The 56732-nt window shown below is 72.0% G+C and carries 54 protein-coding genes and 1 riboswitch (2 of these 55 cut by a window edge); of the genes, 36 read left to right on the plus strand and 18 right to left on the minus strand.

The window, feature by feature from the left end:
• The 5 genes from IF89_RS0112660 to IF89_RS0112680 all read right to left on the minus strand — a co-directional run.
• Positions 1 to 1135 carry the 5' portion of a sensor histidine kinase gene (locus IF89_RS0112660; RefSeq protein WP_030765688.1) on the minus strand. Its footprint begins 32 nt before the window's first position, so 1135 of the gene's 1167 nt are visible here — the first part of the coding sequence; it begins with the start codon at positions 1133 to 1135; its stop codon lies off the left edge, out of view.
• Between the two features lie 73 nt (positions 1136 to 1208).
• Positions 1209 to 1853 carry a hypothetical protein gene (locus IF89_RS45955; protein WP_051807024.1) on the minus strand — a complete coding sequence of 215 codons (645 nt, stop codon included), beginning with the start codon at positions 1851 to 1853 and terminating at the stop codon, positions 1209 to 1211.
• A 53-nt stretch (positions 1854 to 1906) separates the two neighbouring features.
• Entirely contained in the window at positions 1907 to 3772 is a 1866-nt protein-coding gene (locus IF89_RS0112670) for a phosphatidylglycerol lysyltransferase domain-containing protein (protein ID WP_030765694.1), read from the minus strand.
• Between the two features lie 83 nt (positions 3773 to 3855).
• Positions 3856 to 4911 (minus strand): nicotinate-nucleotide--dimethylbenzimidazole phosphoribosyltransferase, encoded by a 1056-nt coding sequence (gene cobT / locus IF89_RS0112675; protein WP_199820499.1) that lies wholly within the window; start codon positions 4909 to 4911, stop codon positions 3856 to 3858.
• 81 nt (positions 4912 to 4992) lie between these two features.
• Positions 4993 to 6198: a bifunctional adenosylcobinamide kinase/adenosylcobinamide-phosphate guanylyltransferase gene (locus IF89_RS0112680; RefSeq protein WP_030765700.1), complete on the minus strand. Its 1206-nt coding sequence runs from the start codon at positions 6196 to 6198 to the stop codon at positions 4993 to 4995.
• A 104-nt stretch (positions 6199 to 6302) separates the two neighbouring features.
• Here IF89_RS0112680 and IF89_RS0112685 point away from each other — a divergent pair, with 104 nt between their 5' ends.
• Positions 6303 to 6515 (plus strand): hypothetical protein, encoded by a 213-nt coding sequence (locus IF89_RS0112685; protein WP_030765703.1) that lies wholly within the window; start codon positions 6303 to 6305, stop codon positions 6513 to 6515.
• Between the two features lie 73 nt (positions 6516 to 6588).
• Here the strand turns inward: IF89_RS0112685 and IF89_RS0112690 are convergent, their stop codons facing one another.
• Both IF89_RS0112690 and IF89_RS0112695 read right to left on the minus strand, forming a co-directional pair.
• Positions 6589 to 7332: a class I SAM-dependent methyltransferase gene (locus tag IF89_RS0112690; RefSeq protein WP_107047261.1), complete on the minus strand. Its 744-nt coding sequence runs from the start codon at positions 7330 to 7332 to the stop codon at positions 6589 to 6591.
• A 65-nt stretch (positions 7333 to 7397) separates the two neighbouring features.
• The gene (locus IF89_RS0112695; protein ID WP_078628259.1) at positions 7398 to 7997 is read right to left on the minus strand and encodes a DUF3043 domain-containing protein; all 600 of its coding nucleotides are present in this window, start codon (positions 7995 to 7997) and stop codon (positions 7398 to 7400) included.
• 279 nt (positions 7998 to 8276) lie between these two features.
• Here IF89_RS0112695 and IF89_RS0112700 point away from each other — a divergent pair, with 279 nt between their 5' ends.
• Both IF89_RS0112700 and pspAA read left to right on the plus strand, forming a co-directional pair.
• Positions 8277 to 9071 (plus strand): PspA/IM30 family protein, encoded by a 795-nt coding sequence (locus IF89_RS0112700; RefSeq protein ID WP_078628260.1) that lies wholly within the window; start codon positions 8277 to 8279, stop codon positions 9069 to 9071.
• Between the two features lie 13 nt (positions 9072 to 9084).
• On the plus strand, positions 9085 to 9363 hold the full coding sequence (gene pspAA, locus IF89_RS0112705) for a PspA-associated protein PspAA (RefSeq protein WP_030765712.1): 279 nt from the start codon (positions 9085 to 9087) through the stop codon (positions 9361 to 9363).
• 6 nt (positions 9364 to 9369) lie between these two features.
• Here pspAA and IF89_RS0112710 read toward each other — a convergent pair whose 3' ends face one another.
• Positions 9370 to 10167 carry a hypothetical protein gene (locus tag IF89_RS0112710; protein WP_030765714.1) on the minus strand — a complete coding sequence of 266 codons (798 nt, stop codon included), beginning with the start codon at positions 10165 to 10167 and terminating at the stop codon, positions 9370 to 9372.
• A gap of 70 nt (positions 10168 to 10237) precedes the next feature.
• Here IF89_RS0112710 and IF89_RS0112715 point away from each other — a divergent pair, with 70 nt between their 5' ends.
• The 3 genes from IF89_RS0112715 to IF89_RS0112725 all read left to right on the plus strand — a co-directional run bounded on the left by IF89_RS0112715 (position 10238) and on the right by IF89_RS0112725 (position 15154).
• Positions 10238 to 11059 (plus strand): adenosylcobinamide-GDP ribazoletransferase, encoded by an 822-nt coding sequence (locus IF89_RS0112715; RefSeq protein ID WP_030765717.1) that lies wholly within the window; start codon positions 10238 to 10240, stop codon positions 11057 to 11059.
• 66 nt (positions 11060 to 11125) lie between these two features.
• Positions 11126 to 11872: a response regulator gene (locus IF89_RS0112720; protein WP_234327744.1), complete on the plus strand. Its 747-nt coding sequence runs from the start codon at positions 11126 to 11128 to the stop codon at positions 11870 to 11872.
• Positions 11873 to 12007: 135 nt separating this feature from the next.
• Complete coding sequence (locus tag IF89_RS0112725) at positions 12008 to 15154, plus strand: efflux RND transporter permease subunit (protein WP_030765724.1); 3147 nt, start codon at positions 12008 to 12010, stop codon at positions 15152 to 15154.
• Positions 15155 to 15261: 107 nt separating this feature from the next.
• On the opposite strand, the gene nadA is transcribed toward IF89_RS0112725, so the two are convergent.
• Positions 15262 to 16449, minus strand: coding sequence for a quinolinate synthase NadA (nadA, locus tag IF89_RS0112730; RefSeq protein ID WP_030765727.1), 1188 nt, complete (start codon positions 16447 to 16449; stop codon positions 15262 to 15264).
• A 291-nt stretch (positions 16450 to 16740) separates the two neighbouring features.
• Here nadA and IF89_RS0112735 point away from each other — a divergent pair, with 291 nt between their 5' ends.
• Positions 16741 to 17097 (plus strand): HesB/IscA family protein, encoded by a 357-nt coding sequence (locus IF89_RS0112735; RefSeq protein WP_030029080.1) that lies wholly within the window; start codon positions 16741 to 16743, stop codon positions 17095 to 17097.
• An 80-nt stretch (positions 17098 to 17177) separates the two neighbouring features.
• On the opposite strand, the gene IF89_RS0112740 is transcribed toward IF89_RS0112735, so the two are convergent.
• Positions 17178 to 18617, minus strand: coding sequence for a hypothetical protein (locus IF89_RS0112740; RefSeq protein ID WP_030765731.1), 1440 nt, complete (start codon positions 18615 to 18617; stop codon positions 17178 to 17180).
• Between the two features lie 108 nt (positions 18618 to 18725).
• Entirely contained in the window at positions 18726 to 18965 is a 240-nt protein-coding gene (locus tag IF89_RS0112745; protein WP_030765735.1) for a hypothetical protein, read from the minus strand.
• A 132-nt stretch (positions 18966 to 19097) separates the two neighbouring features.
• Here IF89_RS0112745 and IF89_RS0112750 point away from each other — a divergent pair, with 132 nt between their 5' ends.
• Positions 19098 to 20072, plus strand: coding sequence for a carbohydrate kinase family protein (locus IF89_RS0112750; protein ID WP_030765737.1), 975 nt, complete (start codon positions 19098 to 19100; stop codon positions 20070 to 20072).
• 143 nt (positions 20073 to 20215) lie between these two features.
• Here IF89_RS0112750 and IF89_RS0112755 read toward each other — a convergent pair whose 3' ends face one another.
• Positions 20216 to 21595, minus strand: coding sequence for a cysteine desulfurase/sulfurtransferase TusA family protein (locus tag IF89_RS0112755; RefSeq protein ID WP_030765740.1), 1380 nt, complete (start codon positions 21593 to 21595; stop codon positions 20216 to 20218).
• A gap of 282 nt (positions 21596 to 21877) precedes the next feature.
• Between IF89_RS0112755 and coxB the strand changes: the two genes are divergently transcribed.
• The 4 genes from coxB (at position 21878) to IF89_RS0112775 (ending at position 26348) form a co-directional block, all read left to right on the plus strand.
• Positions 21878 to 22852, plus strand: a complete 975-nt coding sequence (gene coxB / locus IF89_RS0112760) for a cytochrome c oxidase subunit II (RefSeq protein ID WP_030765744.1) — start codon at positions 21878 to 21880, stop codon at positions 22850 to 22852.
• Positions 22849 to 24579, plus strand: a complete 1731-nt coding sequence (gene ctaD, locus IF89_RS0112765; protein ID WP_030765747.1) for a cytochrome c oxidase subunit I — start codon at positions 22849 to 22851, stop codon at positions 24577 to 24579. Before coxB ends, ctaD begins: the two co-directional genes overlap by 4 nt.
• On the plus strand, positions 24576 to 24974 hold the full coding sequence (locus IF89_RS0112770; RefSeq protein WP_030036308.1) for a cytochrome c oxidase subunit 4: 399 nt from the start codon (positions 24576 to 24578) through the stop codon (positions 24972 to 24974). Before ctaD ends, IF89_RS0112770 begins: the two co-directional genes overlap by 4 nt.
• 129 nt (positions 24975 to 25103) lie before the next feature.
• Positions 25104 to 26348, plus strand: coding sequence for a L,D-transpeptidase (locus IF89_RS0112775; protein WP_030765750.1), 1245 nt, complete (start codon positions 25104 to 25106; stop codon positions 26346 to 26348).
• Positions 26349 to 26400: 52 nt separating this feature from the next.
• Here IF89_RS0112775 and IF89_RS0112780 read toward each other — a convergent pair whose 3' ends face one another.
• The gene (locus tag IF89_RS0112780) at positions 26401 to 26802 is read right to left on the minus strand and encodes a hypothetical protein (protein ID WP_030765753.1); all 402 of its coding nucleotides are present in this window, start codon (positions 26800 to 26802) and stop codon (positions 26401 to 26403) included.
• A gap of 199 nt (positions 26803 to 27001) precedes the next feature.
• Here IF89_RS0112780 and IF89_RS0112785 point away from each other — a divergent pair, with 199 nt between their 5' ends.
• The 6 genes from IF89_RS0112785 (at position 27002) to IF89_RS0112810 (ending at position 34224) form a co-directional block, all read left to right on the plus strand.
• Positions 27002 to 27622, plus strand: coding sequence for a cytochrome c oxidase subunit 3 (locus tag IF89_RS0112785; RefSeq protein ID WP_030036314.1), 621 nt, complete (start codon positions 27002 to 27004; stop codon positions 27620 to 27622).
• A 76-nt stretch (positions 27623 to 27698) separates the two neighbouring features.
• The gene (locus tag IF89_RS0112790; RefSeq protein WP_030036316.1) at positions 27699 to 28508 is read left to right on the plus strand and encodes a c-type cytochrome; all 810 of its coding nucleotides are present in this window, start codon (positions 27699 to 27701) and stop codon (positions 28506 to 28508) included.
• Positions 28505 to 29563, plus strand: coding sequence for a ubiquinol-cytochrome c reductase iron-sulfur subunit (locus IF89_RS0112795; protein WP_030765755.1), 1059 nt, complete (start codon positions 28505 to 28507; stop codon positions 29561 to 29563). The genes IF89_RS0112790 and IF89_RS0112795 overlap by 4 nt, the downstream gene beginning before the upstream one ends.
• Positions 29560 to 31188 (plus strand): cytochrome b, encoded by a 1629-nt coding sequence (locus tag IF89_RS0112800; RefSeq protein ID WP_030765758.1) that lies wholly within the window; start codon positions 29560 to 29562, stop codon positions 31186 to 31188. The genes IF89_RS0112795 and IF89_RS0112800 overlap by 4 nt, the downstream gene beginning before the upstream one ends.
• A 164-nt stretch (positions 31189 to 31352) precedes the next feature.
• On the plus strand, positions 31353 to 32417 hold the full coding sequence (trpD, locus tag IF89_RS0112805) for an anthranilate phosphoribosyltransferase (protein WP_030765760.1): 1065 nt from the start codon (positions 31353 to 31355) through the stop codon (positions 32415 to 32417).
• An 84-nt stretch (positions 32418 to 32501) separates the two neighbouring features.
• A riboswitch (SAM riboswitch) is annotated at positions 32502 to 32618 on the plus strand.
• A gap of 226 nt (positions 32619 to 32844) precedes the next feature.
• Positions 32845 to 34224, plus strand: a complete 1380-nt coding sequence (locus IF89_RS0112810) for an aminotransferase class V-fold PLP-dependent enzyme (protein ID WP_030765763.1) — start codon at positions 32845 to 32847, stop codon at positions 34222 to 34224.
• 219 nt (positions 34225 to 34443) lie between these two features.
• Here the strand turns inward: IF89_RS0112810 and IF89_RS0112815 are convergent, their stop codons facing one another.
• A complete protein-coding gene (locus IF89_RS0112815) occupies positions 34444 to 34725 on the minus strand; it encodes an Lrp/AsnC family transcriptional regulator (RefSeq protein WP_030036325.1) in 282 nt (93 codons plus the stop codon).
• Positions 34722 to 35444, minus strand: coding sequence for a rhomboid family intramembrane serine protease (locus IF89_RS0112820; protein WP_078628261.1), 723 nt, complete (start codon positions 35442 to 35444; stop codon positions 34722 to 34724). The genes IF89_RS0112815 and IF89_RS0112820 overlap by 4 nt, the downstream gene beginning before the upstream one ends.
• Before the next feature lie 135 nt (positions 35445 to 35579).
• Between IF89_RS0112820 and IF89_RS0112825 the strand changes: the two genes are divergently transcribed.
• The 7 genes from IF89_RS0112825 to IF89_RS0112855 all read left to right on the plus strand — a co-directional run bounded on the left by IF89_RS0112825 (position 35580) and on the right by IF89_RS0112855 (position 43909).
• Positions 35580 to 35819 carry a hypothetical protein gene (locus IF89_RS0112825; RefSeq protein ID WP_008738811.1) on the plus strand — a complete coding sequence of 80 codons (240 nt, stop codon included), beginning with the start codon at positions 35580 to 35582 and terminating at the stop codon, positions 35817 to 35819.
• 43 nt (positions 35820 to 35862) lie between these two features.
• Positions 35863 to 37227 (plus strand): NYN domain-containing protein, encoded by a 1365-nt coding sequence (locus tag IF89_RS0112830; RefSeq protein ID WP_030765768.1) that lies wholly within the window; start codon positions 35863 to 35865, stop codon positions 37225 to 37227.
• 253 nt (positions 37228 to 37480) lie between these two features.
• Positions 37481 to 38509, plus strand: coding sequence for a C40 family peptidase (locus tag IF89_RS0112835; protein ID WP_030765771.1), 1029 nt, complete (start codon positions 37481 to 37483; stop codon positions 38507 to 38509).
• Positions 38510 to 38728: 219 nt separating this feature from the next.
• Positions 38729 to 39793, plus strand: a complete 1065-nt coding sequence (locus tag IF89_RS0112840) for an NlpC/P60 family protein (RefSeq protein ID WP_030765780.1) — start codon at positions 38729 to 38731, stop codon at positions 39791 to 39793.
• A 46-nt stretch (positions 39794 to 39839) separates the two neighbouring features.
• Positions 39840 to 40976, plus strand: a complete 1137-nt coding sequence (locus IF89_RS0112845) for a hypothetical protein (RefSeq protein ID WP_078628262.1) — start codon at positions 39840 to 39842, stop codon at positions 40974 to 40976.
• Between the two features lie 20 nt (positions 40977 to 40996).
• Positions 40997 to 42139, plus strand: coding sequence for a glycosyltransferase family 4 protein (locus tag IF89_RS0112850; protein WP_030765785.1), 1143 nt, complete (start codon positions 40997 to 40999; stop codon positions 42137 to 42139).
• A 126-nt stretch (positions 42140 to 42265) separates the two neighbouring features.
• Positions 42266 to 43909, plus strand: coding sequence for a GMC oxidoreductase (locus IF89_RS0112855; RefSeq protein WP_030765787.1), 1644 nt, complete (start codon positions 42266 to 42268; stop codon positions 43907 to 43909).
• On the opposite strand, the gene IF89_RS0112860 is transcribed toward IF89_RS0112855, so the two are convergent.
• A complete protein-coding gene (locus IF89_RS0112860) occupies positions 43897 to 45693 on the minus strand; it encodes an AMP-dependent synthetase/ligase (RefSeq protein WP_030765789.1) in 1797 nt (598 codons plus the stop codon). The two genes, IF89_RS0112855 and IF89_RS0112860, sit on opposite strands and share 13 nt — an antisense overlap.
• A gap of 243 nt (positions 45694 to 45936) precedes the next feature.
• On the opposite strand from IF89_RS0112860, the gene IF89_RS0112865 reads away from it, so the two are divergent.
• The 6 genes from IF89_RS0112865 to IF89_RS0112890 all read left to right on the plus strand — a co-directional run bounded on the left by IF89_RS0112865 (position 45937) and on the right by IF89_RS0112890 (position 50962).
• Positions 45937 to 46752, plus strand: a complete 816-nt coding sequence (locus IF89_RS0112865) for a metallophosphoesterase family protein (RefSeq protein WP_078628263.1) — start codon at positions 45937 to 45939, stop codon at positions 46750 to 46752.
• A gap of 135 nt (positions 46753 to 46887) precedes the next feature.
• The gene (locus IF89_RS0112870; RefSeq protein ID WP_030765795.1) at positions 46888 to 47328 is read left to right on the plus strand and encodes an SRPBCC family protein; all 441 of its coding nucleotides are present in this window, start codon (positions 46888 to 46890) and stop codon (positions 47326 to 47328) included.
• 99 nt (positions 47329 to 47427) lie between these two features.
• Entirely contained in the window at positions 47428 to 48585 is a 1158-nt protein-coding gene (locus IF89_RS0112875; RefSeq protein WP_030765798.1) for an ArsA-related P-loop ATPase, read from the plus strand.
• 75 nt (positions 48586 to 48660) lie between these two features.
• A complete protein-coding gene (locus IF89_RS0112880) occupies positions 48661 to 49122 on the plus strand; it encodes a DUF5304 domain-containing protein (RefSeq protein WP_030765801.1) in 462 nt (153 codons plus the stop codon).
• A gap of 61 nt (positions 49123 to 49183) precedes the next feature.
• Entirely contained in the window at positions 49184 to 50125 is a 942-nt protein-coding gene (locus IF89_RS0112885) for an ROK family glucokinase (RefSeq protein WP_030765803.1), read from the plus strand.
• Between the two features lie 75 nt (positions 50126 to 50200).
• Positions 50201 to 50962 carry an endonuclease/exonuclease/phosphatase family protein gene (locus IF89_RS0112890; protein WP_030765806.1) on the plus strand — a complete coding sequence of 254 codons (762 nt, stop codon included), beginning with the start codon at positions 50201 to 50203 and terminating at the stop codon, positions 50960 to 50962.
• A gap of 135 nt (positions 50963 to 51097) precedes the next feature.
• On the opposite strand, the gene IF89_RS0112895 is transcribed toward IF89_RS0112890, so the two are convergent.
• A complete protein-coding gene (locus tag IF89_RS0112895; RefSeq protein ID WP_030765809.1) occupies positions 51098 to 51664 on the minus strand; it encodes a hypothetical protein in 567 nt (188 codons plus the stop codon).
• On the minus strand, positions 51657 to 52436 hold the full coding sequence (locus IF89_RS0112900) for an alpha/beta hydrolase (protein ID WP_030765812.1): 780 nt from the start codon (positions 52434 to 52436) through the stop codon (positions 51657 to 51659). The genes IF89_RS0112895 and IF89_RS0112900 overlap by 8 nt, the downstream gene beginning before the upstream one ends.
• Before the next feature lie 171 nt (positions 52437 to 52607).
• On the opposite strand from IF89_RS0112900, the gene IF89_RS0112905 reads away from it, so the two are divergent.
• From IF89_RS0112905 to IF89_RS0112925, 5 genes are all read left to right on the plus strand, one after another.
• A complete protein-coding gene (locus IF89_RS0112905) occupies positions 52608 to 53348 on the plus strand; it encodes a lysophospholipid acyltransferase family protein (RefSeq protein ID WP_030765815.1) in 741 nt (246 codons plus the stop codon).
• Positions 53349 to 53387: 39 nt separating this feature from the next.
• Positions 53388 to 54605: a MacS family sensor histidine kinase gene (gene macS / locus IF89_RS0112910; RefSeq protein ID WP_030765818.1), complete on the plus strand. Its 1218-nt coding sequence runs from the start codon at positions 53388 to 53390 to the stop codon at positions 54603 to 54605.
• Between the two features lie 56 nt (positions 54606 to 54661).
• Entirely contained in the window at positions 54662 to 55306 is a 645-nt protein-coding gene (locus IF89_RS0112915; protein WP_051807034.1) for a response regulator, read from the plus strand.
• Positions 55307 to 55460: 154 nt separating this feature from the next.
• Positions 55461 to 56489, plus strand: a complete 1029-nt coding sequence (locus IF89_RS0112920; protein ID WP_030765823.1) for a 6-phosphofructokinase — start codon at positions 55461 to 55463, stop codon at positions 56487 to 56489.
• Positions 56490 to 56725: 236 nt separating this feature from the next.
• Positions 56726 to 56732 carry the 5' portion of a hypothetical protein gene (locus IF89_RS0112925; protein WP_030765826.1) on the plus strand. Its footprint extends 287 nt past the window's final position, so the window shows 7 of its 294 coding nt (coding positions 1-7); the start codon lies at positions 56726 to 56728; its stop codon lies beyond the right edge, outside the window.

Raw genomic sequence — 56732 nt, forward strand, 5'->3', positions numbered from 1 at the left:
AGCCGCCGCCGAAGCGGGGGCCCGTGGAACAGGAGCCACCCAGGGCGGAGGCCCGCTCGCGCATGCCCAGGAGGCCGTGACCGCCGCCCGGCTCGGAGCCGGCGGGCTCCGTTCCGCCGTCGTCCAGCACGGTCACCTCCACCGACGGGCCCACCCGGACCACGCTGACCTCCGCCCGCGCCCCGGGCCCCGCGTGCTTGCGCACGTTGGTCAGCGCCTCCTGGATCACCCGGTACGCCGCCAGGTCCACCGCCGCCGGCAGCGGCCCCGTCCCGCAGTCCAGCTGGACGATCACCTCCACCGGCAGACCGGCGTGCCGGAAGGTGTTCACCAGCTCGTCGAGGACGCCCAGCCCCGGCGCCGGCTCGGTCGGTGCCTCCGGATCACCGGACTGCCTCAGCAGTCCGACGGTCGCCCGCAACTCGTTCAGCGCCGACCGGCTGGCGTCCCGTACGTGCGCCAGCGCCTCCTTGGCCTGGTCCGGGCGCTTGTCCATGACGTGCGCGGCCACCCCGGCCTGCACGTTGACCAGCGCGATGTGGTGGGCCACCACGTCGTGGAGGTCCCGGGCGATCCGCAGCCGTTCCTCCGCGACCCGCCGCCGGGCCTCCTCGTCGCGGGTCCGCTCGGCGCGTTCGGCCCGCTCCCGGATGGCGTCGACGAAGGCCCGCCGGCTGCGCACGGCGTCCCCGGCAGCCGCGGCCATGCCCGTCCAGGCGAAGATCCCCAGGTTCTCCTGCGCGTACCAGGGCAGCGGCCCCGCGAGCATCGCCACCCCGGTCAGGCCGGCCATCGTGAGCAGCCCGATCCGCCAGGTCGTCGGCCGGTCGGTGAGGGCCGCCACCGTGTACAGGGCGATCACCGTGCACATGGCGACCGGTGCCCGCGGCTCGCCGGTGGTCAGCTCCAGCAGGCAGAGCCCGCAGGTCACGGCGAGTACGGCGCGCGGCCGGCGGCGCCGGAACACCAGAGCGGCCGAGCCGAGCAGCATCAGCAGGAGGGAGAAGGGCTCGGGGGTGCGCGTCCCGAAGGTGGGCCCGTGCGGCCCGTGCGGATCGGCGAAGGAGCCGACGGCCATGGCGACGAGCGCACCGAACGCCAGCACGGCGTCGGTGGCCAGCGGATGGGCCCGCATCCACTGCCGGGTGGGGGCGAACCGCCCGAGGTCTGTCGTCACCCGGATACGGTACGGCCTGCCGACCCGGGCATCAGGGCGCAGGGCCCGGCCCCAGCGGTACGCGGGCGCGTGCGGAACCCCACCGAGCCCGGACCACGCACACCACCATGACGGCGGCGATCGCCGCCAGGTGCTCCTTGCCCGCCAGGTTGTTCTTGACCAGGACCTCGCCGACCATCGCCAGGATCACCAGGGCGCCGGTCAGGTACGCCCCGTAGCGCCAGCACAGGTAGAGGGCGAGGCCCACGACCGCCGCCGAGGGTCCGGTGTCGTTGACGACGCGGTCCGACACCGGCAGGCCCAGGGGGTGCTCCGGCCCCAGCGCGAGGCCGATCCGCGCGTACGTGGTCCCCGCGAGGGTGGCGACGTAGCCGATCACCAGCGTGCGCCACCGGCCGAGGCAGATCTCCGCGATGCCGAACACCAGCAGCACCTGCGCAAGGGCCCCCCACACCGGCAGGTCGAGGGCCGGGACGAACAGCGACAGGGGAGTGCGCAGCAGGGCCAGCCAGAACGGGTCGGCGGCCTTCACCGACCCGAGGTCCTGCACCGGCCGGAACCCCCACGAGGTGTTCTGGACGATCTGGAAGATCGAGGTCAGGCAGACCGCGCCCAGGGTCATCGGGATCGCCCGCCACCTGTCGCGGGCGAGCGCGTCCCGGACGGTCCAGAACATGGGGCCCCACTCGCGGCGGGCGAACCGCCGCAGTGGGGTGGTGTTCCGCGCTGTCAACGGCGGGTCTCCAGGTGTCTGCGGTGCAGCCACTTCGGAAGGCCGGGGGCCTCCAGGAAGCCCTCGGCCCGTCCGGCCGCGACACCGATCCGCAGCAGGTCCGAACTCTTCTCGAAGAGCATGAACCGCGGTTCCCAGATCGGCCGGTATTTGGCGTTGGCCCGGTAGAGGGACTCGATCTGCCACCAGCGGGAGAAGAAGCTCAGCAGCGAGCGCCACATCCGCAGCACCGGGCCCGCACCGAGCCGGGAGCCGCGCTCGAAGACCGACCGGAACATCGCGAAGTTGAGGGACACCTGGGTGACCCCGATCTCCTTGGAGCGTTCCAGGAGTTCGATGACCATGAACTCCATCAGACCGTTCTCGGAGTCCCGGTCCCGGCGCATCAGGTCCAGCGACAGGCCCTTGGGCCCCCACGGCACGAAGGACAGCACGGCCCGCAGGTCGCCGTTGCCGTCGGTGCACTCCAGCATCACGCACTGGCCGTCGGCGGGGTCGCCCAGCCGGCCCAGCGCCATGGAGAAGCCCCGCTCGGTGGCACCGTCGCGCCAGTCGTCTGCGCGGCGCACCAGCTCGGCCATCTCCGGTGCCGGGATGTCGGCGTGGCGGCGGATGCGGACGGTGTACCCGGCCCGCTTGACGCGGTTGTACGCCTGGCGGACGGTGCGCATGGCGCGGCCCTCCAGGGTGAAGTCGGCGGTCTCCACGATCGCCTCGTCGCCGAGTTCCAGCGCGTCCAGGCCGTGCCGGGCGTAGATCTGCCCGGCCTCCTCGCTCGCCCCCATCACGGCCGGCACCCAGCCGTGCTCACGGGCCTCGGCCAGCCACGGGTCGATGGCGCCGGGCCAGGCCTCCGGGTCGCCGATCGGGTCGCCGGAGGCGAGCGAGACCCCGCCGACGACGCGGTACGTCACGGCGGCCTTGCCGGTGGGGGACCAGATGACGGACTTCTCGCGGCGCAGGGCGAAGTAGCCGAGGGAGTCCCGGTCGCCCTGGCGGGCCAGCAACGCCCGCAGCCGCTCCTCGTCCTCCTCGCTGATCGGGTCGACGGCGCGGCGTGAGCGGAACGCGGCGAACAGCACGGCGAGCAGCAGCAGCATCGACATGACGTTGATGGAGACGTCCACCCAGCCGGGCGTGGTGATCGCCGCGGCCTCCGGGTCGTCGGGGGCCAGGGTGATCAGCCGCATCACGCCGTACTTCCAGCGTTCCGGGAAGGAGACGGCGGCGCTGCCCGGAGCGGTGTTGGCGGCGCCCACCAGCAGGGCCGCGACGAGCGAGGTGACGAGCAGGCCGACGGCGGCGACGGCGGCGGCGAAGGCCGGGTTGGAGCGGTCGCCCTTGGCGTAGAACTCGCGCCGCCCGAGCAGCAGGGCGCCCGTGAAGGCGGTGGTCAGGGCCAGCGAGACCCAGTTCTGCGGGTGCTCGCGGATCTCCTCGTAGGCGAAGAGCGCGTAGGCGAGGAGGAGCGCGAGCAGGCCGCTCAGGACGAGGTTCAGGATCCAGGACGCCCGCTTGCGGCGGCCGAGGGTGACGGCCAGCAGCAGTGTGAAGAGGCCGGAGGCGAAGCCGGCCGTGAGCATGTACGGGGTGTAGAAGTCCTCGATGTTGTGGCGCCGCAGGTCCTGCCCGAGGGAAACCCACACCGCACTGAGGAAGTTGATGAAGGTGACGACGCGCAGGTACCAGACCGCGAAGGCGGCTCCGCGCTGTGAGCGGGCGCTCCCCCGACCGGTCTCCCGGCCTCCCCCCGCCGCCTTGCCGGCGGTCTCCGCGCCGGTCTCTTTCCTGCCGGATGACGGACCGGTCGCCGGTGCGGCGGTGCGGTCGGTCTCTGCGCTGGTCAAACGGACCTCTCCCATAAAAAGCGATCATATGGGGCGTCGCTGTCCGTGATGGTGCGGTCGGGGGCCACGGAATGGTCAGGACCGCGGCCCCCGGCGGCTCATTCCGTCGGCTCCTCCACCGGCCGTTCAGGCAGCTCCGCCGCGAGGGCGGCAGCAGCCTGCACGAGGGGGAGGGCCAGCAACGCCCCGGTGCCTCCACCCACTGTGACGCCGTGATCGAGCACGGGGTTGAGCGCCATCCGGTCAAGTGCCTTCGCCTGACCCGGCTCGCCGCTCGCCTGACCGGCCAGCCACCAGTCAGGAGCCCGGAACGCGGCCCGTTGCGCCACCAGTCCGCACGCGGCCGAAACAACACCGTCGAGGATGACGGGCGTACGGCGCACCGCACACTGGAGCAGGAATCCGGTGATGGCGGCGACGTCCGCGCCGCCGACCGCCGCCAACAGCGCGACCTGGTCGCCCAGGACCGGACGGGCCCGGCGCAGCGCGTCGCGGATCGCCGCGCACTTGCGCATCCACGCCAGGTCGTCGATGGGCTCTCCGCCACGCCCCGTGACCACCGAGGAGTCCGTACCGCACAGCGCGGCGACCAGGGTCGCGGCGACCGTCGTCCCCCCGACGCTCAGGTCGCCGAGGACGACCAGGTCGGTCCCGGAGTCGGCCTCCTCGTCGGCGATCCGCATGCCCAGCCGCAGCGCGGCCTGCGCCTCCTCGACCGTCAGCGCGTCCTCGATGTCGATCCGCCCGCTGCCGCGCCGGACGCGGTGCGCCACCACGTCCTCGGGCAGCAGCTCCGGATCGCAGTCCAGCCCGGCGTCCACGACCCGTATCGTCGCGCCGAACCGGCCGGCCAGGACGGCGACGGGACTGGACCCGTCGAGCACGGAGCGGACCAGCTCGTGAGCGGTGGACGGGGTGCGGGCGGAGACCCCTTGGGCGGCGATCCCGTGGTCGGCGGCGAACAGCACCACGCGGGGCCGCTCGACGGCCCTGACCGGGACCTGCCCCTGCGCGGCGGCGAGCCACTCGGCGAGTTCGTCGAGCCGCCCCAGCGCGCCGGGCGGTACCGCGAGGCGCTCACGGCGTTCCTCGGCGTCGCGCCGGACGCCCCCGTCGGGACGCTCGATCAGATCGGAGAAGTCGTCCAGATTCAGCGTGCTCATCTGGCAGAGAGTACAGCCGGTGAAGCCTTCCCTCAGGCCCCGTCGGTTGCGGCCCGAACGAGGGGGCGCCCCTTACTCCTTGAGGACGACCGCCTGCCCCGCGACGACGAGCAGGACGTGCTCGCACTCGCCCGCGACCGCTGCGTTCAGCCGGCCGAGCCCGTCACGGAAACGCCGGCCCGAGGCGGTCGCCGGGACCACGCCCGAGCCGACTTCGTTGCTCACCAGCACCACCTGACGACGCGTCGCGCGCACGGCCGCCACCAGGTCCGCGGTCCGCTCGCCCAGCAGACGCCGGCCGCGCTCGGCCCACACCTCGTCGTCCCAGGCCCCGGCCCCGTCCATGGCGTCGGTCAGCCACAGCGCCAGGCAGTCGATCAGCAGCGGCGGGCCGTCGGCGGCGAGCAGCGGCACCAGGTCGCACGTCTCCACCGTCCGCCAGCTCGCCGGCCGACGCTCCCGGTGCAGGCCGACCCGGCGCGCCCACTCCGCGTCCCCGTGCCGGGCACCGCCGGTGGCCACGTAGACCACCTCGGGGAAGGCCTCCAGCCGCCGCTCCGCCTCCATCGACTTGCCCGACCGGGCCCCGCCCAGCACCAGCGTGCGGCGCGGCAGCTCCGGCACCGCGTGGTACTCCCCGGCGAGCACCGTGGTCCCGTCCGGCACCGCCCGCGCCCCCGCGGCCGCCAGCCGGCGCTCCAGCTCCCGGCCCGGCGGCACGTCGTGGTCGAGGTGGACGGCGATCACGTCCGTGGCAACACCGACCGCCCCGCTCGCCCGCAGCCGGGCCAGCGCCTCCGGCCGGCCCGCCACGTCGGCGAGCACCACGTCGTACGGGCGCAGCCCGCGCCGGCCGTCGGTCCCGGCCGGCGCCCCGCCGGGCGGCAGGTACAGCAGCCGGCCGCCGTCCGGGCCGGTCACCTCGTATCCGGTGCCCGGCGCGTCCATCGGAACCGCCCGGACCCGGTGCCCGGAGATCACCGCCAGCTCCTGCCCGTCCGGCACCCGGCCGGCGGTCGGCAGCCCCGGTGGCAGCTCCACCGCCGGCCCGTCGTGCGGATGGGTCAGCAGGACCTGCCGCACCCCCGCCAGCGAATGCCCCGCCCGGGCGCCGGCCAGCACCGCCCCCGGGGTGAGATCCAGCAGCAGCGCCCCGTCGACGAGGACCGCCGTGGCCGCGCGGGAGCGCGGTCCCACGGAGGCGGCGCAGGCGGCGCAGGGGCAGCCGGGGCGGGGCAGCCCCTCGGGGGTACCGGTGCCGAGCAGAGTGAGTTCCACAGGATGATCCTCCCGCGTCACGGAGACTGCTGCGCGCCCGGTTACTCTGCGGGCACACTCAAGGCGAGAAGCGTGTGAGCAGCGGACGAGCAACGGAGGCGGACATGGCGTGGACGTGGCGGTTCGAGACGGCCGACGGCGCGGAGACGAGCCCATCGGTGGTACCCGAGGAGTTCACCACGCAGGGCGACGCGGAGTCGTGGATCGGCGAGTACTGGAAGGACCTGCTGGAGGGCGGTACCGAACAGGTGAAGCTGTCCGACGACAGCGGCACCGAGCTCTACACGATGAGCCTGCGCTCCGCGATGGAGGCCTGACCCCGCCCGGGCACGGCACGGCCCGAACGGCCCCCTCGGTTTCAGCGCCGAGGGGGCCGTCCGGTGCCGACGCTCAGCCCCGGACGCCGCACAGGTGCAGCAGCGCGGCGACACCCCGGTAGGGGTCGGTGCGGCCCGCGCGGTCCTCGGCGGCCAGCAGCCGCTCCAGCTCCTCGTCGGGCGGCAGCACGTCGCCGGCCTCCGTGCCGTCCGTGAAGACGCGTACGCCGTACCAGGCCTGCAGCGGCGCCCCGATCCCCGACAGCGTCGCGGTCAGCCGGGCCAGCCGGTCGGCCCGTACGTCCAGGCCCAGCCGGTTCGTGTAGTCGGTGCTGTCGAAGGCCGCCAGCGCGGCCTTCCAGTCGCCGTCCAGCCCGGGCCGCATCGCGAGCGCGTCGCCGTTGCGCACGAGCAGGGACAGCAGCCCGCCGGGGGCCAGCATCCGGGCCAGCCCGGCCAGCATGGCGTCCGGCTCGGGGACGTACATCAGCACCCCGTGGCACAGCACCACGTCGAAGCTGCCCGGAAGGAAGTGGGCGCCGGTCTCGCGCCCGTCCCCCTCCCGCAGCTCTACCCGGTCACGGATCCCCGCGGGCTCCCCGGCCAGCGCCTCGCGGGCGACGGCCAACATGCCCGCGTCCTGCTCCAGGCCGGTCACGATGTGCCCGGCGCGGGCGAGGCGCAGCGCCTGAGTGCCCTGGCCCATGCCGACATCGAGGACGCGCAGCCGCTGCCCCACGGGGAAGCGCTGCGCGATCTGCTCGTCGACCTGCCGGCCCACGAGTTCCTGCCGGACCGCGTTGCGCAGCCCGCCCAGGCCCTCGAGCCAGAGCCTTGCCCCCTCGGCGAAACCCTCCCCCGACGCGCCGGGCGCCCCTCGGCTCAGGGTCGTTCCCCGCGCTTGACCTGCGGCTTCGGCAGGCGCAGTCGGCGCATCTGCAGGGTGCGCATCACGCCGTAGGCGACCGCGCCGCGCCGCGGCTCGTTCGGGAAGCGCTCGTTGAGTGCCTTGCGCAGGCGGAAGATCAGGCCGATGGAGTCGAGGACGATCAGCACGATCACGCCGAGCCACAGCAGCAGCGCGATGTTCTGCACCGCCGGCTGCCGGACCATGCTGAGCACGAGGATGACCACGGCCAGCGGCAGGAACATCTCGGCGACCGAGAAGCGGGAGTCCACGAAGTCGCGGACGTACCTGCGGACGGGGCCCTTGTCCCGGGCCGGCAGGTAACGCTCGTCGCCGTTGGCCAGCGCCTCGCGCTGCTTGGCCATCTCCACACGGCGACGCTCGCGGGCTCGCTTCGCGTCCTCCTTGCGGTTGCCGGTCGAGGCCACCACGGCCCGGCGCTGCGACTGGGCCACGGCGCGCTTCGGCGTAGGGCGGCCCTTGGGGGCCTGCGGGTCACGGGGCTGCGAGAGGTCGGCGCTCACCTTGTCGGTGGCGGCGGCCTTCTCTTCCTTGGAGGAGCGGCTACCAAACACAGACACAACCCTACGTGGTCGACGGCATGCGCCCCACCCCGGCGGGGAACGATCCGGCAACGGCGGGCGTCCTTGCTGGTGCACGGTCCGTGCGGCGGACACCCCTCCGCGCGGTCGGGGACCCACCTACTCCTCACGCCTGATACGGAGCAGGCGCAGTCGTCCTGGAGGAGGAGCGCATCCGTCCCCGAACAGTGCGGTAATGGAGACAGGGCCCGTACTGTGGGTCCTGTCGGTGACCTGGAGCACAGTCCGTCTAGAAGGGGGCGCGCGAAGCCCATGAGCGGTGTCATGAAGCGTATGGGGATGATCTTCCGCGCGAAGGCGAACAAGGCCCTTGACCGGGCCGAGGACCCGCGCGAGACCCTCGACTACTCGTACCAGAAGCAGCTCGAACTGCTGCAGAAGGTACGCCGCGGCGTCGCCGACGTGGCCACGTCCCGCAAGCGCCTCGAACTGCAGCTGAACCAGCTGCAGGGCCAGTCCGCCAAGCTGGAGGACCAGGGCCGCAAGGCCCTCGCCCTGGGCCGCGAGGACCTGGCCCGCGAGGCCCTCTCCCGGCGCGCCTCGCTCCAGCAGCAGGTGAGCGACCTGGAGGTGCAGCACCAGACCCTCCAGGGCGAGGAGGAGAAGCTGACGCTCGCCGCGCAGCGGCTCCAGGCCAAGGTGGACGCCTTCCGTACGAAGAAGGAGACCATCAAGGCCACCTACACCGCGGCCCAGGCGCAGACCCGGATCGCGGAGTCCTTCTCCGGCATCTCCGAGGAGATGAGCGACGTCGGCCTGGCCATCCAGCGCGCCGAGGACAAGACCGCCCAGCTGCAGGCCCGCGCCGGCGCGATCGACGAACTGCTGGCCTCCGGCGCGCTCGACGACCGGAGCGGCCTCGGCTCCAAGGACGACATCCAGGCCGAGCTGGACCGGCTGTCGGGCGGCACCGACGTGGAGCTGGAGCTCCAGCGGATGAAGGCGGAACTGGCCGGCGGTCCGTCCGCGCAGCAGCAGGCCATCGAGGGCGGCGACCGGGGCGGCGCCCAGCAGCCGCAGACCCAGCACCGCTTCGACAAGCAGTAGGACGGGACCCGTCATGATCGTCCGCATCATGGGGGAAGGGCAGGTGGAAGTGGCCGACGGCCACTTCCCCGAGCTGAACAAGCTCGACGACGAGCTGCTGGCGGAGATGGAGTCCGGTGACGAGGCGGGCTTCCGCCGCACCCTGGGCGCGCTCCTCGACGCCGTGCGCCGGCTGGGGGAGCCGCTCCCGGACGACGCGCTGGAGCCGTCCGAGCTGATCCTGCCCGGGCCCGGGGCGAGTCTCGAAGAGGTCCGGGAGATGCTCAGCGACGACGGCCTGATCCCGGGCTGAGAGTCCTCAGTCCCGTGGCTCCGGTGGTTTCTCCAGAGGCACCGGCGGCTTCTGCGGGGACACCGGCCGCGGGTCCGGGGCGCCGCCGATGAAGTCCTCGAACCTGCGCCGCCGCCGCGTCCACCGCCGGTCGTGGTGGAACGCCCGCAGCCCGGCCCTGGCCCGGGCCCGCGGCCGGTTCACGTAGAACCGCTTCGCGTACGGCGAGCCGGGCCGGGCCAGCCGGACCGCACCGACCAGCGCCACGAACGGGATGATCACACCGAAGAGGGCCGTGCGGGCCTTGCCCTTCCACAGGGCGATCAGGGCCAGGCAGAAGTTGCCGGCCGCGTTCATGACGACCAGCCCGCGGCTCTGGCGCTCCTCGGCCGACAGGTCGTTCACCCCGAACGGCACGAAGCCGCCCAGGACGAGGGCGACCACGGCGGCCGTCACGACCACGATCTCCACGCTCTTGCGGCCCTGCTCGCTCCAGTAGACGTCGTCCAGGTGCAGGATCAGGGCGAACTCGTCGAGGACCAGCCCCGCGCCCAGGCCGAAGATCACCGCCGACAGCGCCGCGCCGAAGCTGTGCCCGGCGCTGCCGATCGCACCGAAACCGCCGATGATCACGAGGATCACGCCCGGCACCACGTGGTGGACGTGCAGACCGCCCGGGGTGACGTTCTTGAAGGGGCCGCGGCCGGCCCGGATCATGCGGGTGATCACACGGGTGACCAGGAACGACGTCACGAAGGAGAGGAGGGCGAGCAGCATGGGCAGCTTGCCCGGCTCAAGGATGTTCCGATACCACCAGTGACCCATCCCACTGACTCCCTGTTTGGACGGTAATGGGTAATTTACCGCCCGCTCCGAGCGGGTAGCGTTCGCGCCGATGAAAGATTCGTTCGACGATCCGCCCCTCACGCCGCCCGCGGAACGCGCCTCGTTCCGCGACGGCGTGCGCTTCGCCTTCGGCACCCTCACCGTGCTGCCCGCGCGCATCACCCGCTGGGACCGCCCCGCGGCCCGCACCGGAATGGCCTGCGCGCCCCTCGCCGGACTCGCCGTCGGCGTGCTCGCGGCCGTCCCCGGCGTGCTGCTCCTGCTGCTCGGGGCGGGACCGCTGCTCGCGGCCGCCGTCACCGTCGCCGTGCCGGCCGCCCTGACCCGGGGGCTGCACCTGGACGGACTCGCCGACACGGCCGACGGCCTGGGCAGCGCCAAACCGGCCGACGAGGCGCTGCGCATCATGAAGAGGTCCGACATCGGACCCTTCGGCGTGATCGCCCTGGTGGTCGTGCTGCTCGTGCAGACGGCCGCGCTCGCGCAGGCGTACGCCGACAGCTGGATCCGCGGCGCCCTCGCCGCCGTGGTCGCCGCCGTCGCGGCCCGCCTCGCCATGGCCCTGGCCGCCCGCGAAGGCGTGCCGCCCGCCCGCCCCGAGGGGCTCGGCGCCGCGGTCGCCGGAGTCCTGCCGCGCACCACCGCCGCCGCCCTCGCCGCGCTCGTGACGGCCGCGGCCGCGGCAGCCGCCCTCCCGGCGGGCCTACCCGCCGCGGCCCGCGCCGCAGCCGCCGTCCTCGCCGGGCTGCTCGCCGCGGACGTGCTGCTGCGCCGCTGCGTACGCCGCTTCGACGGCGTCACCGGCGACGTGTTCGGCGCCCTGTCCGAGGTGGCGGCGACCGCCGCCCTCATCGTCCTCGCCCTCGGCTGAGACCTGTCCTGCCCGACGGGACCGACCGGCCCCGGAGAGCCGGCGGCGCCCGCGTACCCTCACCCCGTGGACCACACTCCGACGGACCTGCCCTCCGCCGCGCCCGCCGCGCCCGCCGCCCCCATCAAGGTGCTGCTCGCCGACGACCAGGCCCTGCTGCGCAGCGCCTTCCGGGTGCTCGTCGACTCGGAGCCCGACATGGAGGTCGTCGGAGAGGCCTCCGACGGCGCGCAGGCCTTCGCCGTCGCCCGGCAGGAGCGGCCCGACGTCGTGCTGATGGACATCCGGATGCCCGGCACCGACGGGCTCGCCGCCACCCGCATGATCAGCGCCGACCCCGAACTGGCCGCCGTGCGCGTGGTGATGCTGACCACCTTCGAGGTGGACGAGTACGTGGTCTCGGCCCTGCGCGCCGGCGCCTCCGGCTTCCTCGGCAAGGGGGCGGAGCCGGAGGAGCTGCTCAACGCCATCCGGGTCGCCGCCGCCGGCGAGGCACTGCTCTCCCCGGCCGCCACCAAGGGGCTCATCGCCACCTTCCTCGCCCAGGGCGGCGGCGCCGGTCCGGCCGCCGGCGGCGCATCGGCCGGGATCCACGCGGAGCGGCTCGCCGCCCTGACCGTCCGGGAGCGCGAGGTCCTCGTACATGTCGCCGCGGGGCTGTCGAACGACGGCATCGCCGCCCGCCTGGAGGTCAGCCCCCTCACCGTCAAGACGCATGTGAACCGGGCCATGGCCAAGCTCGGCGCCCGCGACAGGGCGCAATTGGTGGTCATCGCGTACGAATCGGGACTCGTCCGGCCCCGCATGGAATAGGGCCGGAGTAGTACCGCGTACTACGGACGCGGTATGCCGCACATAAGGACGGGACCTGCGAGCGACGAAACGTCCCGCCGGATGCGCCAGGGTGGAGGAGCCCTCGGTTCGTCACAGCAGAGAGATCCCACACCCATGTCCTGGCTGTCCCGCTTCAGCCTTGCCCAAAGGGCGCTGGTCGGCCTCGTGTCGATCGTCGCGCTCCTCTTCGGCGCCATAGCCGTCCCGCAGCTCAAGCAGCAACTGCTGCCCTCCATCGAACTCCCGATGGTGTCCGTGCTCGCGCCGTACCAGGGCGCTTCGCCCGACGTGGTGGAGAAGCAGGTCGTCGAACCGATCGAGGCCATGCTCAAGGGCGTCGACGGCATCACCGGCATCACCTCCACCGCCAGCGAGGGCAACGCCCTCATCATGGCCACCTTCGACTACGGCGACAGCGGCACCAAGCAGCTCGTGGCCGACGTCCAGCAGGCCGTCAACCGGGCCCGCGTCCGGCTGCCTGCCGACGTGGACCCGCAGGTCGTGGCCGGTTCCACCGACGACATCCCCACGGTGATCCTGGCCGTCACCTCCGACAGGGACCAGCAGGCGCTCGCCGACCAGCTGGAGAAGTCCGTCGTGCCCGTCCTGTCGGACATCGAGGGCGTCGGCCAGGTCAGCGTCGACGGCGTCCAGGACCTCCAGGTCACCGTCACCCCCGACGACGCGAAGCTCGCTGCCGCCGGCCTCGACGGCGCCGCCCTCGCGCAGGGCCTCCAGGCGGGCGGCGCCGCCGTCCCCGCCGGCTCCTTCGACGAGGCGGGCAAGAACCGCACCGTCCGCGTCGGCAACGGCTTCACCTCCCTCGCCCAGGTCGAGGACCTGCGCCTGAGCCCCGGCCCGGGCCGGCCCGCGGTCCGCCTCGGCGACGTCGCCGTCGTCAAGCAGGAGCCCGCCACAGCCGTCTCCATCACCCGCACCAACGGCAGGCCCAGCCTCGCCCTCGTCCTCACCATGGACAAGGACGGCAGTGCCGTCGCCATCTCCGACGCCGTCAAGGACAAGCTTCCCGAGCTGCGTTCCACCCTCGGCGCCGGAGCCGACCTGACCGTCGTCAGCGACCAGGGCCCGGCCGTCGCCAAGTCCATCTCCAGCCTCACCACCGAGGGCATGCTCGGCCTGCTCTTCGCGGTGATCGTGATCCTGGTGTTCCTGGCCTCGCTGCGCTCGACGCTGGTCACCGCGGTCTCCATCCCGCTGTCCGTGGTCCTGGCGCTCATCGTGCTGTGGACCCGGGACCTGTCGCTCAACATGCTCACGCTGGGCGCGCTGACCATCGCGATCGGCCGCGTCGTCGACGACTCGATCGTGGTCCTGGAGAACATCAAGCGCCACCTCGGCTACGGCGAGGAGCGCGAGGCCGCGATCATCACCGCGGTCAAGGAGGTCGCCGGCGCGGTCACCTCCTCCACCCTCACCACCGTCGCCGTCTTCCTGCCCATCGGCCTCACCGGCGGCATGATCGGCGAGCTCTTCGGCTCCTTCTCGCTCACCGTCACCGCGGCCCTGCTGGCCTCGCTGCTCGTCTCCCTGACGGTCGTTCCGGTCCTGTCGTACTGGTTCCTCAGCGCCCCCCGGGGCATCACCGCAGGCGACGCCGAGAGCGCCGCGCAGGTCCGGCGCGAGGCCGAGGAGAAGGAGTCGCGCAGCCGCCTCCAGCGCCTCTACGTCCGCGTCCTGGGCTTCGCCACGCGGCGCCGCCTGACCAGTGTGGCCATCGCGGTGGTCGTCCTCCTGGGCACCTTCGGCATGACGCCGATGCTGAAGACCAACTTCTTCGACCAGGGCGAGCAGGAACTCCTGACGGTCAAGCAGGAGCTGCCCCCGGGCACCTCGCTGGCCGCCTCCGACGAGGCCGCCCGCACGATCGAGAAGGTGCTGGGCTCGGTCGACGGCGTCAAGAGCTACCAGGTCACCGTCGGCTCCTCCGGCTTCCTCGCGGCCTTCGGCGGCGGGACCGGCTCCAACCAGGCCTCCTACCAGGTCACCCTGAAGGACGCCGGCGACGCCGACGCCGTGAAGAAGCGCATCGAGCAGCAGCTCGCCGGCCTCGACGGCATCGGCGAGACCCGCATCGCGGCGGGCGACGCCTTCGGCAGCCAGAACCTCAGCGTGGTCGTCAAGGCCGGCGACGGCGAGGTCCTCGCCAGGGCCGCCGAGCAGGTCCGCGCCGAGGTGGCCGAGCTCGACAACGTCACCGACGTGCAGAGCGACCTCTCCCAGTCCGTGCCCCGCATCTCGGTGACCGCCACCCCCAAGGCGGCGGAGGCCGGCCTGAACCAGGCCGCGCTCGGTGCGATCGTCGCCCAGGCCGTACGGGGCAACCCGGCCGGCAAGGCCGTGCTCGACGACACCGAGCGGGACATCGTCATCAAGTCCGCGCAGCCGGCCACCACCCTCGCCGAACTGCAGGCGCTGCCGGTCGGCCCGGTGAAGCTCGGCGACGTCGCCGAGGTCAAGGAGGTCCCCGGCCCGGTCGCGATGACCCGGATCGACGGCGCCCGCGCCGCGACCGTCACCGCCCGCCCGCTGGGCGACAACACCGGCGCGGTCAGCGCCGAGCTCCAGACCAAGCTCAAGGCCCTGGACCTGCCCGACGGCGCCACCGCCTCGATCGGGGGCGTCTCCGAGGACCAGGACGAGGCGTTCGGTTCGCTCGGCCTGGCCATGCTCGCGGCCATCGCGATCGTGTTCATGCTGCTGGTCGCGACGTTCCGCTCGCTCGTCCAGCCGCTGATCCTGCTGGTGTCCATCCCGTTCGCGGCGACGGGCGCACTCGGCCTGCTCCTGGTCACCGGCACCCCGATGGGCGTCCCGGCGATGATCGGCATGCTGATGCTCATCGGCATCGTCGTGACCAACGCGATCGTCCTGATCGACCTGGTCAACCAGTACCGCGCCCAGGGCCTGGGTGTCGTCGAGGCGGTCGTCGAGGGCGGCCGGCACCGCCTGCGCCCGATCCTCATGACGGCACTGGCGACGATCTTCGCGCTGCTGCCGATGGCGCTGGGCGTCACCGGCGAGGGCGGCTTCATCTCCCAGCCGCTCGCGGTCGTGGTGATCGGCGGCCTGGTCAGCTCCACCCTGCTGACGCTGCTCCTGGTGCCGACCCTCTACACGATGGTGGAACTGCGCAAGGAGCGCCGCCGCGACAAGCGCTCGGCGAAGCGCAGGGTCCGCCCGGCGGCGGTCCCGGCCGCCACCGCCGCCCCCGAGGCGGGCGGCGAACCCGCCAAGGTCTGACCGGCGGCGCGGGCCCGCGCGGGGCCCGCGCCGCCCGGCGGCGGACGGTCGAAGAGGGGCGCCCCCGAGCGGGGGCGCCCCTCTTCGACCGTCCGGGACCGTGGCGGCTACGGGAGGGCGAGCATGCGCTCCAGGGCGAGCTTCGCGAAGCTCTCCGTCTCCTTGTCGACCTGGATCTGGTTGACGAGGGTGCCCTCGGCCAGGGACTCCAGCGTCCACACCAGGTGCGGGAGGTCGATGCGGTTCATCGTGGAGCAGAAGCAGACGGTCTTGTCGAGGAAGACGACTTCCTTGTCCTCGGCGGCGAATCGGTTCGCCAGGCGGCGGACCAGGTTCAGCTCGGTGCCGATGGCCCACTTGGAGCCGGCCGGGGCCGCCTCCAGCGCCTTGATGATGTACTCCGTCGAGCCGACGTAGTCCGCCGCCGCAACGACCTCGTGCTTGCACTCGGGGTGGACCAGCACGTTCACGCCGGGGATGCGGGCGCGCACGTCGTTGACCGAGTCCACCGAGAAACGGCCGTGGACCGAGCAGTGGCCGCGCCACAGGATCATCCTGGCGCCGCGCAGCTGCTCGGCGGTCAGGCCGCCGTTCGGCTTGTGCGGGTTGTAGACCACGCAGTCGTCCAGGGACATGCCCATGTCGCGGACGGCCGTGTTGCGGCCCAGGTGCTGGTCCGGGAGGAAGAGCACCTTCTCACCCTGCTCGAACGCCCACTCCAGGGCCTTCTTCGCGTTGGACGAGGTGCAGATGGTGCCGCCGTGCTTGCCGGTGAAGGCCTTGATGTCGGCGGAGGAGTTCATGTACGAGACGGGGACCGTCGAGCCGGCGATGCCCGCCTCGGTCAGCACGTCCCAGCACTCCGCGACCTGCTCGGCGGTGGCCATGTCGGCCATCGAGCAGCCGGCGGCCAGGTCCGGCAGGACCACCTTCTGGTCGTCCGAGGTCAGGATGTCCGCGGACTCGGCCATGAAGTGGACGCCGCAGAAGACGATGTACTCGGCCTCCGGCTTGGCGGCCGCGTCCCTGGCCAGCTTGAAGGAGTCACCGGTGACGTCGGCGAACTCGATGACCTCGTCACGCTGGTAGTGGTGGCCGAGGATGAAGACCTTGTCCCCGAGCTTCTCCTTGGCCGCGCGGGCGCGCTCCACGAGGTCCGGGTCGGACGGCGAGGGCAGGTCGCCGGGGCACTCCACCCCGCGCTCGCTCCTGGGGTCGGCCTCACGGCCGAGCAGCAGCAGGGCAAGGGGCGTCGGCTGGACGTCCAACGGCTGGGCGGTGGTCACGACACGCACCCTTTCTGTTCTGCAACGAGGGATTTCAGGATCATCGCTTCGACTTCTCGTCTACTTGACGCTATCTATCATAACCGCTTCACGTCAGTTTGACGATGCCGATAGTGTCAATGTGACGCATCAGCCCCCGGTTCGTCGGGCCCCGGGCCGCGCGCGGTGTGCGAGCATGAATATCTGAAACAAGCGTCGGGTCCCGGAATGAATCCGCGGTCCCGCTCGTTGCCACCGACGGCAAGAGTCCGACGTTTCCCCGCCCCCGCGGGGAGCCGCCCACTTCGGGAGTGAATGCAGATGTCCGTACAGGACGACAAGACCACTGTGAGCGACGGCATCCTCCTGTCCGACGCCGCCGCCGAGAAGGTCAGGACCCTGCTGGAGCAGGAAGGCCGTGACGACCTGGCGCTGCGCGTCGCCGTCCAGCCCGGCGGCTGCTCCGGCCTGCGCTACCAGCTCTTCTTCGACGAGCGTTCCCTCGACGGCGACGTCGTGAAGGACTTCGACGGTGTGAAGGTCGTCACGGACCGCATGAGCGCCCCGTACCTGGGCGGCGCCTCCATCGACTTCGTCGACACCATCGAGAAGCAGGGCTTCACCATCGACAACCCGAACGCCACGGGCTCCTGCGCCTGCGGCGACTCGTTCAGCTAGGACGGGACCGCCCGCACGACGAGGGCCCGCCCGCGGTCGAAGCGACCGCGGGCGGGCCCTCGCCCTGTGCGGGGAACCCGCTACTGCTTCGCGAGCGGCTTGCCCGTCGTGGCGTCCAGCACCTTGCGGTCGCCGAGCGGCTCCCTCAGGGCCACCGTCAGGGACCTCTCCTCCGCCAGCATGATGCAGGCCTGACCCGGCTTGTTCGGCGTGTCCGTGATCTTCACCATCACCGACTCCGCCTGCTCCCGGGCCTCCAGTGCGTACGTGCTGCACACGCTGCCCCAGAAGTTCACCGTCAGCTTCCGGTCGGCCTCCTTGTACGAGAACCCGGGCACTGTACGGCCGTCCTTCGGGCCCGGCGTGCCCTCCTTCGCCGACGCCGGCTCCACCACCGTGTGGCCGGGCGCACCGCCCTGGCCCGCCACCTCGAACAGCCACGCCGGGACCAGGCCCCGCGCTCCCTCGACCGTCCCCGGGGCCAGCCCCAGCACCGCGCCCTTCACCGTCTCCGTGCGCGGCGGCTTCATGGGCCGCGGCTCCGGATTGCACGGCACCGCCTGCGAGTCCCCCGCCGCGGTGTCCACCGCCGGCGGCACCGCGCTCGCGCAGCCGCTGGGCTCGGGACTGCCGCCCCCGCCGCCCGAGCGCGCGTTCAACCGGGCCAGCGCCTCCACGGCCCCCACCACCTGCTGGTCACCGGCCCGCACCGGCGCCTTCAGCTCGCCGTTGCCGCCGACCACCGAGCCGTCCGCGCCCACGCTCACCTTGGTGGACCAGCCCTGCGTGGGCAGCCCGTCGAGGACCGGATCCGCCGCCACCACGCGCACCGCGCCGTGCGTGAGCCGGGCGTCCAGCTTCGCCCCGCCCTGCCCCAGGGCGGCCAGCACCGGACCCGCAGCGGCCTTCGCGGCCTCCTCGGACACCGGCTTGCCGCTCCCGCCGGCACCCCCGGCGTCCCGCGGCAGGGTGGCGGGGCCGCAGGTGTCCTTGCCGCGCACGCAGTCGTCGCCCGCACCGTTGCCCGCGGGGTCGCCGCCCTGGAAGCGGTTGAAGTTCCAGGTCCCCGGCGCCTGCCGGGCCACCGTGAGCCGCGGACCGGAGCCGTCGGCCGCCTCCCCGGCCAGCCAGACGTCCCCCTCCAGCCGCGGCGCCCCCGAGATGCCGAGGGCCGCCGTCAGCCGGGCCACGTCCGCCTCCGCGACGTCTCCCGTCACGCGGTACGCCGGAGCCGCCGCCGGCGCCTCGGGCAGCTTCACGTCGGCCCGGTACACCACGCCCGCGCCGGACGGATCGGGCTCCCCGGGCGCGATGCCCGGGCCCGAGGGGCCGCCCGCCTCACGCGGCGCGGAGGCCGCGCCGTCACCCGTACGGCGGGCCGTACCGCCGTCGCCCTGCGCCGCGGACGCCCAGTAGGCGGTACCGCCGCCCGCGAGCAGGACGGCGGCCGCGATCGAGCCGACCACCCAGGCGGGCCGTCGCCGTGTGCCGCTTGTCGTACCGGGTTCTTCGCTGGTCACCGCATCGCTCCTTCACTGGTCCCGCAGTGTCTGATGCGGGTGTGACGGAACAGGGGCGCAACCGGTTCCCCTCCGGGTCCGTCCGGGGCCCGGGCCGACGCCGGAGCCCTACTGGTCCCCGTACGCCGCGGTCGAGGCGATCAGCCGGGCCGAAGCCGCCGGCACCCTGACCCCGTGGATCTGCGAGGGCGCCACGCGGACCGGCCGCGGGCCCTCCTCGACGCCCCAGTGCGGGGCCATCCTGGCGCAGTCCCCGAGCAGACGGGCGAAGCCGGGCCGTCCCGGGCCTTCCGCCGCGCGCCGCTCAGCGGTGTACTCGCAGTAGCCGTAACCGTCGGTAGAGGTCATGGAGGCACCGTAGGCACCGGAGCTCCGGCGAAGAAAGACCTACTAAGGGGTAGTTTCTGGGGTTCGGCCAGGGGTCACTTACCGGGTAGTTTTGACTGTCCCTCGCCGTCCTCCAGCAGGAGCGTCCACGCCGTGCGCATCGCAGTCACCGGCTCCATCGCCACCGACCACCTCATGACCTTCCCCGGCCGTTTCGCCGACCAGCTGGTCGCCGACCAGCTGCACACGGTCTCCCTCTCCTTCCTCGTCGACAACCTCGACGTCCGGCGGGGCGGCGTCGGCCCGAACATCTGCTTCGGCATGGGGCAGCTCGGCAGCCGCCCGATCCTGGTCGGCGCCGCCGGCTCCGACTTCGACGAGTACCGCGCCTGGCTGGAGCGGCACGGCGTCGACACCGACTCGGTGCGCATCTCCGAGGTGCTGCACACCGCGCGCTTCGTGTGCACGACGGACGCCGACCACAACCAGATCGGCTCCTTCTACACGGGCGCGATGAGCGAGGCCCGCCTGATCGAGCTGAAGTCCGTGGCGGACCGCGTGGGCGGGCTCGACCTGGTCCTCATCGGCGCGGACGACCCCGAGGCGATGCTGCGCCACACGGAGGAGTGCCGGACGCGGGGGATCCCCTTCGCCGCCGACTTCTCGCAGCAGATCGCCCGCATGGACGGCGACAACATCCGCACCCTGATGGAGGGCGCGACCTACCTGTTCTCCAACGAGTACGAGAAGGGCCTCATCGAGTCGAAGTCCGGCTGGACCGACGAGGAGATCCTCTCCAAGGTCGGCACCCGCGTGACCACGCTCGGCTCCAACGGCGTCAAGATCGAGCGGGCCGGGGAGGAGGCGATCGTCGTCGGCTGCCCCGAGGAGAACGCGAAGATCGACCCGACCGGTGTCGGCGACGCCTTCCGCGCCGGCTTCCTGACCGGGCTCGGCTGGGGCGTCGGCCTGGAGCGGGCCGCGCAGGTCGGCTGCATGCTGGCGACCCTCGTCATCGAGACGCTGGGCACGCAGGAGTACACGCTGGCGCGCGCGCACTTCATGGAGCGCTTCACGAAGGCCTACGGCGACGAGGCCGCGGCCGAGGTCCGCGCCCACCTGGCGTGACACCGGCCTGATCCCGGGCCCTGCCCGGACCCGCACCGGCTGCGCCGCCCCCCGTCGGACGGGGCTGCGCCCGGCGGGTCCGGCCCCGGCCGGCCGACCGGGCTCGAAGAGCCCGGGCCGTGCCTGCGCGCGGGGGACAGGGGCTACGAGCGGCGGCGGACCGTGTAGGCGGTGCCGGGCGGGCGGGGGGCTTCGCCCACGTACTCGTGCCCCCGCATCGCGCACCACGCCGGGATGTCCAGCCGGGCCACCTCGTCGTCCGACAGGACGGTCACCGTGCCGCCCACCGGGACCCGGGCGACGGCCCGGGCCAGCTCGATCACCGGCTGGGGGCACCGCAGGCCGAGCGCGTCGATCTCCAGCGAGTCCGCCTCCGGGGCAGCCGCGGGCGGCTCCGCCGCACCCAGCCGCTCCCGTACGCCCGCCACCGCACCCGGCAGCACTTCCAGGAACGCGTTGACCTCCTCCGCCGTGGTGCCCGGCGGCAGGGAGACCCGTACGTTGCCCTCCGACAGCACCCCCATCGCCCGCAGCACGTGACTGGGGGTCAGCGTGGAACTCGTGCAGGAGGAGCCCGAAGAGACCGAGAAGCCCGCCCGGTCCAGCTCGTGCAGCAGCGCCTCCCCGTCGACGTACAGGCAGGAGAAGGTGACCAGGTGCGGCAGCCGCCGGTCCGCGTCGCCGACCACCTCCACGTCCGGGACCAGCCGTACCACCCGCCGCCGGACGCGGTCCACCAGGATCCGCAGCCGGGCCGCCTCCGCCTCCGCCTCCGCCCGTACGGCCCGCAGCGAGGCCGCCGCCGCCACGATCGCGGGAAGGTTCACGAAGCCGGGGGAGCGGCCCGACTCCCGTTCGTCCGCAGGGCCTTGGGGCGAGAACCGGACCCCCTTGCGGACCGCCAGCAGTCCGATCCCGGGCGGACCGCCCCATTTGTGGGCACTCGCCGCCAGGACCGACCAGGCGCCCTCCACCGGCCCCCAGGCCAGCGACTGCGCCGCGTCCACGAGCAGCGGCACCCCGGCCGCCCCGCAGACCTCGGCGACCTCGGCCACCGGCTGGACCGTGCCCACCTCGTGGTTGGCGGACTGCAGGCAGGCCAGGGCCGTCGCCGGGACCAGCGCGTCGGCGTACCCGGCGGCCGACACCGCGCCGGACCGGTCCACCGGAACCTCGAAGACACTCCCGCCGCGCGCCTCGTGCGCCGCCGCCGCATGAAGTACAGAACTGTGTTCGACCGCCGATACGACCAGATGGTCGCCGACGCGTCGGCGACCGGCCAGGACACCCGCAATGCCCGTGTGAACCGCGTGCGTCCCCGAAGGAGTGAACACGAGCTCGTCGGCGCGGCATCCCACCGCCTCCGCGGCGGCCTCCCGCGCCGCGTCCAGCAGCAGCCGCGCGCGTCTGCCCTCCCGGTACAGCCGGGCCGGATCGGCCCAGCCCTCGTCCAGGGAGGCCTGCAACGCCTGCCGGGCCACGGGGTGCAGGGGAGCGGCGGACGCGCTGTCGAAGTACGGCATCCGGCCACGCTAACCCCAGCCCCGAGCGTTCGAGGTCAGGGGGCGTCAGACGGGGTCCGGAGGCCGCCATTCAGGGCCATTCGCACCGTCCCCCGTACGGCGGATCCATCCCTTCGGGGACAGTAGCGGCGCGTTGGGCACCCTCCCCGCGCGACCCCAAATAGCGTCCAGTAGGGTTTGGTCCGCATAAACATCCAAACCCCTGCCTGCGTCAGGGCCGGCGACCGACCCGAACACGGCCGCGGCCGGCCGCGCGGGCCGAGACTCTCGGGAAGGCGCTACGTGAGTCCCTACGGCTCCGACCGCTCGCCGCGGCGCCCGATGCGGCGGAAGCTGCTGCAGGCGCTGACTGCGGGCGTGGTCCTGGCGACCGCCACTGGTTGCTCGTATACATGGAAAGACTTCCCCCGCCTCGGAATGCCGACTCCGGTAACCGAGGAGGCGCCGCGCATCCTCTCCCTGTGGCAGGGATCCTGGGCGGCCGCGCTCGTCACGGGCATCCTGGTGTGGGGCCTGATCATCTGGAGCGTCATCTTCCACCGGCGCAGCCGGACGAAGATCGAGGTCCCGGCGCAGACCCGGTACAACATGCCCATCGAGGCGCTGTACACCGTGGTCCCGCTCATCATCGTCTCGGTGCTCTTCTACTTCACCGCGCGTGACGAGTCGAAGCTCCTCGCCCTCACCCCGAAGCCGCCGCACACGATCAACGTGATCGGCTACCAGTGGAGCTGGGGCTTCAACTACATCGAGAACGTCGACGGCGACGCGGCGTCCCCGAAGGCGGGTGCGGTCCCCAAGGAGCTCGCCTCCATCCCGGACCGCTACACCAAGGCCTTCCCGGCGGGCGCCGAGGGCGTCTACGAGAAGGGCGTCCCGGGCGACCGGAACCCCCAGACGGGCAACCCGGGTCCGACCCTCGTCCTGCCCAAGGGCGAGAAGGTCCGCTTCATCCTGTCGTCCAACGACGTCATCCACTCCTTCTGGGTGGTCCCCTTCCTGTTCAAGCAGGACGTCATCCCGGGCCAGACCAACGTCTTCGAGGTCGTCCCGAGCCAAGAGGGCACCTTCATGGGCAAGTGCGCCGAGCTCTGCGGCGTCGACCACTCCCGCATGCTCTTCAACGTCAAGGTCGTCTCCCCCGAGGCGTACAAGGCGTACCTGAAGGAGCTGGCGGCGAAGGGTCAGACCGGCTTCCTCCCCGCCGGCATCCAGCAGACCGACCCGGCCCGGAATGCGGAAGTGAACAAACTGTGAGCATCCTCAACGAATCCCAGGGTGCCGCCGCAGCCGACTCGTACGAGAACGAGCTGCCGGTGCGGCGCAAGCAGCCGGGCAACGTGGTCGTCAAGTGGCTCACCACCACCGACCACAAGACCATCGGCACGATGTACCTGGTCACCTCGTTCGTGTTCTTCATCATCGGCGGTCTGCTGGCGCTCTTCATGCGTGCCGAGCTGGCCCGTCCGGGCACGCAGATCATGTCGAACGAGCAGTTCAACCAGGCGTTCACCATGCATGGCACGATCATGCTGCTGATGTTCGCCACCCCACTGTTCGCGGGCTTCGCCAACTGGATCATGCCGCTGCAGATCGGCGCGCCCGACGTGGCGTTCCCGCGGCTGAACATGTTCGCGTACTGGCTGTACCTCTTCGGCTCGACCATCGCGGTGGCCGGCTTCGTGACGCCGAACGGCGCCGCCGACTTCGGCTGGTTCGCCTACTCCCCGCTGTCGGACGCGGTCCGCTCGCCCGGCATCGGCGCCGACATGTGGATCATGGGTCTGGCCTTCTCCGGCTTCGGTACGATCCTCGGCTCGGTCAACTTCATCACCACGATCATCTGCATGCGCGCTCCGGGCATGACGATGTTCCGCATGCCGATCTTCACCTGGAACGTGCTGCTGACCGGTGTCCTGGTCCTGCTCGCCTTCCCGGTGCTGGCCGCCGCGCTCTTCGCGCTGGAGTCCGACCGCAAGTTCGGCTCGCACATCTTCGACGCCGCCAACGGTGGCGCACTGCTCTGGCAGCACCTCTTCTGGTTCTTCGGACACCCTGAGGTGTACATCATCGCGCTGCCGTTCTTCGGCATCGTCTCCGAGATCATCCCGGTCTTCTCGCGCAAGCCGATGTTCGGTTACATCGGCCTGATCGCCGCGACGATCGCGATCGCCGGCCTCTCGGTGACCGTGTGGGCCCACCACATGTACGTCACCGGCGGTGTGCTACTGCCGTTCTTCTCCTTCATGACCTTCCTGATCGCGGTACCGACCGGTGTGAAGTTCTTCAACTGGATCGGCACCATGTGGAAGGGCTCGCTGTCCTTCGAGACCCCGATGCTCTGGACGATCGGCTTCCTGGTCACCTTCACCTTCGGTGGTCTGACCGGCGTCATCCTGGCCTCGCCCCCGATGGACTTCCACGTCTCCGACTCGTACTTCGTCGTCGCGCACTTCCACTACGTCGTCTTCGGCACCGTGGTGTTCGCGATGTTCGCCGGCTTCCACTTCTGGTGGCCGAAGTTCACGGGCAAGATGCTGGACGAGCGCCTCGGCAAGATCACCTTCTGGACGCTGTTCATCGGCTTCCACGGCACCTTCCTGGTGCAGCACTGGCTGGGTGCCGAGGGCATGCCGCGTCGCTACGCGGACTACCTCGCGGCCGACGGCTTCACCACGCTCAACACGATCTCCACGATCAGCTCCTTCGTGCTGGGCCTGTCGATGCTGCCGTTCATGTACAACGTCTGGAAGACCGCCAAGTACGGCAAGAAGATCGAGGTCGACGACCCGTGGGGCTACGGCCGTTCGCTGGAGTGGGCGACCTCCTGCCCGCCGCCGCGGCACAACTTCCTCACGCTGCCGCGCATCCGTAGCGAGTCGCCCGCCTTCGACCTCCACCACCCGGAGATCGCGGCGCTCGACCACCTCGAGGACCACGGCGCCCAGGCGGCCGTCACCGGTGGCAAGGAGGCCGGCAAGTGAAGATCCAGGGCAAGATGTTCCTCTGGCTCTCCCTCTTCATCCTGATCATGGCCGTCGTGTACGGCGTGTGGTCGAAGGAGCCCGTCGGAACCACCGCGCTCTTCCTGGCCTTCGGCCTGAGCGTCATGATCGGCTACTACCTGGCCTTCACGGCCAAGCGCGTCGACGAGATGGCCCAGGACAACCTGGAGGCCGACGTCGCCGACGAGGCCGGCGAGCTGGGGTTCTTCTCCCCGCACAGCTGGCAGCCCCTCTCGCTGGGCATCGGCGGCGCGCTCGCCTTCATGGGCGTCATCTTCGGCTGGTGGCTCATGTACTTCTCGGCCCCGATCATCCTGATCGGCCTGTGGGGCTGGGTGTACGAGTACTACCGCGGTGAGAACGCCAACCAGTAGTCAGAAGCAGTGCCGCGCGGCCCGGCCGCGCACCACGTGGGGCCCGGACACCTCTTCGGAGGAGTCCGGGCCCCTCGTTTGCAGTCACCCCGCGCGCCGTAATTGTCATATCTTCATAGCGTTGGCCCCATGAAGCACTCACCGCGTCTTTGGACGGTACTCAGCTGCTCCCTGCTGGTCGCGTCCCTCGGGGCCGGCGCCACCGCATGCGGGTCCGGCGACAACCCGCTGTCAGCCCGCCCGGTCGACGCGGGCGAACAGGTCGCCTTCAACCAGACCGCAGGCAGCCGCCCCGTCGACCCCAACCGGCCCCTGGAGATCACGGCCAAGGGCAAGGGCAGCCGGATCACCGACGTCACGGCCGTGGACACCCACGGCCGCCGCCTGGCGGGCGAACTCAGCGCCAAGGGAGACCGGTGGCACAGCACCGTCCCCATGGCCGCAGGCGTCCGCTACACCGTCACCGTGAGCACGGAGGACGAACGGGGCACCCCCGGCCAGCGCACGATGGCCTTCGACACGACCCCGTCCAAGGGGGTCCTCAAGGTCGAATTCGGGCCGGACGAGGGCAAGTACGGCGTCGGCCAGCCCATCACCGCCGAACTCAACGAGCCGGTCAAGGACAAGGCCGCGCGCGCCGTCGTCGAACGCGGTCTGATCGTCGACGCCCCGGCCGGGGTCGAAGGCGCCTGGCACTGGGTCGACGACAAGAACCTGCACTACCGCCCGAAGGAGTACTGGCCCGCCAACACCACGGTCTCCGTACGGAGCAACCTGGAGGGCATCCGGATCACCGACGAGCTCCACGGAGCCGCCGCCAAGCCGCTGAAGCTGGAGATCGGCGACCGCGTCGAGGTCACCACCGACGCCGCCGCCCACTGGCTGACCTTCAGGCGCAACGGAGAAGTGATCAATTCCATCCCGGTCACCACCGGCAAGCCCGGGTTCTCCACCCGCAACGGCATCAAGGTGGTGCTGGGGAAGCAGTACTACGTACGGATGCGCGGGGACACCGTCGGCATCGGCGGCAGTGAGTACTACAACCTGCCCGTCTACTACGCCACCCGCGTCACCTGGAGTGGTGAATACGTCCACGCCGCACCGTGGTCCGTCGGCTCGCACGGCTACGCGAACGTCAGCCACGGCTGCACCGGCATGAGTACCGGCAACGCCGCATGGTTCTACGAGAACATCACCGAGGGCGACATCGTCCAGGTCATCAACAGCATCGGCGACGACATGGACATCTTCGGCAACGGGTTCGGGGACTGGAACATGGACTGGAAGGACTGGCGGGAGGGCAGCGCCCTGCTCAAGGGCACCCAGGAAGGCCGCAGTCACGTCGACCAGGCCCGCCTGAGGCCGACCGTCTGACGGCCGGGGCGAGATGCTCTCCCGGCTCCCGGGAGAGCACCGCCACGGGCGGCTACGCGTCCAGCGACAGCCGGGAACGCAGCAGCCCCGCCAGGGCGTCCGCGAACTCCACCGGGTCGACCGGAAGGGTCACCGCCGCGTCCGCGCGGCTCCACGTGGCCAGCCAGGCGTCCTGCGGGCGCCCCATCAGCAGCAGCACCGGGGGACACCGGAAGATCTCGTCCTTGATCTGCCGGCACACACCCATGCCCCCGGCCGGAACGGCCTCGCCGTCCAGCACGCACACGTCGATGCCGCCCGCGTCCAGCTCCGACAGGACCGCCGGCAGGGTCGCGCACTCCAGGAACTCCACCGGCGGCAGATCCGCGGCGGGACGGCGGCCCGCCGCCAGTCTCACCTGCTCCCGGGTGCCCGCGTCGTCGCTGTAGACCAGAACCCGCGCAGTCGCCCGCATTTCGATCCTCCACGTGTCCCATGAATCACGTTGATGTTGCGCGGGATGCTACTCCTCCCGGCGGCCCCCCAACATCGGTTCGGACAGGTGCGCGAGCCCACTCGGAGAGGTCGCCCGATGGGCCGTTCGGGCCTTGCACACGCCCCTGACACTCCGAACGGCACCCCCCGGGGTGAGGGCGGGATAAGCGACCGACATAATGTCGGTCGTGGCGACAGCAACGACAGTAGATACCGGGCACGCGCACCCGACGGTCAACCGGCCGAACCTCGTCAGCGTCGGAACCATCATCTGGTTGAGTTCCGAGCTGATGTTCTTCGCGGCCCTCTTCGCGATGTACTTCACCCTGCGATCCGTGACGGGTCCCGAGTACTGGACAGAGCAGGCCTCGGCCTTGAATCTGCCCTTCTCGGCGACGAACACGACGATCCTGGTGCTTTCCTCCCTCACCTGCCAGCTCGGCGTCTTCGCCGCGGAGCGCGGTGACGTGAAGAAGCTCCGGACGTGGTTCATCATCACGTTCGTCATGGGTGCGATCTTCATTGGCGGCCAGGTGTTCGAGTACACCGAGCTGGTCAAGCACGAGGGCATGAGCCTCTCGTCCGGTCCGTACGGCTCGGTCTTCTACCTGACCACCGGCTTCCACGGTCTGCACGTGACGGGCGGACTCATCGCCTTCCTGCTGGTCCTCGGCCGGACGTACGCGGCCAAGAGGTTCACCCACGAACAGGCCACGTCGGCCATCGTCGTGTCCTACTACTGGCACTTCGTCGATGTCGTCTGGATCGGCCTCTTCGCCACGATCTACCTGATCAAGTAGCGAACACGTCACCGGGTCCGACCCGGCACACCATCCAGACACACCGACGCAGAAGATCCTGACACCGGGGTAATCCGTGAAAAAGCTCTCCGCACGACGACGCCATCCGCTGGCGGCGGTCGTCGTTCTACTCCTCGCGCTGGCGGCCACTGGGGGGCTGTACGCCGCCTTTGCTCCCGCGGGCAAGGCGCAGGCCGATGAAACCGCCCAGTCCCTCGCCATCGAGGAGGGCAAGAAGCTCTACGCCGTGGGTTGCGCAAGCTGCCACGGAACCGGCGGTCAGGGTTCCTCTGACGGCCCGAGCCTGGTCGGCGTCGGCTCCGCGGCCGTCGACTTCCAGGTGAGCACGGGCCGCATGCCCGCCCAGCAGCCCGGCGCCCAGGTGCCGAAGAAGCCGGTCATCTACACCCAGGCGCAGATCGACCAGCTGGCCGCGTACATCGCCTCCCTCGGCGCCGGCCCGATCACGCCGACCGAGAAGCAGTACGACCCGGCGGACGCCGACATCGCCAACGGCGGTGAGCTGTTCCGCAACAACTGCGCGCAGTGCCACAACTTCACCGGTGAAGGCGGCGCGCTGACCAACGGCAAGTACGCCCCCAACCTTGAGGACGTCTCGCCGAAGCACATCTACGAGGCCATGCAGACCGGCCCGCAGAACATGCCCTCCTTCCCCGACAGCACCATGCCGGAGAAGCAGAAGAAGGACATCATCGCGTACCTCCAGAACGTGAACGGTGAGAAGTCGACCAACCCCGGTGGTCTCAAGCTCGGTGGCCTCGGCCCCGTCTCCGAGGGTCTGTTCGGCTGGATCTTCGCTCTGGGTGCGCTGATCGCTGTCGCCGTCTGGGTCGCGGCCCACACCGCTAAGGCCAAGAAGTCATGAGTAGCCAAGAGATTCCCGAAGAGAAGCACCTGCCGAGCGAGCAGGGCGACGCCCACCACGGTGGCGTAGCAGTGGCGGACGACCCGTTCGCCGACCCCGGCCTGCCGGTCCACAAGCCGCGCATCCAGGACATCGACGAGCGGGCGGCGAAGCGTTCCGAGCGCACCGTCGCCATGCTGTTCACGCTGTCGATGCTGGCCACGATCGGCTTCATCGCGTCGTACGTGATCTTCCCGGTCGACAAGATCGTCTTCATCTTCCCGCTCGGGAAGGTCAGCGCGCTCAACTTCGCCCTGGGCATGACGCTGGGCGCCGCCCTCTTCTGCATCGGCGCGGGCGCGGTCCACTGGGCCCGCACCCTGATGTCCGACGTCGAGGTCGCCGACGAGCGCCACCCGATCGCCGCCCCGCCGGAGGTCAAGGCGAAGGTCCTGCAGGACTTCGCCGACGGCGCCAACGAGTCCGGCATCGGCCGCCGTCCGCTGATCCGCAACACGATGCTCGGCGCGCTGGCCATGCTGCCGCTCTCCGCCGTCGTGATCATGCGCGACCTCGGCCCGCTGCCCGAGGACAAGCTCCGCCACACCATGTGGGCCAAGGGCAAGCTGCTCATCAACCAGAACACGATGGAGCCGCTGCGTCCCGAGGACGTGCTCGTCGGTTCGCTGACGTTCGCCATGCCGGAGGGCCTGGACGAGCACCAGCACGACTTCCAGACGCAGATCGCCAAGGCCGCCCTGATGATCGTCCGCATCAAGCCGGAGGACATCAAGGACAAGCAGGAACTCGAGTGGTCCCACGACGGCATCGTCGCCTACTCGAAGATCTGCACCCACGTCGGCTGCCCGATCAGCCTGTACGAGCAGCAGACGCACCACGTGCTCTGCCCGTGCCACCAGTCCACCTTCGACCTCTCCGACGGCGCCCGCGTCATCTTCGGCCCGGCCGGCCACGCCCTCCCGCAGCTGCGGATCGGCGTGAATGACGAAGGCTTCCTCGAAGCGCTCGGCGACTTCGAAGAGCCCGTCGGTCCTGCATTCTGGGAGCGCGGATGAGCACCGCCACTGACACCAAGGCGCGCAAAGCGCCGGCCGGCGAGCGCGTAGCGGACTGGGCGGACGGCCGCCTGGGCATCTACAGCCTCGCCAAGGCGAACATGCGCAAGATCTTCCCGGACCACTGGTCCTTCATGCTGGGTGAGATCTGCCTCTACAGCTTCATCATCATCATCCTCACGGGTGTGTACCTGACGCTGTTCTTCCACCCGAGCATGAACGAGGTGGAGTACCACGGCAGCTACGTCCCGATGCAGGGCGTCCTGATGTCCGAGGCGTTCGCCTCGACGCTCGACATCAGCTTCGACGTCCGCGGTGGCCTGCTGATCCGTCAGATCCACCACTGGGCGGCGCTGATCTTCGTCGCGGCGATGATCGTGCACATGATGCGCGTCTTCTTCACCGGCGCGTTCCGCAAGCCGCGCGAGGTCAACTGGATCTTCGGCTTCCTGCTGCTGGTCCTCGGCATGTTCACCGGCTTCACCGGTTACTCCCTGCCGGACGACCTGCTCTCGGGTACCGGTGTCCGCTTCATGCAGGGCGCCATCCTGTCCGTCCCGGTCGTCGGCACGTACCTGTCGATGTTCCTGTTCGGCGGCGAGTTCCCGGGCGGCGACTTCGTCGCGCGCTTCTACTCGGTGCACATCCTGCTGCTGCCCGGCATCATGATGGGCCTCCTCGTGGCCCACCTGATCCTGGTCTTCTACCACAAGCACACCCAGTACGCGGGCCCCGGCAAGACGAACAACAACGTCGTCGGCATGCCGCTGCTGCCGGTCTACATGGCCAAGGCCGGAGGCTTCTTCTTCCTGGTCTTCGGTGTGATCTCCGTCGTCGCGGCCGTCGCCTCGATCAACCCGATCTGGGCCCTCGGCCCGTACCGCCCGGACCACGTGTCCACCGGTGCGCAGCCCGACTGGTACATGGGTATGCCCGAAGGCCTGATCCGTGCCATGCCCGGCTGGGAGATCAACCTGTGGGGCCACACGCTCGTCCTGGGCGTGTTCATCCCGCTGATCCTCTTCCCGCTGGTGCTCGGTGCGATCGCCGTCTGGCCGTTCATCGAGTCGTGGGTCACCGGCGACAAGCGCGAGCACCACATCCTGGACCGCCCGCGCAACGTCCCGACCCGCACGGCCTTCGGTGTCGCCTGGATCGCGGAGTACATCGTGCTCCTCATCGGCGGCGGCAACGACATGTTCGCCCAGTACTTCCACCTGTCGATCAACTCGATCACCTGGTTCGTCCGGATCGGCTTCTTCGTCGTCCCGGTCCTCGCCTTCATCGTCACCAAGCGCATCTGCCTCGGCCTCCAGCGCCGGGACCGGGACAAGGTGCTGCACGGTCGCGAGACCGGCATCATCAAGCGCCTGCCGCACGGTGAGTTCGTCGAGGTCCACGAGCCGCTCCCGCAGGGCAAGCTGCACACCCTCACCGCGCACGAGCAGTACGAGCCGATCGAGATCGGCCCGACGGTCGACGAGAACGGCGTCGAGCGCAAGGTGAAGGCCGGCGAGAAGCTGCGCGCGAAGCTCAGCAAGGGCTTCTACGCCGAGGGCAACCAGATCGCCAAGCCCACGGTGGAGGAGTACAAGGAGATCCAGTCCGGCCACGGCCACCACTGATCCCCTGCACGACCGCATGAGGGACTGATTCCGGTCAGTCCTGGTGTCGCCACGGCGAGAGCCCCGTCCAGTGTCTGGACGGGGCTCTTTGCCGTAACCGGGGCTGGATAGGCTGATCTCCGACCCATTCGACGTGGAACCCCCATCAACAGCAGGAGCGGACCATGAACGTTGTGACCCCGGCAGGCGGCGACAGCGTGGCGGCCCGTGGGTGGCCGGGCGTCCTCGACGCACTGCTGTCCGGCCAGGACCTCGGCGCCGACGACACCGCCTGGGCCATGGACCGGATCATGCGCGGGGAGGCCACCGACGCGCAGATCGCCGGCTTCGTGGTCGCCCTGCGCGCCAAGGGGGAGACCGTCGCGGAGATCAACGGCCTGGTACGGGCCATGTACGGGCACGCCAACCTCATCGAGGTGCCCGGTCGCACGGTCGACATCGTCGGCACCGGCGGCGACGGCGCCAAGACGGTCAACATCTCCACCATGTCGGCGGTCGTCGTCGCCGGAACCGGCGCCAAGGTCGTCAAGCACGGCAACCGGGCCGCGTCCTCCGCCAGCGGGTCCTCCGACGTCCTGGAGAAGCTCGGCGTCAACCTCGACCTGAGCACCGCGCGGGTCGTCGAGGTCGCCGAGGAGGCCGGCATCACCTTCTGCTTCGCGGTGAAGTTCCACCCCGCCCTGCGGCACGTCGCGGGCGCCCGCCGCGAACTGGGCATCCGGACCACCTTCAACATCCTCGGCCCGCTCACCAACCCGGCCCGCGTCCGCTCCCAGGCCACCGGGGTCGCAGACCCCCGGATGGCCCCCATCGTGGCGGGGGTCCTCGCCGAACGCGGCTCGTCCGCCCTCGTCTTCCGCGGCGACGACGGCCTCGACGAACTGACCACCACGGCCACCTCCCGCGTCTGGTGGGTCCGCGACGGCAAGGCCACCGAGCAGTCCTTCGACCCGCGCGACGTCGGCATCCCGCTGGTCGACGTCTCCGCCCTGGCCGGCGGGGACCCCTCCTACAACGCCGACGTCGCCCGCCGCCTGCTGGCCGGCGAGACCGGACCGGTGCGCGACGCCGTGCTGCTGAACTCGGCCGCCGCCCTCGTCGCCCTGGACCCGGGCGCGGGCACCCTGGAGGAGCAGATCGCCGCGGGCATCGCCCGGGCGGCCGAGTCCATCGACTCGGGAGCCGCCCGGGCCGCCCTGGAGCGCTGGGTGGCGGCCAGCAACGCCTGACCCGGTACCCGTGCCACGCCGACCCCGGTCCGCCATGCGGACCGGGGTCTTGTGCACGGCCGATCTTGTGGCAGGATGCTGGCAGGTCACGAGTGACAGCGTTCAGGCCCCGGCTTGCTGTCCGGCAACCCTCCTTCCGTGGCGGGGTGCCCCGGGTGATGACCGGGCCGTAGGCAGCAAGGCCTACGGCAAGCGCGGATCCCTCGACACCAGGGGTCCTGGTCTCTCGAGGAGCGTTTTCCGTGAGCAAGCGAATGCGATAGGGCGACTGCCGCCCCGACTTCACCCCCTCGGACCGGGGTCACCTCCCCGCTGGTAGCCCGACCGTGCCGTCCGAGGCCCCTCCCGTACCCCGGACGGCCGTACCGCCGTACCCGCGTACGGGCACCCCGAAGCCATTCAGCCCTGCCTGCCGGGAGATACCGCCATGTCCGCAACCTTGAACGCCGCCGTCGCCACCGCCCCCGCCCCCGCCGCCTGCGCCGAGCCGCTGGCCGTCCTCGGCCGTGACGTCACCGTCCCCCTCGTCACCGGCGGCGAGGTCACCTACGCGGCCCTCGACTACGCCGCCAGCGCCCCCGCCCTCCAGCGGGTCTGGGACGACGTGGCCGCCTACGCCCCCTACTACGGCAGCGTCCACCGCGGCGCCGGATACCTCTCGCAGCTGTCCACCGACCTCTTCGAGCAGAGCCGCGCCACGGTTGCCGCATTCCTGGACTGCCGCCCGACCGACCAGGTCGTGTTCACCCGCTCCACCACCGACTCACTGAACCTGCTCGCCGCCGCGCTCCCCGCCGGCTGCCAGGTCTTCGTCTTCGAGACCGAGCACCACGCCTCGCTCCTGCCGTGGACGGACGCGCAGGTCACCTACCTCGATGCGCCGCGCACGCCGGACGAGGCCGTCGCCCTCCTGGAGCGGGCACTCAGCGACCGCGACCCCTACGGCCCGGCGCTCGTGTGCGTCACCGGCGCCTCCAACGTCACCGGCGAGCTGTGGCCGGTGAAGGAACTGGCCGCCGCCGCGCACGCCCACGGCGCGCGCATCGTGCTGGACGCCGCCCAGCTGGCCCCGCACCACCCCGTCTCCGTGCGCGACCTCGACGTCGACTGGGTCGCCTTCTCCGGCCACAAGCTGTACGCGCCCTTCGGCTCGGGCGTCCTCGCCGGCCGTGCCGACTGGCTGCAGCAGGCCGATCCTTACCTGGCGGGCGGCGGGGCCTCCCGCAAGGTCTCCCGCCGCGAGGACGGCGGCGTCGACGTCGAGTGGCACACCACGGCCGCCCGCCACGAGGCCGGCTCCCCGAACGTCATCGGCGTCCACTCCATCGCCTCGGCCTGCCGGGCCCTGACCGAGGCGGGCTTCGAGAACCTGGTGGCCCGCGAGCAGCACCTCATCGCGAAGGTCCGCGCAGGCCTGGCGGAGGTCCCGGCGGTCCGGGTCCTGTCCCTCTTCGGCGACGACGCCCCGCGGGTCGGCGTCATCTCCTTCGTCGTGGACGGCTGGAACAGCTCCCACTTCGCCACCGCGCTCTCCGCGGAGTACGGGATCGGGGTACGGGACGGCCTGTTCTGCGCGCACCCGCTGGTGCGGACCCTGCTCGGCAGCGAGCCGCAGGCGCAGGGCGAGTGCGGGGCCCCCGAGGCGGCGCCGGGGGAGCGCTCCCTGAACGCGATCCGCGTCAGCTTCGGCGCGGGCACCCCCGACGAGCATGTGGACCGCTTCGTCGGCGCGGTCCGGGAACTCGTCGCGGACGGCGCGAAGTGGCAGTACCGCACGGAGGAGGGCCGCTGCGTCCCCCTGCGCTGACGGCCCGCGGGTGGCGGCCCCTGCGCACCGGGTGCGGCCCGGCGCCGCGGCGGGGTGCTCGGCGTTGACGGCCCGGGTTGCCTGTGCCGGGTGCGGCCCGCGGGCCGCACCCGGCACACGCCCCGCGGACAGACCGGGCGGATCCGGGCAGCGTCCCGGGACACCGACGCACCACCGCCGAGCACCCCCGCAGGGGCCGGGGCACGGCCGAAGCCGGCGCTACGCGTCGAGGCCGATCGCGAACGCCGCCTCCAGGTCGTGCTGGGAGTACGTGCGGAACGCCACGTGCGTGTCCGTCGCCTCGACGCCCGGGATCTTGCTGATGCGGCCGGGGATGATGTCGGCCAGGTTCTCGTGGCGGTTCACGCGGACCAGCGCGATCAGGTCGTAGGTCCCCGTCACGGAGTAGACCTCGCTGACGCTGTCCAGCGCGGCGATGGACTCGGCGATCTCGGGGATGCGGTCCACGCTGGTCTTGATGAGCACGATCGCGGTGATCACGGCTGGCTGTCTCCCTCGGTGGCCGTCGCTGGTCGACCCACTCTAGTCGTACCCCGATAGCGGGCCCACGCGTAGAGGAAGCCCAGGGAGAAGCCCACCAGGTGGGCCAGATACGCCACTCCCGGCCCGCTCTGCGCGCGCTGCGCGGCCACCCCCTGCAGGGCGAACCAGAACAGCAGCACCAGCCACGCCGGGAACCGCAGCGGCAGGAAGAAGAGGAAGGGGAACAGGCTCGTCACCCTCGCCCGCGGCAGCAGGTAGAGGAACGCCCCCAGTACGGCCGAGATCGCCCCGGACGCGCCCACCAGGGTCTGCGCGGACTCCGCGTTGGCCGCCGCGTACGCCGCCAGCGCCAGGTAGCCCGTACAGAGGTAGAAGACGAGGAACGCCGGACGGCCCATCCGCTCCTCGGCCATCGCGCCGAAGACGAAGAGGAAGAGCATGTTGCCGAGCAGGTGCAGCCAGCTGCCGTGCACGAACAGCGCGGTGAGCGGCGTCAGCCAGGCGCGGGGCGTGCGGGTGAAGAGCTCGTCGGGGACCACGCCCCACCGCCGGAAGTACGCGGTGCCGGCGCCGATGAGCTCGTCGCCGGTCCCGTAGGCCGGGTTGAGCCCCGATGCGGGGCCGAGGACGAACACCACGGCGCAGCCCGCGATCAGCGCGTGGGTGACCACCGGTCCCCGGGCGGCCTCGCGCACGGCCTGCCACCTTACGATCATGTGACAGAGCATGACGCAACGTGCCCCACCTGAAGCGGTGGCAGGCCGTAGGGTTACGAGCTGCGGTCCCCAGGCCGACACGGACGGCCGAACGACCGGTTTAATTGAATGAGCTACGAAGGAGTGAGCAGCCCGATGACGGTTCCTCTGCCGACCGACACCACGCGGTGGCGCTGCACCTTGTGCGGCAACCTCACGCGCTTCGACGTCACCCGTTCGTCGAAGGTCGTCGAGTACGTCCACCTGGACCTCGCCGGGGAGCCCAAGGTCGAGGAGCGCGAGGTGGTCAATGAGACCATCGAGTCGGTCCGCTGCCGCTGGTGCAACGCGGTGGACCAGATCGAGCTCGTGGACAGGCCGGGCGCGGACTCCTGACGGAGCCCCGTCCGCAGGCAGACCATCACGGTAGGGGTGACGGATTGTGGAGCCAGCAAGCGGCGCCGGGCCGGCCGACGCGGCCGGCGACGCCGCGGAGGCGCTCGACCGCCCGCTGCCGGAAGGCGTGCGGCGCCGGGTCGTCGCGCTCGTCTCGGACGCCTTCGGCGCGCTGACGGTCGCCGACCTGCCGGCGCAGCTGCGCCAGTACGCCCGTTTCACCCCGACCCGGCGCGCCAAGTTCGCGGGCAACGCCATGGCCGCGGCGGTCGAGACCGACCCGGTGTTCCGCAGCAGGGTCGCGGAGAAGCTGCGCGAGGCGCAGGCGGACCTGGCGAACGCGCTGGAGGCGGGTGCGCCGCCGGCCGCCGCGGATCCGCTGGACGTGGCGGCGGCCGCCTTCGTCCTGCGGCCCGCGGGCTGGGTCAAGCTGGTGGCCGCCGCGGGGGAGGAGGCGCAGCGCGCCGATGCCGAGCGGGTCGGCGAGGAGACCCGGCGCGAGCTGGAGCGCCTGCGCGAGGAGCTGGAACAGGTACGGGAGCTGCAGCGCACGGGCGGTGAGCAGGTACGCGCTGAGCTGGAGGCGGCGCGGAAGGACGCGGAATCGCTTCAGCGCCGGCTGCGCAGCGCCCTGAGCGACGTGAAGCGGGGCGAGGCGGCCCTGCGCAAGGTGACCGCCGAGATCGACGGGATCCGCGGGGAGGCCGCGGCGCGGGTGGCGGCCGCCGAGAGCGAGTCGCGGCGGCTGAAGTCCCGTCTGGCGGAGGTGGAGACGGCGCTGGAGACCTCGCGCAGGGCCACCCGTGAGGGGCGCAGCATCGAGGACATGCGGCTGCGGCTGCTGCTGGACACCGTGCTCGACGCGGCGCAGGGGCTGCGCCGGGAGCTGGCGCTGCCGCCGGTGAACACCCGCCCGGCGGACACGGTGGACGCGGTGGAGCCGGGGCGGATGACGCCGAAGGACATCGCGGCGCGGGCCCTGTCGGAGACCGATCCGGCGCTGCTGGACCAGTTGTTGGCGCTGCCGCAGGCCCATCTGGTGGTCGACGGCTACAACGTGACCAAGACGGGCTATCCGACGATGCCGCTGGAGAAGCAGCGGCTGCGGCTGCTGGGCGGGCTGTCGATGCTGGCCGCGCAGACGGGTGCGGAGATGACCTGCGTCTTCGACGGCGCCGAGCTGGCGGCCCCGGTGCTGCTGGCGCCGCCGCGCGGGGTGCGGGTGCTGTTCTCCAAGGCGGGTGTGACGGCGGACGAGCTGATCCGGCAGCTGGTGCGGGCGGAGCCGCCCGGCCGGCCGGTGGTCGTGGTCTCCACGGACCGCGAGGTCGCCGACGGTGTGGCCAAGGCCGGAGCCCGGCCCGTAGCATCCGCTTTGTTGCTGAAGCGGCTTTCGCGCGTTTCCTAACTCCCGTTCCACATGTCCGAATTGGTGGGTCGCGGGGAGGACGCACCGTCAAGTGCCCGGCACAGAGCGTGCGCTGAAGGTAAAGAACCTGGTCGGGGGCGGAGTTTTTTCCCGGCAGGATTTGAACTGATCACAGCTGGGTCACTAGGGTCTGCTCAAACCTTCGTGCGGTGGATCACTCATTCGGGGTGGCAGCGAAGGTGCTGCCGAGTTGCGTTCTTCGGCGGCTCTAAGGAAGAAGGAGCTCGCCTTCGTGGCGTCCCACCGTCGACCCAAGCAGCCGACCCGCGCTCGTGTGACCGTGCTCACCTCGGTCGCGGCCGCGGCCGTCGCCCTGACCGCGCAGAGCGCCTCCGCCGCTCCGGCGAAGCCGAGCAAGGACGAGGTCAAGAGCCAGGTCGACGCCCTCTACGAAGAGGCGGAGCAGGCCACCGAGAAGTTCAACGGGGCCAAGGAGCGGCAGGCGACGCTCGAGAAGGAGATCGGGCAGATCCAGGACCAGGTCGCGCGCGGGCAGGGGGAGCTCAACGACCTCCGCAGCGCCCTCGGTTCGATGGCGAGCGCCCAATACCGCAACGGCGGCATAGACCCGTCCCTCGCCCTCCTCCTCTCCGAGGACCCCGACAGCTACCTCGACAAGGCCTCCACCCTGGAGCACCTGAGCGGCAAGCAGGTCGAAGCGGTCCAGAAGATCCAGGCGAAGCAGCGCACGCTCGCGCAGCAGCGCCAGGAGGCGTCGGGCAAGCTCGCCGACCTCGACGCCACCCGCAAGGAGCTCGCCGAGAAGAAGAAGGTCTCCTCCGAGAAGCTCGCCGCCGCCCAGGCCATCCTCAACACCCTCACGGCGCAGGAGCGTGCCGCGCTGAAGGACGAGGAGACGCGGGCCAGCCGCGCCGACGGCCAGCGCGTCGAACTCGGCGACGTCAAGGCCTCCGGTCGTGCCGGTGCCGCCCTCGCGGCCGCCAAGACCAAGGTCGGCAGCGCGTACATCTCGGGCCACGAGGGCCCCAACTCCTTCGACTGCTCCGGGCTGACGCAGTGGGCGTACAAGCAGGCCAACGTCAGCATCAGCCGCGTGACCTACACCCAGGCGAACGACGGCACGCGCATCAGCCGCAGCCAGCTGCAGCCCGGTGACCTGGTCTTCTTCTACGGGGACCTGCACCACGTCGGCCTGTACGCCGGCAACAACATGACGCTGCACGCCTCCAACCCGCGCGGCGGCGTCAAGTACGAGTCGATGGACAACATGCCGTTCCAGTTCGGTGTCCGCATCGGCTGACGCGCCGCCACCGCCCATCCGGGCGAATTCCACGGCTCCGCTCCGACCCCACGCCCCGCCGGTGACCTGCGTCTCCGGTGGGGCGTCGGCGTGTGCGCCCTCCCGCGGTCGTTGGTCGGCGCGTGGACGCACGGCTACTGTCTGCCAGCGCGGAACCCGGCACACGGCCGCCCACGGGGGGCGGACCCGGGACCCGCTCGGCGGAAGGGAACGGTGCACGTGGCGTCACATCGTCGGCCCGGGCTCGGCGGCCTCGACCGGAACGCGAAGGTCACCGTCCTCACCGCAGCCGCGGCCACCGCCGCGGTCGCCATGGCGGGGGCACCCGCGACCGCGGCCCCCGGCCTCCCGCACGAGCCCGGAGGCGGCGCGAGATCCGGTGTCAGCGCCCAGGTCGACCGGCTCTTCGAGGAGGCCGAGCAGGCCACCGAGCACTTCAACGAGGCCGGCGAGAAGGCCGCCCGGCTCCGCACCGAGGTCAACCGGGCCCAGGATGCGGTGGCGCGGGGCCAGGAGCGCATCAACACCATGCGCGGCGTCCTCGGCACCTTCGCCGGCGCCCAGTACCGCAGCGGCGGCATCGACCCCGCCGTCGGCCTGATGCTCGCCGAGGACCCCGACGCCTACCTGGCGCAGGCCGCCGCTCTCGACCGGCTGACCGAGCGTCAGGCCCACCAGCTCCACGAACTGCGCCAGGAACAGCGGCGGCTCGGCCAGGTGCGGGCGGAGGCCTCCCGCAAACTCGCCGAACTCGACGCCCTGCGCTCCGACGTCGCCCGCCACAAGCGCTCCGTCACGGCGAAGCTCGCCGCGGCCCAACGGCTCCTGGACTCCATGGCGTCCGAGGAACGGGCCGACTTCGAGCGCTCCTCGCGCTCCGGCGGCCGCCACGAGTCGCTGCCCGACCTCGGCCCCCTGGACGCCGGCGGCGCGCCCTCCGGCCGCGCCGCGGCCGCCGTGAGGGCAGCCCGGGCAGCCGTCGGCCGCCCGTACGTGTGGGGCTCCACGGGCCCCTCCGGCTTCGACTGCTCCGGGCTGATGGTCTGGTCCTACCGGCAGGCGGGCGTCTCCCTGCCGCGCACCTCGCAGGCCCAGCGGCACGCCGGGCGCCAGGTACCGCTGTCGCAGGCCCGGCCCGGCGACCTGGTGACGTACCGCTCCGACGCCAGCCACGTCGGCATGTACGTCGGCAACGGCCAAGTGGTCCACGCGCCCTACCCCGGCGCCCGGGTGCGCTACGACCCGGTCGGGATGATGCCGGTCTCGGCGGTCACCCGCCCCTGACCCCCGGCGGGCACCCCGCCGCGGGCGTCCTGCGTACGATCGGCGGATGTTCCGCCTCCGCCGTCCGTCGCCCGTCCGGCCCCTCGGGCCGGTGGTCCTGCTGTGGGCGCTGCTCGCCGGATGCGGCCCGCTGCCGGGCGCCGGCGGTGCCGACCCGGCCGAGCAGGACGTCCGCCGGGCCGTCGCCGAGTGGTCGCGGGAGACGCCCGAGCCGCTCACCGGGATCCCGTTCGCCGACCGCACGTACGAGGTCGCCTCGGTGCGGCGCGACGGCGAGCGGGCCCGCGTACGGGCGCGGCTGCGCTACCGGCTGGCCGGCTACGACACCGCTCCCGAGGAGTCGGCCCGTGAGCTTGATCTGCTCCGGGAGGCCGGCGGCTGGCGGGTGGGCGCCGACCGGCCCGCACCGGGGGCCCTGCCGCAGCTGTGGGACCTGGGCCCGGTCGCGGTGGCCACCGGCAGCCGCTCCCTCGTCCTCGGTGCTTCCGGGCAGGACGCCGGGACACTGCGGGAGATCGCCGCCGAGGCCGACCGGGCGGTGCCGGCCGCGAGCGAGGCCTGGCCCGGAGCGTGGGCGGGGCGGGTCGTCGTGCTCGTGCCGGGCTCCCTCGACGCGATGGCGCGGCTGCTCGGCCGCCCCGCCGACACCTACCGGGGGCTGGGCGCGGTCACGACGGGCCGGGTCGGCGCGGGACCGGCCCCCGCGGACCGGGTCGTCGTCAATCCGGAGGGGTACGCCGCGCTGGGCGCGCAGGGCCGGCGGATCATCCTGACCCACGAGGTCACGCACGTGGCCACCCGCGCGGCGACGACCGCCACCACCCCGGCGTGGCTCTCCGAGGGCTTCGCGGACTGGGCGGCGTACCGGGAGGCCTCCACGACGCCCGCACAGGCCGCCCCCGCGCTCGCCCGGGCGGTACGCAGCGGCGCGCTGCCGGGCGCGCTGCCCCGGCCGGAGGACTTCGCCTTCGGCGGCGACCCCGAGGCGGCGTCCCGGGCGTACGAGGGTGCCTGGCTGGCCTGCCGGCTGATCGCGGCGAAGTGGGGCGAGGAAGCCCTTGCGGAGCTGTACGGGCGGGCGGGCCGCGAGCCGCTGGAGACCGCGCTGCGGGAGACCCTCGGAGTGGACGCCGCGGGGCTGGCGGAGGCCTGGCGGGAGTCCCTTCGCGAGGAGCTGGGCTGAGCGGGTACTGTCGGCAGGCGATGCACAAGACCCTGATCGTGACCAACGACTTCCCGCCGAGACCGGGCGGCATCCAGGCCTTCCTCCACAACATGGCGCTACGGCTGGACCCCGACCGGGTCGTCGTCTACGCCTCCACGTGGAAGCACGGCGCGGAGGGCCGCGAGGCCACCGCGGCCTTCGACGCGGAACAGCCCTTCGAGGTGGTCCGCGACCGCACGACGATGCTGCTGCCCACCCCGCGCGTGACGCGCCGGGCGGTCGCCCTGCTGCGCGAACACGGCTGCGAGTCCGTGTGGTTCGGGGCCGCCGCCCCGCTCGGGCTGATGGGACCGGCGCTGCGCCGGGCGGGCGCCCGGCGGATCGTGGCGACCACCCACGGGCACGAGGCGGGCTGGGCCCAGCTCCCGGCCGCGCGGCAGCTGCTGCGGCGGATCGGCGAGGGCACGGACACGCTGACGTACCTGGGGGAGTACACGCGCTCGCGGATCGCCTCGGCGGTCACGGACCGGGCGGCGGCGCGGATGGTGCACCTCCCGCCGGGAGTCGACGAGAAGACCTTCCACGCGGCGTCGGGCGGCGACGAGGTCCGGGCCCGGCTCGGCCTCTCGGACCGGCCCGTGGTGGTGTGCGTGTCGCGACTGGTGCCGCGCAAGGGCCAGGACACCCTGATCGAGGCCATGCCGCGGATCCTGGCCGCGGTGCCGGACGCCGTGCTGCTGGTCGTCGGCGGCGGACCGTACGAGGCGGACCTGCGCGCGCTGGCGACGTCCACGGGCGTGGCCGGTTCGGTGGTCTTCACGGGCGCGGTCCCCTGGTCGCAGCTCCCCGCGCACTACGGCGCGGGCGACGTCTTCGCCATGCCCTGCCGGACCCGGCGCGGCGGCCTGGACGTGGAGGGGCTCGGCATCGTCTACCTGGAGGCCTCGGCAACGGGCCTGCCGGTGGTCGCGGGCGACTCGGGCGGGGCGCCGGACGCGGTGCTGGACGGCGAGACGGGCTGGGTCGTGCGGGGCGGTGCGCCCGAGGAGGCGGCGGACCGGATCGTGGCCCTGCTGAAGGATCCCGACCTGCGGGCCCGGATGGGCGAGCGCGGTCGCGCCTGGGTCGAGGAGAAGTGGCGCTGGGACCTGCTGGCGGACCGTCTGCGCGCGCTGTTGTAGTCCCGTGGCCCCGCCGGCGGTGGCGGAGTGCCGCCCGGCGGCCGGCGACGCCATGTCCGACTGTTCCTCGGATGTCTGTCAACACCGCGTCTGGGCGGACGGCCGGAATCCGCTCATGATGCGGCCATGGCATCCAACCTGACGCGCCGTCACATGCTGGGGCTCGGCGCCCTCTCGACCGCCGCCGCGCTCGGCTTCACCCGGATCGGCGCGGCCTCCGCCGCCGCCGTCGAGCCGGCCGCCGCCCACTACGCCCCCGCCATCGTCGTCGGATCCGGCTACGGCAGTGCCGTCGCCGCCCTGCGGCTCGGGCAGGCGGGCGTGCGCACCGTCGTCCTCGAAATGGGCCGGCTGTGGAACACCCCCGGACCCGACGGCAAGGTCTTCCCCTCCACCTCCGCCCCGGACCACCGCTCCATGTGGTTCCGCACCCGCACCGAGGCCCCGCTCGCACAGTTCCTCTGGCTCGACGTGGTCAACCGCGACATCAGCCCCTACCCCGGCGTCCTGGACCGCGTGCACCACGGCGACATGTCCGTCTACGTGGGCCGCGGCGTGGGCGGCGGCTCCCTCGTCAACGGCGGCATGGCGCCCACCCCCAGGCGCTCCTACTTCACCGAGGTCTTCCCCGGCGTCGACGCCGACGAGATGTACGGCACCTACTACCCCCGCGCCCGCGCCATGCTCGGGGTGAACGACATCGACCCGGCCTGGTTCGAGTCCACCGAGTGGTACCGCTTCGCCCGGATCTCCCGCAAGCACGCCCACCACACCGGCCTGAAGACCGTCTTCGTCCCCAACGTCTACGACTTCGGCCACATGAAGCGCGAGGCGGCGGGCACCGCGCCCCGCTCGGCCCTGGCCGGCGAGGTCATCTACGGGAACAACCACGGCAAGAGGAGCCTCGACAAGACCTACCTCGCCGCCGCCCTCGGCACCGGCAACGTCACCATCGAGACCATGCAGCACGTGGTCGGCGTACGGCCCGACCCGGCCGGCGGGTACGTCCTGACCGTGCGGACCAGCGATCTGACCGGGAAGGTCACCCGGGTCCGCGAACTCGGCTGCCGGCAGCTCTTCCTCGGCGCCGGCAGCCTGGGCACCACCGAGATCCTCCTGCGCGCCCGCGAGACCGGCACGCTGCCCGCGCTCAGCGGCGAGGTCGGGCGCGGCTGGGGCCCCAACGGCAACGTCATGACCGCCCGCGCCAACCACCTCTGGGACACCGTGGGCGCTCACCAGGCCACCATGCCGGCCCTCGGCATCGACGACTGGGACAACCCGGCGAACCCGGTGTTCGCCGAGATCGCCCCGCTCCCCATGGGCCTCGAACACTGGATTTCGATGTACCTGGCCATCACCCGGAACCCGGAGCGCGGCCACTTCACCTACGACGCGGCCGGAGACCGTGTCCACCTCAACTGGCGGCGGGACCAGAACAGACCGGCGGTCGACGCGGCGAAGAACCTCTTCGACCGCATCAACCGCCGCAACTTCACGATGTACCGCTACGACCTCTTCGGCGGCAACAGGGCCTTCGCCGACGACTTCACCTACCACCCGCTCGGCGGCTGCGTCCTGGGGAAGGCGACCGACGCCCACGGGCGGGCCAAGGGCTATCAGGGCCTCTACGTGGTCGACGGCTCCCTCGTCCCGGGGTCGCTCGGCGTGAACCCGTTCGTCACCATCACCGCCCTCGCCGAGCGGAACATGGCACGCATCCTCGCCGAGGACCCCCGCCCGGCGGCGGTGGCCGGTCAGCCGCGGTAGAGCGCCTCGATCTCGTCCGCGTAGTCCTTCGCCACCACGTTGCGCTTGAGCTTCAGCGACGGCGTGATGTGCCCCGACTCCTCGGTGAACTGGGAGGGCAGAATGCGGAATTTCCGCACCGATTCCGCCTTGGAAACGGCCGCATTGCCGTCGTCGACCGCCTTCTGGACGGCGGCGATGAGGTCGGCGTCCTCCCGCAGGTCCGCCGCCGTGACCCCGGCCGGCTTGCCGTTCTCCGCGGCCCAGCGGCCGAGGAACTCCTCGTCGATCGTCACCAGCGCGGCCACGAACGGCCTCGCGTCACCGACCACCATGCACTCCGCGACCAGCGCGTGCGCCCGGATGCGGTCCTCGATCACCGCGGGGGCGACGTTCTTGCCGCCCGCCGTGACGATGAGCTCCTTCTTGCGCCCGGTGATCGTGAGGTAGCCGTCCTCGTCGAGGGTGCCGACGTCGCCGGTGTGGAACCAGCCGTCGGTGAGCGCCTCGGCGGTCGCCGCCTCGTTCTTCCAGTACCCCGTGAAGATCTGCTCGCCGTGCAGCAGCACCTCGCCGTCGTCCGCGATGCGCACCACGGAGCCCGGCATGGGCTGGCCGACCGTGCCGATCTTCTGCTTGTCCCACGGGTTGAAGGTCGTGGCGGCACAGGACTCGGTCAGCCCGTAGCCCTCCAGCACCGTGAAGCCGATGCCGCGGAAGAAGTGCCCGAGCCGCTCGCCGAGCGGCGCGCCGCCGGAGATCGCGTACTCGCCGCGCCCGCCGAGGACGGCGTGCAGCTTGCTGTAGACCAGCTTCGAGAAGACCTTGTGCTTGAGCTTCAGCCCGAACGACGGGCCGCGCGGGGTGTCCAGCGCACGGCTGTAGGCGATGGCCGTGTCGGCCGCCGCGTCGAAGATCTTCCCCTTGCCCTCGGCCTGCGCCTTCGCGCGCGCCGAGTTGTAGACCTTCTCGAAGACCCGGGGCACGCCGAGGATCAGCGTGGGGCGGAAGGACTGGAGCTCGTCGGTGAGGTTCTTGATGTCCGGTACGCAGCCCAGGCGGATCGGCGCCAGCACGGCCGCCACCTCCACCAGGCGCCCGAAGACGTGCGCGGCCGGCAGGAACAGCAGGACCGAGCACTCGCCGGTCCTGAACAGCGGGCTCAGGCGCTCCACCGCGTTGCCGCACTCCGCGAAGAAGTTGCGGTGGCTCAGCACGCAGCCCTTGGGGCGGCCGGTGGTGCCCGAGGTGTAGACGATGGTGGCCGGGTCGTCGGCGTTCGCGAGGCTGCTGCGCTCGTCGACCTCGGCGTCGGTGACGGCGGCGCCCGCGGCCTTCAGCGCGTCCAGCCCGCCCTGCTCCAGCTCCCAGACCTCGCGCAGCTCCGGGAGCCGGTCGCGCAGCGACGCCACCGCCCCGGAGTGCCCGGCGTTCTCCACGACGACGGCGACCGCGCCGGAGTCGCCGAGGATCCACTGGATCTGCTCGGGGGAGCTGGTCTCGTACACGGGGACGGTGACGCCGCCCGCGCACCAGATCGCGAAGTCCACCAGCACCCACTCGTAACGGGTGCGGGAGATCAGGGCGACCCGGTCGCCGGGGCGCACTCCGGCCGCGATCAGGCCCTTGGCCGTGGCGCGCACCTCGGCGAGGAACTCGGTCGCCGTCACGTCCTGCCACCGGCCGTCGGCCTTGCGGCTCATCACGGCGGTGTCTGGGTGCTGGGCGGCGTTGCGGCGGATGAGATCCGTCAGGTTCCCGTCCGACGGGACCTCGTACAGGGCCGGAAGGCTGAACTCGCGCAAGACTGCTGCTCCTCTGGGCGCCATCGCCACCATGTGGACCGACCGGACGTTACCCACCGGTAGTGGGTTCCCGATAGAGGGAACCGGCCAGATGTTCCGTGCGTCACATTCTGCACTCGCGCGGTCCGGCCCCGACGCGCCGACAGTAGTCGAACCCGTCGCCGACTCGGAAGTAACCGCAGGTAGGCCCGGCTTTCACAGGGCCACTACCAGCTCCTCACCAGCCCCCCTAGGGTTGTCCGCATGGTTGGCAGCTTGCGGGGCGCAGAACACGGGACGAGCGGATCGAGCCGCACACGGGTCCACGTCGTGAGCGACGTGCACGGCAACACCGAGGCCCTGGCACGCGCCGGCGACGGCGCCGACGCCCTCATCTGCCTCGGAGACCTCGTCCTCTTCCTCGACTACGCCGACCACTCGCGCGGCATCTTCCCCGACCTGTTCGGCGTCGAGAACGCCGACCTCATCGTCGAGCTGCGCACCCAGCGCCGCTTCGAGGAGGCCCACGCCCTCGGCCGCCGGCTGTGGGCGGGACTCGACCGCGAGCAGGTGATCGAGGACGCGGTACGCCGCCAGTACGCGCAGATGTTCGCCGCCTTCCCCCGCCCCACCTACGCCACCTACGGCAACGTCGACATCCCGGCCCTCTGGCCCGAGTACGCCGACCGGCACGGCCTCACCGTCCTCGACGGCCAGCGGGTCGAGATCGCCGGCCGCGTCTTCGGCTTCGTCGGCGGCGGACTCCCCTCGCCCATGCGCACCCCCTATGAAGTGGACGTGGAGGAGTACGCCGCGAAGGTCGAGGCCCTCGGCGAGGTCGACGTCCTCTGCTCGCACATCCCGCCGGAAGTGCCCGAGCTCTGCTACGACACCGTCGCACGCCGCTTCGAACGGGGCAGTGAGGCCCTGCTCGCCGCCATCCGCCGCACCCGCCCCCGCTACGCCCTCTTCGGCCACGTCCACCAGCCCCTCGCCCGGCGGATGCGCATCGGCGCCACCGAGTGCGTGAACGTCGGTCACTTCGCCTCCACCGGCCGCCCCTGGGCCATGGAGTGGTGAGAACCGGCCGCTTCGGCGCCGCCCGGACCCGGCCCGGGGAGCCTCTGGAGTGGCGGCGTCCGCACGCGCGGTAGCCTTCACGCGGCGGCCGGAGGCCGTACACATCCTCGAACAATCTCCGGAGGAGCGACCGCGATGGCGGAACACACCAGCTCAAGCATCACGATCGACGCCGCGCCCGGCGACGTGATGGCCGTGATCGCCGACTTCGCCCGCTACCCCGAGTGGACCGGCGAGGTGAAGGAGGCCGAGGTCCTCGCCACCGACGCCGACGGCCGGGCCGAGAAGGTCCGACTGCTGCTCGACGCGGGCGCGATCAAGGACGACCACACCCTCGCCTACACCTGGAAGGGCACCGACGAGGTCAGCTGGACCCTGGACAAGTCGCAGATGCTGCGCCAGCTCGACGGCTCCTACCGGCTCGCCCCGGTGGACGGCGGCAAGCGCACCGAGGTCACCTACCAGCTGACCGTCGACGTCAAGATCCCCATGCTCGGCATGATCAAGCGCAAGGCCGAGAAGGTCATCATCGACCGCGCCCTGGCCGGCCTGAAGAAGCGCGTCGAGTCCGTCTGACCGACCGCACCGGGAGTGCCGCGCCCACCCGGGGCGGCACCCCGCCGGGCCCCCTCGCGGCCCGCGCGCGGCGCCCCCCACCGACCCGGAGCACCCCCCATGCACACCCTGCTCATCACCGGCCCCGGCGGGGCCGGGCGGACCACCGTCGCCGCCGCCACCGCCCTCGCCGCCGCCCGCCGCGGCCGCCGGGTGCTGCTGCTCTCCGGCGACCCGGGCGACCCGCTCCCCGAACTCCTCGGCGCCCCCCTCCCGCCCGGCCTGCGCATCGCCGGGGTCGACTCCGGCCAGGAGTTCCGCGACGAACTCGCCGCGCTCCAGGAACGCGGATCCGCCCTGCTCTCGATGGTCGGCGCCCGCCCGCTCGCCGCCGAGGAACTCACCGAACTGCCCGGCGCCGAACAGTTCGCCCTCCTGCGCGCCCTGCGCCGGGCCGCCGCCGCACCCGGCACCGACCTCGTCGTCGTCGACCTGCCCCCGCTCCACCAGGCCGTCGCCGCCCTCGCCCTGCCCGCCCAACTGCGCCGCTACCTCGCCCGCCTGCTCCCCACCGAGAAGCAGGCCGCCAGGGCCCTGCGGCCCGTACTCGCCCAGCTGGCAGGCGTTCCCATGCCCGCCCAGTGGCTCTACGAGGCCGCCGCACGCTGGGACGAGGAGCTCGCCGCCGTCCAGGCCGTCGTCGAGGCCGACACCACCGACGTCCGCCTGGTCGCCGAGCCCGGACCGGCCGCCGCCGAAGCCCTCCGCCTGGGACGGCTCGGCCTCGCCCTCCACCAGCTGCCCGTCTCCGCCGTCGTCGCCAACCGGACGGTCCCGCCCGGCTCCGCCGATCCCTGGCTCGCCGGACTCGCCGCCCAACAGGACAAATACGCCGCCGAGTGGGCCTGTGAGGGCCCCGTGGTGCCCCTCGCCCATCTCGGCCCCGACCCCCGGGGCCAGGACGACCTCGGCCGGCTCGCCGCCGACGGCGCACTCGTCCCGGACGCGCCCGCCCCCCGCCCCGCCTGGACCGTCGAGGACCGGCTCGCCGAGGAGGGGTTCCTCGTCTGGGTGGTTCCGCTGCCCGGCGCCCACAAGCGCGACCTCGGCCTCGTCCGCCGCGGCGACGAGCTGCTCCTCACCGCCGGCCCGCACCGCAGGACCGTTCCCCTGCCCTCCGCGCTGCGCCGCTGCACCGTCTCCGGCGCCGCCCTCACCGAGGGCCGGCTCCGCATCCGCTTCACCCCCGACCCGGGCCTGTGGCCCCGTACGCGCTGAACGGCATACCCCCGTTCGGGTACCGTCGGAGGTAGACAGCAAGCACGCCCAGCAGCCGCCGCAGGAGAGTCCGCCATGAGCGAGGCCACCGACCGCCCCACCGACGACGCCTGGGCCAAGGCCTGTGCCGAGGACCTCGCCGCCGAGAAGGAGCGCCTGCGCGGACAGGGCCAGGCCGGCCCCGGAAGCACCGGGACCGCGGCCGAGGAACTGTTCAAGCTCTTCGAGGCCGTCGCCGACAAGGTCTCCGCCCTGAACAACCCGCTGTTCGGAGCCGCCGCACAGGGTGCCGTCCGGCAGATCGTCGACCAGGCGAAGACCGCCGCCAAGCCCGTCGTCGAACGCAACCCGGAGGTCTTCGACCACCTCGCGGCCGCCGGCTCCGAGCTGCTCGCCGCCTACCGGTCCGCCGTCGAGGGCCACGAGGGACGCTGGACCCGGGGCGAGACCCGCGCACCTCGCCGGCCGTCCGACGACCGCGATCCGCGCGGGGACGGCCCCGACGACGGCCCGGCCGAGCGGATCGATCTCGACTGAACCCGCGGCGCCCTCGGGTACCGTTGGCCATGGCGGGGTTTGACCGGAAACCGAGGGACTAATGGGACTCACCATCGGCGTCGACATCGGCGGCACGAAGATCGCGGCCGGCGTGGTCGACGAAGAGGGCACGATCCTTGAGACGTACAAGGTGCCCACTCCGCCGACGGCGGACGGAGTGACGGAGGCCATCTGCGCCGCCGTCTCCGAGGTCAGCAGCAACCACGCCATCGAGGCCGTCGGTATCGGCGCCGCCGGATACGTGGACGACAAGCGCGCGACCGTGCTCTTCGCGCCGAACATCAACTGGCGCCACGAGCCGCTCAAGGACAAGGTCGAGCAGCGCATCGGCCTCCCCGTCGTCGTCGAGAACGACGCGAACTGCGCGGCCTGGGGCGAATACCGCTTCGGCGCCGGCCAGGGCCACGACGACGTCATCTGCATCACGCTCGGCACCGGCCTGGGTGGCGGCATCATCATCGGCAACAAGCTGCGGCGCGGACGCTTCGGCGTCGCCGCCGAGTTCGGCCACATCCGGGTCGTCCCGGACGGCCTGCTGTGCGGCTGCGGCAGCCAGGGCTGCTGGGAGCAGTACGCCTCCGGACGCGCCCTCGTCCGCTACGCCAAGCAGCGCGCGAACGCCACCCCGGAGAACGCCACCGTCCTGCTCGGCCTCGGCGACGGCACCCCCGAGGGCATCGAGGGCAAGCACATCAGCGAGGCCGCCCGGCAGGGCGACAAGGTGGCCGTCGACGCCTTCCGCGAACTGGCGCGCTGGGCCGGCGCCGGCCTCGCCGACCTGGCGTCCCTCTTCGACCCGTCGGCGTTCATCGTCGGCGGCGGCGTCTCCGACGAGGGCGACCTGGTCCTCGACCCGATCCGCAAGTCCTTCAAGCGCTGGCTGGTCGGCGGGGCCTGGCGCCCGCACGCCCAGGTGCTCGCCGCACAGCTCGGCGGCAAGGCCGGACTCGTCGGCGCGGCCGACCTGGCCCGCCAGGGCTGACCCCCTTCCGCCCGGACCGCCCGCCGCGCCCCTTGGGGGAGCGGCGGGCGGCTGCGTATCTTGCGGTGCATGGACATGGACCAGTCGCCGCCCCCGCTGCCGAAGTCCCGTACGGAGCCCGACGGTTCCACAGTGATCCGGGTTCTCGGATACAACGTCCGCTCGCTGCGCGACGACGAGGAGGCGCTCGTCCGGGTCGTCCGGGCCTGCGAGCCGGACCTGGTCCTCGTACAGGAGGCGCCGCGCTTCTTCCGCTGGCGCAAACACGCGGCCCGGCTGGCCAGGAAATGCGACCTGGTGGTCCTGGGAGGGGGAGCGACCGCGACCGGACCGCTGCTGCTGTGCTCGCTGCGGGTCTTCGCGGAGCGGACCGAGGACGTCCTGCTCCCGCACACCCCCGGACTCCACCGGCGCGGCCTGGCCACGGCCGTCGTCCGCATCGGCGGCGTACGTGTGGGCGTGGTCTCGGCGCACCTGTCGCTGGACCGGGCGCAGCGGCGGGCCCAGGCCGACCTCCTCCTCGACCGGATCGCCGCGCTGGACACCCCGTACGGGATCGCCGCGTGCGACGTCAACGAGGGACCGGGCGGCCCTGCCTTCGGGCGGCTCGCCCAGGCCCTCCAGGACTGCTGGGCCGTCGCCCCGTGGGGCGGGGAGCGGACCTTCCCGGCGGGCGCGCCGGACCGGCGGATCGATGCCGTCTTCGCCACGGCGGGGGTGGAGGTGCTGGCCTGCGGGGTCCCTGCGGGGCTGGCGGGGGTGGCGGCCGCGGACCTGCGGTCGGCGACGGATCACCTTCCGGTGCTGGCGGCGTTGCGGCTGCCGGCTGCGCCGTAGCTCCTGGGGCCGGGTACGGCGCCGTTGCCGGGGCCCCGCCCCCGGACCCCCGCGCCTCGAACGCCGGCGGGGCTGGAGGCTGCGGGCCGCTGCCCCGGCGCCCGCGCCTCCGACACCCAGCCCGTACAGGTCCGGTCAGACGACCGCGCCGCGGCCCGGGTCGTCGTCCTCGTCGTCGCCGTGCTGCATGCGCGCGACCAGGGTCGCGAAGCCGCCCAGGAAGCCGCCGATGCCCAGGGTCGTCAGCCACCAGGTCATGTCCCACTGCAGCAGCACCGCCAGCAGCAGGAGGACCGGGCCGCCGACCACCGCCAGCCACGCGAACTTCGCCGTCGTGTCCGCCGGCGGGAGCTCCGGCTCGGGCTGGACGAAGTGTCCCTCGTCCGCCGCGGCCGCCTCGTCGTCGGGCTCCGCCGGCGAATGGTCGCGGGGGCCCGCCATGCCCACGCCCGGGGCGAAGACCACCGAGCTGCCCAGCGTGGGAGCCGGCGCGGCCGGCGGCTCAGGCTCGGCGTCCGGGCCCGGCTCCGGCGGCAGCGGCTTGACGTCCTCCTCCGGCAGCAGGAGGTTCTCGATGGGCTGGAACGGCCGCGACCCCGGCGGGTCCGGCGGCTCCTGCCCGTACCCGGCCACGATCGCTGCCCACGCCGCTTCCTCGTCCAGCGGCGGCACACCGCCCGACTGCTCCTCGTGCTCAGCCACCGGCCTGCGCCCCCTCCCTGCCCACGCTCTCCGCCAGACGGCCGACGAACGCAAAACTGTCCGCGAAGATCCGCTCCGCGTCATGGTCCAACGTCGCGACGTGGTAGCTCTGTTCCAGCAGGGTCTCCGTGACGTCCGTCGACGAGACCCGGGCCAGTACGCGCGCCGAGTCGACGGGCGGCACGACGTGGTCCTGCGGGCTGTGCAGGAGCAGCAGCGGCTGCGTCACCTGCGGCAGCTCGGCGTCCACCAGCCGCAGGAACCTGCGCAGCGAGTGCGCGGCCCGCGTCGGGACCCGGTCGTAGCCGACCTCCACCGAGCCCGGCTTGGCGATGTCGCTGGCGATGCCGGGCGTCGACCGGATGAAGTGCTGCGCCACCGGGAGGGCGAAGGCCAGCGGGTCGTGGACCTTGTTCGCCGGGTTGACCAGGACGATGCCGCTGATCGCGTCCCCGTGCTTGGCCGCCAGCCGCAGCGTCAGCGCACCGCCCATCGACAGCCCGAAGACGAACACCTGCTTGCACCGGTCCAGCAGCTCCCGCAGGGCCCGGTCCACCTCCGCGTACCAGTCCTCCCAGCCCGTGAGCTGCATGTCCTGCCAGCGTGTCCCGTGCCCGGGCAGCAGCGGCAGCGACACCGTCAGCCCCCGCCCGGCGAGGTACTCGGCCCAGGGGCGCAGGGACTGCGGGGAACCGGTGAAGCCGTGGCAGAGAAGGACGCCGACCTCTCCGCCCTCGTGGCGGAACGGCTCGGCTCCAGGGAGGACGGGCACCAGGGGTCTCCTTGATCATGACGTACGCCGGGCGGGTGCGTTGCTCTGTGTGACTTCAAGGTACGCGACCGGGGTGGCACCGGCCAGGGTCGTCGGGCCCCTGCCGGCGGGGGCACGGGATATGGTCTGTTCGACAGACACAGGAAGGCTTTCGAGTTGATCTACGGCGCAATGAAGTTCTCCGTCGGCGGTTCCCTGAAACTCGCTTTCAGGCCGTGGGTGGAGGGCCTCGAGAACATTCCCGCGGAGGGGCCGGCGATCCTCGCGAGCAATCACCTGTCCTTCTCCGACTCCTTCTTCCTCCCGGCCGTGCTGGACCGGAAGGTGACCTTCATCGCGAAGGCGGAGTACTTCACCTCTCCCGGGGTCAAGGGCAGGCTGACCGCCGCGTTCTTCAAGGGCGTCGGCCAGCTCCCGGTGGACCGCTCCGGCGCCCGCGGCGCCGGCGAGGCCGCCATCAAGAGCGGCATCGAGGTCATCGAGCGCGGCGAGCTGTTCGGCATCTACCCCGAGGGCACGCGTTCGCCCGACGGCCGCCTCTACCGCGGCAAGCCCGGCGGCCTGGCCCGGGTGGCCCTGGCCACCGGCGCGCCCGTGATCCCCGTCGCGATGATCGACACGGAGAAGATCCAGCCGCCCGGCAAGATCGTCCCCAAGCTCATGCGCCCGGGCATCCGGATCGGCAAGCCGCTGGACTTCAGCCGCTACCACGGCATGGACAACGACCGCTTCATCCTCCGCTCGGTGACCGACGAGGTCATGTACGAGATCATGAAGCTCTCCGGCCAGGAGTACGTCGACATCTACGCGACGGCGGCCAAGCGGCAGATCGCCGACGCCGAGAAGGCCGCCAAGGACGCCGAGAAGGCCGAGAAGGCCGCCAGGGCGGACAAGGCCGGCAAGGGCGAGTAGCGGAAGCGGGCGGTACCGCCCGTCAGGGGGGTGGGGGAGATGGCGAAACGCGAACGCGTCGTACGCATGTCGGTCGAGCAGCCGCTCTGGCGCGCCCTGACCGCGTACCGGCTGCTGACCATGGTCTACGCGGTGCTGCTGTACGCCTCGGCGTACAAGGAGTTCCCGCACCCCTGGCCCGCGGCCGGCTACCTCGCCGTCCTCGCCGTGTGGACCCTCGCCACCTTCCGCAAGGTCTCCAACGCCGCCAGCTGCACCAAGGGATTCCTCGTCGCCGACCTGACCGTCGCGATCGCGGGCGTCCTGCTCACACCGATCGTCGACACGCAGGAGCGGATCGCCGCCGGCGGGCCCACCCTCCCCACCATATGGACGGCCGGCGCCGTCCTCGGCTTCGCCATCAAGGGCGGCTGGCGCTGGGCCTGCTTCGCCTCCACCCTCGTGGCGATGGCCAACATCGTCATCCACGGCGGCCAGCCCACCCGGGACACCCTCCACAACGTCCTGCTCGTCTGGGTCGCCTCCGTCGCCATCGGCTACGTCGTCGAGGTCGCCCGGGCCAGCGAGAACACCCTCGCCCGCGCCCTGGAGATCGAGGCCGCCACGCGGGAACGCGAGCGCCTCGCCCGCGACATCCACGACGGCGTCCTCCAGGTCCTCGCCATGGTCCAGCGCCGCGGCGCCGAACTGGGCGGCGAGGCCGAGGAGCTCGGCAGGATGGCGGGGGAGCAGGAGGTGGCGCTGCGCACGCTGGTCTCCAGCGGCCTGGTGCAGCCCTCCCGGGTCTGCCGCGACGAGTCGCGGGGCGCTCTGGTGGACACCTACGAGGACGACGAGCCCGGTGCGGACGACGGCGAGCTGGACCTGCGCACGCTCCTCGCCCCGCACGCCGGGTCCAGGATCAGCTTCGCCGAACCGGGCACCCCGGTCCCGCTGCCCGGCCCGGCAGCGAAGGAACTGGCAGCCGCGGTCGGCGCCGCCCTGGACAATGTGCGCAAGCACGCCGGGGAAGGGGCCAGGGCCTGGATCCTGGTCGAGGACTGGGGCGACGAGGTGATCGTGACCGTCCGCGACGACGGCCCCGGCATCCCCGCGGGCCGCCTGGACCAGGCCGAGGGCGAGGGCCGGATGGGCGTGGCCCTGTCCATCCGCGGGCGGCTGCGCGACCTCGGCGGCAGCGCCGATCTGGTGTCCGTCCCCGGGCAGGGCACCGAAGTGGAACTGAAGGTACCCAGGGGCAGGACGGACAAGAAGTGAGTGAGCACACCGACGTGAACGACCCGCAGCAGCCGCAGCAGCGTGAGATCAGGGTGATGGTCGTCGACGACCACCCGATGTGGCGCGACGCGGTGGCCCGCGACCTCGCCGCCGCCGGCCTGGACGTGGTGGCCACCGCCGGCGACGGCCCCGAGGCGGTGCGCCGGGCCCGCGCCGTCGGCCCCGACGTCCTGGTCCTCGACCTCAACCTGCCGGGCATGCCGGGCGTACAGGTCTGCAAGGAACTGGTCGGCGCCCATCCGGCGCTGCGGGTCCTGGTCCTGTCGGCCAGCGGTGAGCACGCGGACGTCCTGGAGGCGGTCAAGTCCGGCGCCACCGGCTACCTGCTGAAGTCCGCGGGGGCCGAGGAGCTGATCGACGCCGTCCGCCGCACCGCCGCCGGGGACCCGGTCTTCACCCCGGGCCTGGCCGGGCTGGTGCTCGGCGAGTACCGGCGGCTCGCCACCGACCCGGCGCCGACCGCCTCCGACGAGCCGAAGGCGCCCCAGCTGACCGACCGCGAGACCGAGGTGCTCCGGCTCGTGGCCAAGGGGCTGTCCTACAAGCAGATCGCCGAACGGCTGGTCATCTCGCACCGCACCGTGCAGAACCACGTCCAGAACACCCTGGGCAAGCTCCAGTTGCACAACCGCGTGGAGCTCGTCCGGTACGCCATAGAGGCGGGCCTCGACGACGCCTGATCGCCCGCCGCGCGGGCGTCGATCGTATTTACCTCCTCGTACGAGTGAACGGGCGGAGGCAACTCCCTGCGATTCCACCGGAATCGACCCCTTCAGATCCCTTGTTGTGACCTGCGTCACCACTAGCGTGAGCGTCATGGCGAAGGGAGATGCAATGAAGGTCGGAGTGCTGACCGGTGGCGGCGACTGCCCCGGTCTCAACGCGGTGATCAGGGCCGTCGTCCGCAAGGGCCAGCAGGAGTACGGCTGCCGGTTCGTCGGGTTCAAGGACGGATGGCGGGGCGCGGTCGAGGGGCGCACGGTCCCCCTCGACATCCCCGCGGTCCGCGGCATCCTGCCCCGCGGCGGCACCATCCTCGGCTCCTCGCGCACCAATCCGTTCAAGACGGAGAACGGGGTGCGCGACATCAAGGACAACCTGGCCAAGTACGAGGTCGACGCGCTCATCGCGATCGGCGGCGAGGACACCCTCGGGGTCGCCGCCCGCCTCCACGGGGAGTACGGCATCCCCTGCGTCGGCGTACCGAAGACCATCGACAACGACCTGTCCGCCACCGACTACACCTTCGGCTTCGACACCGCCGTCGGCATCGCGACCGAGGCCATCGACCGCCTGCACACCACGGCCGAATCGCACATGCGGGTCCTCGTCGTCGAGGTCATGGGCCGGCACGCGGGCTGGATCGCCCTGCACTCCGGGCTCGCCGGCGGCGCCAACGTGATCCTCATCCCCGAACAGCGCTTCGACGTCGACCAGGTGTGCGCCTGGGTGACCTCCCGGTTCAAGGCGAGCTACGCGCCGATCGTCGTGGTCGCCGAGGGCGCCATGCCCAAGGACGGGGACATGGTGCTCAAGGACGGCACCAAGGACTCCTTCGGGCACGTCCGGCTGTCGGGCGTCGGCGAATGGCTGGCCAAGGAGATCGAGGAGCGCACCGGCAAGGAGGCCCGCACCACCGTCCTCGGGCACATCCAGCGCGGTGGCACCCCCAGCGCCTTCGACCGGTGGCTCGCCACCCGGTTCGGACTGCACGCCATCGACGCCGTCCGCGACAGGGACTTCGGCACGATGGTCGCCCTCAAGGGGACGGACATCGTCCGGGTGCCGATCGCGGACGCGACGGCGAAGCTGAAGACGGTGGACCCCGCCCTCTACCAGGAGGTCGGCGTCTTCTTCGGCTGAGCCGCCGGACACCGCACACCATGGGCCGTCCCGTGCGGAACGGCCCATGGCCCCCACCGCGGACGCCACGCCCAGCCGACCGCCCCACCGCCGCCACCCCGGCCCGACGGCCGGCCGGGCCCCCACCACTGCCCGCCCTCGGCGGCCGAGTCGACCCCGTCCCGCGGCCCCCGCATTTCGCATCGCCTTCACCCGGCCGTCGCCTGGCGCGGGCCGGTGGCGCCTACAGTCCTCGCGTGGACT

Origin of the sequence: Streptomyces sp. NRRL F-2664 (assembly GCF_000719345.1) — a bacterium.
Taxonomy (GTDB): Bacteria; Actinomycetota; Actinomycetes; order Streptomycetales; family Streptomycetaceae; genus Streptomyces.

Coding starts and splice junctions, on each gene's coding strand:
- IF89_RS45955 (WP_051807024.1), bottom strand. CDS start 1,853: ATGTTCTGGACCGTCCGGGACGCGCTCGCCCGCGACAGGTGGCGGGCG.
- IF89_RS0112670 (WP_030765694.1), bottom strand. CDS start 3,772: ATGGGAGAGGTCCGTTTGACCAGCGCAGAGACCGACCGCACCGCCGCA.
- IF89_RS0112685 (WP_030765703.1), top strand. CDS start 6,303: ATGGCGTGGACGTGGCGGTTCGAGACGGCCGACGGCGCGGAGACGAGC.
- IF89_RS0112700 (WP_078628260.1), top strand. CDS start 8,277: ATGAGCGGTGTCATGAAGCGTATGGGGATGATCTTCCGCGCGAAGGCG.
- pspAA (WP_030765712.1), top strand. CDS start 9,085: ATGATCGTCCGCATCATGGGGGAAGGGCAGGTGGAAGTGGCCGACGGC.
- IF89_RS0112710 (WP_030765714.1), bottom strand. CDS start 10,167: ATGGGTCACTGGTGGTATCGGAACATCCTTGAGCCGGGCAAGCTGCCC.
- IF89_RS0112715 (WP_030765717.1), top strand. CDS start 10,238: ATGAAAGATTCGTTCGACGATCCGCCCCTCACGCCGCCCGCGGAACGC.
- IF89_RS0112725 (WP_030765724.1), top strand. CDS start 12,008: ATGTCCTGGCTGTCCCGCTTCAGCCTTGCCCAAAGGGCGCTGGTCGGC.
- IF89_RS0112735 (WP_030029080.1), top strand. CDS start 16,741: ATGTCCGTACAGGACGACAAGACCACTGTGAGCGACGGCATCCTCCTG.
- IF89_RS0112745 (WP_030765735.1), bottom strand. CDS start 18,965: ATGACCTCTACCGACGGTTACGGCTACTGCGAGTACACCGCTGAGCGG.
- IF89_RS0112755 (WP_030765740.1), bottom strand. CDS start 21,595: ATGCCGTACTTCGACAGCGCGTCCGCCGCTCCCCTGCACCCCGTGGCC.
- IF89_RS0112775 (WP_030765750.1), top strand. CDS start 25,104: ATGAAGCACTCACCGCGTCTTTGGACGGTACTCAGCTGCTCCCTGCTG.
- IF89_RS0112780 (WP_030765753.1), bottom strand. CDS start 26,802: ATGCGGGCGACTGCGCGGGTTCTGGTCTACAGCGACGACGCGGGCACC.
- IF89_RS0112785 (WP_030036314.1), top strand. CDS start 27,002: ATGTCGGTCGTGGCGACAGCAACGACAGTAGATACCGGGCACGCGCAC.
- IF89_RS0112795 (WP_030765755.1), top strand. CDS start 28,505: ATGAGTAGCCAAGAGATTCCCGAAGAGAAGCACCTGCCGAGCGAGCAG.
- IF89_RS0112800 (WP_030765758.1), top strand. CDS start 29,560: ATGAGCACCGCCACTGACACCAAGGCGCGCAAAGCGCCGGCCGGCGAG.
- trpD (WP_030765760.1), top strand. CDS start 31,353: ATGAACGTTGTGACCCCGGCAGGCGGCGACAGCGTGGCGGCCCGTGGG.
- IF89_RS0112810 (WP_030765763.1), top strand. CDS start 32,845: ATGTCCGCAACCTTGAACGCCGCCGTCGCCACCGCCCCCGCCCCCGCC.
- IF89_RS0112820 (WP_078628261.1), bottom strand. CDS start 35,444: ATGATCGTAAGGTGGCAGGCCGTGCGCGAGGCCGCCCGGGGACCGGTG.
- IF89_RS0112825 (WP_008738811.1), top strand. CDS start 35,580: ATGACGGTTCCTCTGCCGACCGACACCACGCGGTGGCGCTGCACCTTG.
- IF89_RS0112845 (WP_078628262.1), top strand. CDS start 39,840: ATGTTCCGCCTCCGCCGTCCGTCGCCCGTCCGGCCCCTCGGGCCGGTG.
- IF89_RS0112850 (WP_030765785.1), top strand. CDS start 40,997: ATGCACAAGACCCTGATCGTGACCAACGACTTCCCGCCGAGACCGGGC.
- IF89_RS0112855 (WP_030765787.1), top strand. CDS start 42,266: ATGGCATCCAACCTGACGCGCCGTCACATGCTGGGGCTCGGCGCCCTC.
- IF89_RS0112865 (WP_078628263.1), top strand. CDS start 45,937: ATGGTTGGCAGCTTGCGGGGCGCAGAACACGGGACGAGCGGATCGAGC.
- IF89_RS0112870 (WP_030765795.1), top strand. CDS start 46,888: ATGGCGGAACACACCAGCTCAAGCATCACGATCGACGCCGCGCCCGGC.
- IF89_RS0112875 (WP_030765798.1), top strand. CDS start 47,428: ATGCACACCCTGCTCATCACCGGCCCCGGCGGGGCCGGGCGGACCACC.
- IF89_RS0112880 (WP_030765801.1), top strand. CDS start 48,661: ATGAGCGAGGCCACCGACCGCCCCACCGACGACGCCTGGGCCAAGGCC.
- IF89_RS0112885 (WP_030765803.1), top strand. CDS start 49,184: ATGGGACTCACCATCGGCGTCGACATCGGCGGCACGAAGATCGCGGCC.
- IF89_RS0112890 (WP_030765806.1), top strand. CDS start 50,201: ATGGACCAGTCGCCGCCCCCGCTGCCGAAGTCCCGTACGGAGCCCGAC.
- IF89_RS0112905 (WP_030765815.1), top strand. CDS start 52,608: ATGAAGTTCTCCGTCGGCGGTTCCCTGAAACTCGCTTTCAGGCCGTGG.
- macS (WP_030765818.1), top strand. CDS start 53,388: ATGGCGAAACGCGAACGCGTCGTACGCATGTCGGTCGAGCAGCCGCTC.
- IF89_RS0112915 (WP_051807034.1), top strand. CDS start 54,662: ATGGTCGTCGACGACCACCCGATGTGGCGCGACGCGGTGGCCCGCGAC.
- IF89_RS0112920 (WP_030765823.1), top strand. CDS start 55,461: ATGAAGGTCGGAGTGCTGACCGGTGGCGGCGACTGCCCCGGTCTCAAC.